This window comes from Roseitranquillus sediminis, from assembly GCF_016918935.1.
GTDB classification, from domain to species: Bacteria; Pseudomonadota; Alphaproteobacteria; order Rhodobacterales; family Rhodobacteraceae; genus Roseitranquillus; species Roseitranquillus sediminis.
Map to the genome: position 1 here is coordinate 223,882 of NZ_JAFFOB010000007.1, position 56,502 is coordinate 280,383.

Genomic DNA, 56,502 nt, shown 5'->3' on the forward strand with positions numbered 1-56,502 from the left:
CTGCCGGGCGAATGCGGCGATACGGTTCACTGCGACGAATGTCTCGCCCACCCGCCGGCGTGGGACCATGGACGAGCTGCTACCATCTATCGCGACGTGGCGCGCAGGCTGGTGCTCGGGCTGAAGCATGGCGACCGGCTTGACCTCGTCGGTCCCGCTTCCGAGTGGATGGCGCGGGCGGCCCAGCCGCTTCTCCGGCCGGAAACGATCGTCGTGCCGGTGCCGGTACACCGCTGGCGACTCATTCGCCGCCGCTACAATCAGGCAGCGTTGCTCGGCCGTGGTTTGGCGCGCAGGTGCGGGCTCGACTGGCACCCCGATGCGCTGGTCCGCGCCCGCTCCACCGGCTCGCAGGACCACAAGTCGCGAGAGGAGCGTTTCGCCAACGTCTCGGGCGCGATCGAGGTCAATCCGCGCCGGGCGCGGGCGCTCGCCGGACGCGACGTCCTGCTGGTGGACGACGTCATGACCTCTGGCGCGACGCTGACGGCCTGCACCGAGGCACTTCGGCAGGCGTCCGCCGCGAGCGTGTCGGTCGTGGTGCTGGCGAGAGCGGCGCGCGACGCCTAGATAATCCGGAGAGGGTCGAGAGGAAAACGATGCAGTCAGTCGAGATCTACACGTCGCCGCTCTGCGGATTCTGTCATGCGGCGAAGAGGCTGCTCTCCGAGAAAGGCGTGAGCTTCTCGGAGCACAACGTCATGGGCGATCCGGAGCGCCGGCAGGAGATGATGCGCCGCGCGAACGGCCGACACACGGTGCCGCAGATCTTCATCGGCGCGACGCATGTCGGCGGCTGCGACGACCTCTATTCGATGGAAAGGTCCGGCAAGCTCGACGCTCTGCTCGCGAGCTGAGGCCGGGTGTCAGGCTGGTCGAAGGCTGGTCGTCACGTAGTTCACGCCAAGATCGCGGCGCGAGAGGCGCCAGCTCCAGGTCGCCGGATTGAAGAGGAAGCCGGTGCGGTCGACCGGATCGAGGCCCGCGCGGCGCAACAGGTCGTAGAGCTCATCCGGCGTGATGAACTTGCGCCACTCGTGCGTGCCCTTGGGCAGCCAGCGCATGACGAATTCCGCGCCGACGATTGCCATGGCGTAGCTGCGCGGGGTGCGGTTGATGGTCGAGCAGACCATCAGGCCGCCGGGCCGCAGGAGGTCGCGGCAGGCCGTGAGGTAGGTCAGCGGATCGGCCACATGCTCGACCACCTCCATATTCAGGACCACGTCGAACGTCTCGCCGGCCGCCGCCAGGTCCTCGGCGGTGGTGTGGCGGTAGTCGATATCGAGACCTTGCGCCTCGGCGTGGACCTGCGCGACGGGGATGTTGCGCGCGGCGGCATCGGCGCCCACGACGCTCGCGCCGAGACGGGCCATGGGCTCGGACAGCAGGCCGCCACCGCATCCGATGTCGAGCAAGCGCAGCCCTTCGAACGGGCGCGCAGTGGAGAGGTCGCGGCTGAACTCGGCGGCGACCTGCGACGTGATGTAGTCGAGCCGACAGGGGTTCAGCATGTGCAGCGGCTTGAACTTGCCGGCGGGATCCCACCACTCGTCCGCCATGGCCTGGAACTTCTCGATCTCGCCCGCGTCGATCGTGCTGCCGGTCATACTGTCACTCCCGTCGATTTAGCCGCGCGATGCATGGCGTCCGCTGCGCAGGCCTTTATATAGTTCTCGAATGGACCCGCTTTCGGGACATAAGGGCGCGGCGGCATTCCTATATCCTCCGCTCGACCCGTTCGACCAGCGCATCCTGGACGTTGGCGACGGGCACCGGATCTATGTCGAGCAGTGTGGCAAGCCGGACGGCGTGCCGGTGATCGTACTGCACGGCGGTCCTGGCGGCGGATGCAGTCCGGCTATGCGGCGCTACTTCGACCCATCTGTCTACCGTGTCGTGCTCTTCGACCAGCGCGGCTGCGGCCGTTCCCGGCCCCACGCCAGCGTCGAGGCGAACACCACCTGGCATCTGGTGGCGGACATCGAGCGTATCCGCACGACGCTCGGCATCGACAGGTGGCTGGCGTTCGGCGGCAGCTGGGGCGCGACGCTGGCGCTGATCTACGCGCAGACGCATCCCGACCGGGTGCGGCATTTGATTCTACGCGGCATCTTCCTGATGACCCAGTCCGAGCTCGCCTGGTTCTACGGCGGCGGCGCCGGACAGTTCTGGCCGGATGTCTGGGCGCGCTTTACGCACCTCATCCCCGAGGACGAGCGGGCCGACCTGATCCGCGCCTACAATCGGAGGCTCTTCTGCGGTGACGCCAGTGTCGAGACGCGCCACGCCCGCGCCTGGGCCGCGTGGGAGAACACGCTGGCCTCCATCGCGAACGACGGGCCGGGCAGCGAGAGCCCGTCCGATTATGCCCGGGCATTCGCAAGGCTTGAGAATCACTACTTCGTCAACGGCGGCTTTCTCGAGGGCGACGGTCACATCCTGGGGAACATGCATCGCATCAGCGACGTTCCGGGCACGATCGTGCAGGGCCGCTACGACATGATCTGCCCCCCGCTGTCCGCCTACAGGCTGCACCAGAGCTGGCCCGGCTCGGTGCTTAGGACGATTCCGAGGGCGGGACACGCGCTGAGCGAGCCGGGGATCAGCCGCGAGCTCGTGCGGACGACGGATCAGCTGAGGGACGTCGTGTAGGGGTTGCGGCAGCTGGCACCGGCGCGTATATGCGCCATGACAGCGGCGCGTCGGCCTCCACCCCCGACGCTCCACCGGGAAAGCATGACGGGCCGCGCGCCCGTCTTTTTGTGTCTGGACTCCATGAACGACCTCGTCGCCAAAGCCAGCATCGACCGCCGCCTCGCCGAGATCATCACGCCGGTGGTCGAGGGGATGGGCTACGAGCTGGTGCGCGTGCGCCTGCTGGGCGGCAAGACCAAGACGGTACAGGTCATGGCCGACCGGCCGGACGGCAGGATCGAGGTCGACGACTGCGCACGCATCTCGACGGCGCTGAGCGCCACGCTCGACGTCGAGGACCCGCTGGAGGACGCCTATACCCTGGAAGTTTCCAGCCCCGGGATCGACCGGCCACTCACGCGTCTCAAGGACTTCGTGGCATGGGAAGGCTATGAGGCGAAGATCGAGACGACCGAGATGATCGACGGCCGCCGGCGATTCAAGGGAGTGCTGGCAGGTGTCGAAGATGACGAGGTCCTGATCGAGATCGAGGAAGGTACGGTCGGACTGAAGTTCGACTGGCTGAGCGACGCCAAGCTCGTCCTGACCGACGACCTGATCCGCGACGTCCTCAGGAGCCGCAAGGAAGCGGGCCAGATCGACGAGGCCCAGTTCGACGAAGTCATCACCGAATTGCCCCAAGAGGGCGACGCCGACGACGCCGGCGATACGAAGGAGCACTGATAGATGGCCATCACATCAGCCAACCAGCTCGAGCTTCTGCAGACCGCCGAGGCGGTCGCGCGCGAGAAGATGATCGACCCGGCGCTGGTCGTCGAGGCGATGGAGGAGAGCCTCGCTCGCGCCGCGAAGTCGCGCTACGGCGCCGAAATGGACATCCGCGTGTCGATCGACCGCAAGACCGGCCGGGCCACCTTCACCCGCGTCCGCACCGTAATCGGCCCCGAGGACGAGCTGGAAAACTACCAGGCGCAGCTGACCGTCGAGCAGGCGAAGCAGTTTCTCGACGACCCGAAGCCCGGCGACGAGATCCGCGACGAGGTGCCGCCGGTCGAGATGGGCCGGATCGCCGCGCAGTCGGCCAAGCAGGTGATCCTGCAGAAGGTCCGCGAGGCCGAGCGCGACCGCCAGTACGAGGAATTCAAGGACCGCGCCGGAACTATTATCAACGGCCAGGTCCGCCGCGAGGAATACGGCAACATCATCGTCGACGTTGGCGCCGGCGAGGCGATCCTGCGCCGCAACGACAAGATCGGCCGCGAGAGCTATCGCCCGAACGACCGCATCCGCTGCTATGTCAAGGACGTGCGGCGCGAGGCGCGAGGGCCGCAGATCTTCCTCAGCCGCACGGCGCCGGAGTTCATGGCGGAGCTCTTCAAGATGGAGGTGCCGGAGATCTACGACGGCATCATTGAGATCAAGGCCGTGGCCCGCGACCCCGGCAGCCGGGCGAAGATCGGGGTGATCAGCTATGACTCGTCGATCGACCCGGTCGGCGCCTGCGTCGGCATGCGGGGCAGCCGCGTGCAGGCGGTCGTGAATGAACTGCAGGGCGAGAAGATCGACATCATCCCGTGGAACGAGGATCTGCCGACTTTCCTCGTGAACGCGCTGCAGCCGGCCGAGGTCAGCAAGGTCGTCCTCGACGAGGAGGCGGAGCGCATCGAGGTGGTGGTGCCGGAAGAGCAGCTCAGCCTCGCCATCGGCCGCCGCGGCCAAAACGTGCGTCTGGCGAGCCAGCTCACCGGTCTCGACATCGACATCATGACGGAGGAGCAGGAGAGCGCCCGACGCCAGGCCGAGTTCGAGGAGCGTACGCGCCTCTTCATGGACAAGCTCGACCTCGACGAGTTCTTTGCGCAGCTTCTTGTCTCCGAAGGCTTCACCAACCTCGAGGAGGTGGCCTACGTCGACCTCGACGAGCTCCTCGTGATCGACGGCGTGGACGACAGCACCGCGGAAGAGCTGCAGGCTCGTGCCCGCGATCACATCGAGGCGCAGAACAAGGCGGCGCTGGAGAATGCGCGGGCGATGGGCGTCGAGGAGAGCCTCATCGCGTTCGAAGGCCTGACACCGCAGATGCTCGAGGCGCTGGCCAAGGACGGCATTAAGACGCTGGAGGAGTTCGCGACCTGCGCCGACTGGGAGCTTGCCGGCGGCTGGACCACGGTCAACGGCGAGCGCGTCAAGGACGATGGCATCCTCGAGCCGTTCGAGGTGTCTCTCGAGGAGGCGCAGGACCTGGTGATGACCGCGCGAGTGCTGCTTGGCTGGGTCGATCCCGACGAGCTTGCGCCACAGGACCCCGCGGACGCGGAGGAAGGCGGCGAATCGGAGGAGGCCGAAGCCTGAGGTCGGCATGTCGCGGGGCGGGCGGATGAAGGTGCGTGACGAGTCGGAGCGGAGTTGTATCGTCACCCGCGAGGCGCAGCCGAAGCGGGGGCTGATCCGCTTCGTCGTGGGTCCGGACCAGGTTCTGGTGCCCGACGTTCTGGAAAAGTTGCCGGGACGGGGTATATGGGTATCGGCGGAGCGCGAGGTCTTGCGTACGGCCATGGCCAAGCGGCAATTCGCGCGCGCCGCGCGGGCCCCGGTTGAAGTGCCGGACGACCTTCTGGAGCAGGTCGAGGGCGTTCTGGTCCGCCGGCTGGTCGACGGCATATCGATGGCGCGAAAGGCGGGGCTGGCAATCGCCGGCTTCGAGAAGGTCAAGGACTGGCTTGCCAAGGGCGAGGCGCGTGTCCTCCTGCAGGCAAGCGATGGTTCAGTGCGAGGCAAGTCCAAGCTCTGGACGCCCACGGGCGGTCGGTTTTTCGGCTGCCTGACGGCACAGGAATTGGGTTTGGCTTTCGGACGTGAACATGTGATACATGCGGCGCTCGCGGCGGGTGGACTCACGACACGGATCGTTGAGGATGCCGCGCGGCTTTCGGGCGTTCGCGAAGATGGCGGTGGCAAGTCCACTGGAAAGGACGAATAGACCATAATGAGCGATACAGACGGCAAGAAGACACTCGGCTTGCGTGGCGGTCCGCGGTCCGGCTCGGTCAAGCAGAGCTTCAGCCATGGCCGGACGAAGAACGTCGTCGTCGAGACCAAGCGCAAGCGGGTCGTGGTACCTAAGCCCGGGGCTGAGAAGGCCGGCGCTACTGGCGGCTCCACCCCACGGGTGTCGAGCGATCCGGCGAAGCGGCCAGCGGGAATCAGCGAGGCCGAACTTGAGCGGCGCATGAAGGCGCTGGCCGCGGCGAAGGCGCGCGAGGCCGACGAGGCCGAGCAGCGCCGTGCCGAGGAGCAAGCCCGCGCCGAGGAGCGCGAACGGCGTCGCGCCGAGGCGGAAGCGAAGGAACGCGAAGAGCGCGAGCGTGAGGAGCGCGCGCGCCAGAAGGCCGAGGAGGAAGAGCGCCAGAAGGCCGAGGCCGAGGCGCGTGCCCAGCAGGCCGAGGCTGCAGCGGCCGAGCCCGCCGCAAGCGAGCCGCGCGCCGCGCCCAAGGCGCCGGTCAACCCGCGCAAGGTCGATCGTGAGCGCGACGACCGTCGCGACGTCAAGGGCGGCAAACTCGGCGGCGGCGACCGGCGCACCGGCAAGCTCACGCTGAACCAGGCGCTCTCGGGTGAGGGCGGGCGGCAGCGTTCGCTCGCCGCGATGAAGCGCAAGCAGGAGCGTCAGCGTCAGAAGGCGATGGGTGGGCGCCAGCAGCGCGAGAAGGTCATGCGCGACGTCCAGCTGCCCGAAGCGATCACCGTACAGGAACTGGCCAACCGCATGGCAGAGCGCGTGGCCGACGTGGTCAAGGCGCTGATGCAGAACGGCATCATGGCGACCCAGAACCAGACCATCGACGCCGATACCGCCCAACTCATCATCGAGGACTTCGGCCACAAGGTCGTGCGCGTCAGCGCCTCCGATGTGGAGCAGGTGATCGACACCGTCGGCGACAAGCCCGAGGACCTCCGCCCGCGGCCACCGGTCGTGACCGTGATGGGGCACGTCGACCACGGCAAGACCTCACTTCTGGACGCGATCCGCAAAGCCAAGGTGGTGGCGGGCGAAGCTGGCGGCATCACGCAGCACATCGGCGCCTATCAGGTCACGACCGACGACGGCGCGACGCTGACGTTTCTTGATACGCCCGGCCATGCCGCCTTTACCTCAATGCGGGCGCGGGGCGCGCAGGTCACCGATATCGTGATCCTCGTCGTCGCCGCGGATGACGCGGTGATGCCGCAGACGGTCGAGGCGATCAACCACGCCAAGGCAGCGGGCGTGCCGATGATCGTGGCGATCAACAAGATTGACAGGCCGGCGGCGAATCCGACGAAAGTCCGGACCGACCTGCTGCAGCACGAGGTGGTAGTGGAGAAGATGTCGGGCGACGTGCTCGATGTAGAGGTCTCCGCGATCAATGGCACCGGGCTCGACTCGCTTCTCGAGGCGATCGCGCTGCAGGCCGAGGTACTGGAGCTGCAGGCCAACCCGAACCGGGCGGCGCAGGGCGCGGTGATCGAGGCGCAGCTCGACGTGGGTCGCGGCCCCGTCGCAACCGTGCTCGTCCAGAACGGCACGCTGAAGCGCGGCGACATCTTCGTCGTGGGCGAGCAGTGGGGCAAGGTCCGTGCTCTCGTCAACGACAAGGGCGAGCGCGTCAACGAAGCCGGTCCTTCGGTGCCGGTCGAGGTGCTCGGCCTCAATGGTACGCCTGAGGCGGGCGACGTCCTGAACGTGGTCGAGACCGAGGCGCAGGCACGCGAGATCGCGGAGTACCGCGCAAATGCCGCGAAGGACAAACGCGCTGCCGCCGGCGCCGCGACGACGCTTGAGCAACTGATGGCGAACGCCAAGGCGAGCGAGAACGTCACAGAGATGCCGATCCTCGTGAAGGCCGACGTGCAGGGCTCGGCCGAGGCGATTGTTCAGGCGATGGAGAAGATCGGCAACGAGGAGGTTCGCGTCCGCGTTCTTCACTACGGCGTCGGCGCCATCACCGAGACTGATGTGGGGCTCGCCGAGGCATCGGGCGCGCCGATAATCGGCTTCAACGTCCGCGCCAATGCTTCCGCGCGCAACACCGCCAACCAGAAGAGCGTCGAGATCCGGTACTATTCGGTGATCTACGACCTGGTGGATGACGTGAAGGCAGCGGCGTCCGGCCTGCTCAGCGCCGAGGTTCGCGAGAACTTCATCGGCTATGCCGAGATCAAGGAAGTCTTCAGGGTCTCCAACGTCGGCAAAGTAGCGGGTTGCCTCGTCACCGAGGGCGTGGCGCGCCGGTCGGCCGGCGTGCGCCTCCTGCGCGACAACGTCGTGATCCACGAGGGCACGCTGAAGACGCTGAAGCGCTTCAAGGACGAGGTGTCCGAGGTGCAGTCCGGCCAGGAATGCGGCATGGCCTTTGAAAACTACGAGGACATCCGCGCGGGCGACGTCATCGAGATCTTCGAGCGCGAAGAGGTCGAGCGGACGCTCTGACGGGAAAAGTGAAAGGGACGGCGCCAGCCGTCCCTTTCAACTCGTGTCCATGTGCCTGTGCCGGGGGTCAGGCAGTTCCGCCGACGGGCACGCCCTTGAAGACGTGAGCCCCAACCTTCACGGCGACCTTCCCATCCGCAAGATTGCGAACGAAGATCCCCTGAACCGAAACACAGCTCCCGATGATGATCGTGCGCAGCATTCTTGCTCTCCATGGGTCGTCCACCTTCAGTATGAAGGCGGAGTTTTCACAAATCACTAACAAATTAGTCGCAAAGCCGACACTGTTGCCGAGATATCAGGCAATCAGTCATCTTGCTGAACCTGTACTTCGTCAGAGCCAGTCGCGCAGGATCGGGATCAGCGGCAGATCTGCGGGCGGCATCGCATATCCGCTCATGTCAGTAGGTCGCACCCATCGCAAGGTCTGCCCCTCACGCCCGTGCGGCTGACCCTGCCAGCGGCGGCACGCGAAGAGCGGCATGAGAAGGTGGAAATGCTCGTACTCGTGCGAGGCGAAAGCCAGCGGCGCCAGGCAGCTCTGCCAGGTTTCGACCCCGAGCTCCTCCCGCAATTCGCGCATCAGTGCGGCTTCCGGCGTCTCGCCGCGCTCGACCTTGCCGCCAGGAAATTCCCACAGGCCGGCCAGTGGCTTGTCCTCAGGCCGCTGGCTCAAGAGCACGCGGCCGTCCGCGTCAATCAGCGCGACGGCCGACACGAGAAGAAGATTCATGAACGGTAGTCGGCGTTGATCTCGATGTAGCGCTGCGTCAGGTCGCAGGTCCACATTGTGGCGGCACCGCCGCCGAGTCCCAGGTCCACACCGATCACCAGCTCGCTGCGCTTCATGTAGACGGCGCCAATCTCCTCGCGGTAGCTGGGGGAGATCCAGCCGTTCTCGGCCACCACCGAATCGCCGAAGCGGATCGACAGCCGGTCACGATCGGCTTCCGCGCCGGACTTGCCCACCGCCATGACGATCCGTCCCCAGTTCGGATCCTCACCGGCGATGGCCGTCTTGACGAGGGGCGAGTTGGCGATGGCAGATGCCACCTTGCGCGCGTCTGCGTCACTGCGCGCTCCGGTCACGGCGACCTCAACGAACTTCGTCGCGCCCTCGCCGTCGCGCACGATCTGATGCGCAAGATCGCGCATGACGTTGTGCAGCGCCTGGGCGAAGGCTCGGCCGGCCTCGGAGCCCTGTTCGGAGATCATCGGCGCGCCGCTCTGTCCCGTGGCCGCGCACAGCACGGTGTCGGACGTCGAGGTGTCACCGTCGACGGAGATCGCGTTGAAGGTCGTGTCGTTGGCGGCCGACAGGATCGCCTGCAACGTCGACCGCTCTACCGCTGCATCGGTGAAGACGTAGGCGAGCATGGTGGCCATGTCCGGCGCAATCATGCCGGAGCCCTTGGCAATGCCGGCAATCCTGACGGTGGTGCCGTTGATCGCAACCTCCGCCGCGGCGCCCTTGGGAAAGGTGTCAGTGGTCATGATCGCGCGGGCGGCTTCGCCCAGCGACGCTTCGTCCAACGCCTCCGCGAGCTCGTCCATGACGGCCTCGATCCGCTCTGCGGGCAGCGGCTCGCCGATGACGCCCGTCGAGCAGGTGAAGACTCTCTCCGCCGCCGTGCCGAGACGGCGCGCCGCGGCTTCGGCGACACGCGATACGGCCGCCACGCCTGTGGCGCCGGTAAAGGCGTTGGCGTTGCCCGAGTTCACCACGATCGCCGCGCCGTCCGCAGCCGTGCTCCCGATCTTCGCCTCACAATCGAGAACCGGCGCGGCGCGGGTAGCCGAGCGCGTGAAGACGCCGGCGACGGTCGTGCCGGCGGCGAGCGCGCAAAGCATGACGTCGGTGCGCCCCTTGTAGCGGACCCCCGCCTGCGCCACGGCAAACCGGGCCCCCGCGATGACCGGCAGGTCCGGAAAAGTCCCAGGTGCCAGCGGCGAAACCGCCGCCGACGCCTTTACCTTCGCGTCGGCCATGTCCGCGTCAGTCGAGAAGCGTCGTGTCGTTCAGCACGCTCGGATCGATACCCGAGACGTCCTGCCGCTCGACCTCGGCGCCTGAAATCGCCTGGTCCACCGTCTGCTGCACCGCGTCCATCTGGATCTGCTGCGCCAGCGTCGAACTCGCCTCTTCCAGCGATGGCGGCGTCTGCTCGCGCTGCTCGTTAAGCTTCACGAGGTGCCAGCCGAATTGCGTCTGCACCGGCTCCGAGACCTCGCCGGCCTCGAGGTCCGCAACCGCTTCCTCGAATTCGGGCACCATCATGCCGGGACCGAACCAGCCAAGCTCGCCACCACTGGGGCCCGAGGGACCAGTGGAATGCTCCTGCGCGAGTTGTGCGAAGTCCGCGCCCTCCTCCAGCTGCGTCTTCAGCTGCCGGGCCTCCTCCTCGGTCTCCACGAGGATGTGCGAGGCGTTGTACTCCGGGGTGGGCTCGGCGTCGGCATAGGTGGCGTCGTAGGCCTGCTGCAGCGCCTCGTCAGTGATCGACGCCTGCACGGCCGAGGCCAGCACCTCGTTCGCCATCAGTGCGCGCCGCTCGTTCTCGACGACGAGCTCGACCCGCTGCGACGCGCTCTCCGCCTGCTGCGACAGCGCCTCCTGCTGGATCAGCTGGTCGAGCACACCCTGGAACAGCTGATCTTGAGGAATCTGGTTGTACTGCTCGGGCAGGCGGCTGCGCATGGCAATCATATGGCCGAGGGTGATGTCGGTGCCGCCCACCGTGGCCACAACCGTCGACGGGTCGGCGCTTGCACCAGCCTCGGGAGCGGGAGACGTCGCTCCGGCCGCGTCCTGGGCGGCCGCGGGAAGGCCGAACGTCAGGCAAAGGGCCGAGGTCAGTGCGAGTCGTGTCAGTCGGGTCATCAGCTTCCTCCGGGTCGCGCGGGGCGCGACGTTGACAGTGTCAGGTGGCCCCCTTAAATCGCGATAGTTCGCGAGGGGGCGCGTTTCCGGCGTTTCTATGGTGCCGGCCCGGACGGGGCAAGCGGCGTCGCCCTCACCATCCCGTCAGGCGGAGACGAAATGCTGGGTATCGGCTCGATTGCGAAAAAGGTCTTTGGCACGCCCAACGACCGAAAGATCAAGGCGACCCGCCCCCTCATCGACCAGATCAACGCGCTGGAGCCAGAGTTCCGCGAGCTGAGCGATGACGCCATAAAAGAGCGCACCAAGGTTCTGAAGGCCCGTGCCGTCGGCGGCGAGAGCCTCGACGACCTGCTGCCCGAGGCATTCGCGAACTGCCGCGAGGCGGCGCGCCGGGCGCTGGGCCTGCGCGCCTTCGACGTGCAGCTCATGGGCGGGATCTTCCTGCACCAGGGCAACATCGCCGAGATGAAGACGGGCGAGGGCAAGACGCTGGTCGCGACCTTCCCGGCCTATCTCAACGCGCTGACCGGCAAGGGCGTGCATATCGTCACGGTCAACGACTACCTCGCCAAGCGTGACGCCGAATGGATGGGCAAGGTCTACGCCGCGCTGGGTCTGGCGACCGGAGTCGTTTATCCTCAGCAGCCCGATGGTGAGAAGAAGGCGGCCTACGCCGCCGACATCACCTACGCCACGAACAACGAACTCGGCTTCGACTATCTGCGTGACAACATGAAGGCGGACCTCGCCGACATGAACCAGCGCCGGCACAACTACGCCATCGTCGACGAGGTGGACTCGATCCTGATCGACGAGGCGCGGACGCCTCTCATCATCTCGGGGCCGTCGCAGGACCGCTCCGAGCTCTACCAGACGATCGACAAGGTGATCCCGCGCCTGACTGAGGAGCATTTTAAGCTCGACGAGAAGACGCGGAACGTGACTTACACCGACGAGGGAAACGAGTACCTCGAGCAGATCCTCCACGAGGAGAAGATCCTGCCGGAGGAGCAGACGCTCTACGACCCGGAATCGACGACGCTGGTGCACCACGTCAACCAGGGCCTGCGTGCGCACAAGCTCTTCCAGAAAGACAAGGACTACATTGTCCGAGACGGCGAGGTCGTGCTGATCGACGAGTTCACCGGCCGGATGATGCCGGGCCGGCGCCTGTCCGACGGCCTGCACCAGGCGATCGAGGCCAAGGAGGGCGTGTCGATCCACCCCGAGAACGTGACGCTGGCGAGCGTCACTTTCCAGAACTACTTCCGCCTCTACGACAAGCTGTCGGGCATGACCGGCACCGCGGCGACCGAGGCAGAGGAGTTCGCCGAGATCTACGGCCTCGGCGTGGTCGAGGTGCCGACAAACATGCCGATCGCCCGTGAGGACGAGCACGATCAGGTCTTCCGCACCGCCCGCGAGAAATTCGACGCCATCGTCGAGAGCATCAAGGAGGCGCACGGCAAGGGCCAGCCGGTCCTCGTCGGCACCACCTCGATCGAGAAGTCCGAGTTCCTGTCGAACATGCTCAAGCAGGCAGAAATCCCGCACAACGTCCTGAATGCACGGCACCACGAGCAGGAGGCTAGCATTGTGGCCGAGGCCGGCGTGCCCGGCGCGGTGACGATCGCCACCAACATGGCCGGCCGAGGCACCGACATTCAGCTCGGCGGCAATGTCGAGATGAAGGTGCTTGAGGCGCTTGCCGCCGATCCCGAGGTACACCCGGACGAGATCCGCGCCCGGATCGAGGCGGAACACGCGGCCGACAAGCAGAAGGTCATCGACGCCGGAGGCCTCTTCGTGCTCGCAACCGAGCGGCACGAGAGTCGGCGAATCGACAACCAGCTCCGCGGCCGCTCGGGCCGTCAGGGTGACCCGGGCCGCTCGTCCTTCTTCCTCAGCCTGGAGGACGACCTGATGCGGATCTTCGGGTCGGAGCGGCTCGACAAGGTGCTCTCGACCCTCGGCATGAAGGAGGGCGAGGCGATCATCCACCCTTGGGTGAACAAGTCGCTCGAGAAGGCTCAGGCCAAGGTCGAGGCGCGCAACTTCGACATCCGCAAGCAGCTCCTGAAGTTCGACGATGTCATGAACGAGCAGCGCAAGGTCATCTTCGGCCAGCGCAACGAGATCATGGAGGCGCAGGACCTTTCGGAGATCGTCACAGACATGCGCCACCAGATGATCGACGACCTGGTCGAGACGCACATGCCGCCCAAGAGCTATGCCGACCAGTGGGAGGTCGAGCAGCTCTCGGCCCAGGTGCGGACGTCGCTGGGTCTCGACGTGCCGCTGCGTGAGTGGGCGGACGAGGAGGGCGTCGACGATTCGGACATCCGCGAGCGGCTCTACAAGGCGTCGGACGAGTTCATGGCCTCCAAGGCGGCGCAATTTGGCCCGGAGAACATGCGCCGGATCGAGAAGCAGCTGCTGCTTCAGACGATCGACGCCAAGTGGCGCGAACACCTGCTGACGCTGGAGCACCTGCGCTCGGTGGTAGGCTTCCGCGGCTACGCGCAGCGCGACCCGCTGAACGAGTACAAGACCGAGGGTTTCCAGCTCTTCGAATCGATGCTCGACAGCCTGCGCGCCGAGGTGACGCAGAAGCTGGCGCAGATCCGGCCTCTTACCGAGGAAGAGCAGGCACAGATGCTGCGCCAGATCGAGGCGCAGCGACAGGCGATGCAGAAAGCAGCCGAGCCGCAGGCGGTGGACGCCGCCGGCGGCGCCGAGGAAGGCTTCGACGAGAGCGACCCGAAGACCTGGGGCAATCCCGGCCGGAACGATCCCTGCCCTTGCGGCTCAACGAAGAAATTCAAGCACTGCCACGGCCGCCTGACCTGAGCTTCATTTGCCGCGGCCGAGCGCCTTGAGCGCGATGCGGGCGGACTTGACCTCGGCTGCGTGGATCAGGCTTCGGGGCAGCTCGCCGCCTTCGGAACGATCGGGCGTCGCCAGGCTCTCGACCCGCTGCGACTGCAACATCTGATCCTCGTGGCCGTACGTCTCGTCCTTTGCAATCGCAAGCGCGAGGCCGCCAGCTCCTTCGATGCAGCCGAACGCCTGCAGGTCCGAGGCGCTGTCGCCGACATCTATCATCTGGTTGAACGGAGCGTGCCGCTCACTCCTCGACACATCAACCCATCCACCGCCAAGCCGCGAGGGTCCGGTCGAAGTCGAAGACCAACATCATGCGGGGGACGTAGAGACGGGTGGCAGTCATTGGCGCTCCGCGTCTCGCGATGAGACTAGGACGCGGCACCAGCCGTGCCAGTTTTCAGATCAGGCCGGCGCTGCGAAACGACAGCTCCCGCGATTTTCCCACGATCAGATGGTCGTGCAGGACGATGCCAAGGGCATCGGCCGCATCGCGCACCCGGTGGGTCATCGCGACGTCAGCCTCCGACGGCGTCGGGTCGCCCGATGGGTGGTTGTGCACGAGAATCAACGCCGACGCATTCAGCTCCAGCGCCCGTTTGACGACCTCGCGCGGATAGACGGGTACGTGATCGACCGTGCCCCGCGCCTGCTCCTCGTCGGCGATGAGCACATTCTTGCGGTCGAGGAACAGCACGCGAAACTGCTCCGTCTCCCGGTGCGCCATGGCCGTGTGGCAGTAGTCGACGAGCGCGCTCCACGACGACATGACGGGGCGTCCGATCACCCGGCTGCGCGCCATTCGGTGCGCAGCCGCCTCCACCACCTTCAGCTCCAGCGCCACCGCGTCGCCCGCGCCCGGCACCGCACGGAGCCGGTCGAGCGGCGCGGCGATGACCCGATTGAAATCGCCGAAGGTCTCGATCAGCCGCCGCGCAAGCGGCTTCACGTCCTGCCGCGGGATGGCCCGGAACAGCACCAGCTCCAGAAGCTCGTAATCGGGCATTGCCGCGGCGCCGCCGCTCAGAAATCGCTCGCGAAGACGCTTTCGGTGGTCGCGCATGTAGGATGGCAATCGTGCCGCCCCCTCGCCCGCCACCTCCTCGTTCTCGCCGAAGAGGCCGTGAGCCCGCTCCGTCACGTCCGCGTCACCCCTTCATACCGTCCCAGAAGCTCTTCACCTTCGAGAAGAAGCTTGAGGATTCAGGATTGTTGTCCTCGCTCAGCCTGTCGAACTCGCGCAGGAGCTCCTTCTGACGCGACGTCAGGTTGACCGGCGTCTCGACCGCCAACTCAATGTACATGTCGCCCTGAGCGCCACCACGCAGCTGTGGCATGCCCTTGCCGCGCAGGCGCATCTGCCGCCCGGTCTGGCTCCCTGCCGGGACCTTCACTCGGCTGCGCCCGCCGTCGATCGTCGGCACCTCGACGTCGCCACCCAGCGCGGCATCCGTCATCGATACCGGCACCCGGCAATGCAGGTTCACGCCGTCGCGCCGGAAGAGCGGATGCTCCGTCACCTCGACAAAGATGTAGAGATCGCCCGCAGGCCCCCCGCGCAGCCCTGCCTCGCCCTCGCCGGCCAGCCTGATGCGGGTGCCGGTCTCAACGCCCGCCGGCACGTTGACCGACAATGAGCGCTCGCGCTGCACCCGCCCCTGACCGCCGCATGCACGGCACGGGTTCTTGACGATCTGGCCCAGCCCGCCGCAGGTCGGGCAGGTCCGCTCGACGGTGAAGAACCCCTGCTGCGCCCGCACCTTGCCCATGCCCGAGCAGGTCGGGCACGTTTGCGGCTCGGCACCGCCCTCGGCGCCGGATCCGTGGCACGTGTCGCAGGGTACGGATGTCGGAATGCTGATGGTCTTGCGGACGCCGCCATAGGCCTCTTCCAGCGTCACCCGCATGTTGTAGCGCAGGTCGGCACCGCGCGTGGCGCGTTGCCCGCCCCGGCCGCGACCGCCCATCATGTCGCCGAAGAGATCATCGAACACGTCCGAGAACGCGCTCGCGAAATCGCCGCCCTGATAGGCGCCGCCGCGGGCGCCGGCCCCCATTCCCCCCATGCCGCCGTCGAAGGCGGCGTGGCCGAAGCGGTCGTAGGCGGCCTTCTTCTCGGGGTCCTTCAGGACCTCGTAGGCCTCGTTCGCTTCCTTGAACTGGGTCTCGGCGTCCGGCGCATCCTTGTTGCGGTCGGGATGGAGCTCCTTGGCCTTCTTGCGATAGGCCTTCTTGATCTCCTCCTCCGATGCGCCTTTGGCGACCCCGAGGACGTCATAGAAATCGCGTTTCGCCATAGGCTTGCATGTCTCCGGCAATGGCAAGGGCCGACCCGTCGCGGGGCCGGCCCTGCCAACGTCAGGTCACCCCTTACGAGGCGCGCTTGTTGTCGTCGAGGTCTTCGAAGTCCGCGTCCACGATGTCGTCGTCCACGCTCCGCGGATCTTCGTCGCCGTCGGCAGGCTCCTCGCCAGATTTCTCCTGCTCGGCCTTGTAGATGGCCTCGCCCAGCTTCATTGCCGACTCGGTGACGTTCTGTATGCCCGCGCGGATCTTGCCGGCGTCATCCGACTCCATCTGCTCCTCGAGATTCGAGATCGCGAGCTCAATCGCCTCGACCGTGGTCGGGTCAACCTTGTCAGAGTGCTCCTCGACCGACTTGCGGGTCGAGTGGATCAGGCTCTCGGCCTGGTTGCGGGCCTCGACCAGATCGCGGCGTTTCTTGTCCGCCTCGGCGTTGGTCTCGGCGTCCTTGACCATCTGCTCGATCTCGTCGTCGGAAAGGCCACCGGAAGCCTGAATGGTGATCTTCTGCTCCTTGCCGGTGCCCTTGTCCTTGGCGCTGACCGACACGATGCCGTTGGCGTCGATGTCGAACGTCACCTCGATCTGAGGCATACCGCGCGGTGCCGGCGGAATCTGCTCCAGATTGAACTGGCCGAGCAGCTTGTTGTCGGCCGCCATTTCGCGCTCGCCCTGGAAGACCCGAATCGTCACCGCGTTCTGGTTGTCCTCGGCGGTCGAGAAGATCTGGCTCTTCTTCGTGGGGATCGTGGTGTTGCGGTCGATCAGCCGGGTGAACACGCCGCCCAACGTCTCGATCCCGAGCGACAGGGGCGTCACGTCGAGCAGCACGACATCCTTGACGTCACCCTGCAGTACGCCCGCCTGAATCGCCGCGCCAAGCGCAACGACCTCGTCGGGGTTGACGCCCTTGTGCGGCTCCTTGCCGAAGAACTTGGTCACTTCCTCGACGACCTTGGGCATCCGCGTCATGCCGCCCACCAGAACGACCTCATCGATGTCCGATGCCGCGACGCCAGCGTCCTTCATCGCCGCCTTGCACGGCTGGATCGACTTCTTGATGAGGTCGCCGACAAGGCTCTCCAGCTTCGCGCGGGTCAGCTTCATGACCATGTGCAGCGGCGTCCCGGTGTCCTTGTCCATCGAGATGAACGGCTGGTTGATCTCGGTCTGGCTGGACGAGCTGAGTTCGATCTTGGCCTTCTCGGCGGCTTCCTTCAGCCGCTGCAGCGCCATCTTGTCCTTCGTCAGGTCGACGCCGTGCTCTTTCTTGAACTCCTCGGCGAGGTAGTTGACGATCCGCATGTCGAAGTCTTCGCCGCCGAGGAACGTGTCCCCGTTGGTGGACTTCACTTCGAAGAGGCCGTCGTCGATCTCCAGGATCGTGATGTCGAACGTGCCGCCGCCGAGGTCGTAGACCGCGATCGTCCGCGATTCCTTCTTGTCGAGTCCGTAGGCGAGTGCCGCCGCCGTCGGCTCGTTGATGATCCGCAGCACCTCGAGCCCGGCGATCTTGCCGGCATCCTTGGTCGCCTGGCGCTGAGCGTCGTTGAAGTAGGCCGGGACGGTGATGACCGCCTGATCGACCCGCTCGCCGAGGTAGCTTTCGGCCGTCTCCTTCATTTTCTGCAGGATGAAGGCGGAGATCTGGCTGGGGGAATAGGTCTCGCCGCGCGCCTCGACCCAGGCATCGCCCTGGCCGCCGTCGACGATCTTGTAGGGGACGATCTGCTTGTCCTTCTCGACAGCATTGTCCCCCATCCGACGACCGATAAGGCGCTTGACGGCATAGATCGTGTTCTCGGGGTTCGTCACCGCCTGGCGTTTGGCCGGCTGGCCGACGAGCCGCTCGTTCTCGGTGAAGGCGACGATCGAGGGCGTCGTGCGCGCCCCTTCCGCGTTCTCGATCACGCGGGGCTGCGAACCGTCCATGATGGCGACGCAGCTGTTGGTGGTTCCAAGGTCGATACCGATGACTTTGGCCATTGCTCTTGTCCTCTCTTCGGCGATGTGTTGGCTGCGGACCCGCGGTGCGGCATCCGCCTCCGATCCCAGCCCGCGGGCGACGCCGCTGCCCCGCCCGGGATGCGGGGCAGATATAGGAACAGGGTTTTGGGGCTGCAAGCGGACTGATGGATCACCATGATCGCGCCTGAGCTGTCACCGACGCTGACTCTGAACGGCGTCCATGTCTGGAAGGGGTGGCTGACGCCCGACGCGCAGGCGTCGATGGCGGCGGACATCGCGCAGGTTGCCGAGGCCGCGCCGCCATTCCGCCTGACGACGCGGTGGGGGCGGCAGATGTCGGTCGAAATGACCGCCGCCGGCCGCTACGGCTGGTTTTCCGACCGCCGGGGTTACCGCTACGTGGACCGCCACCCACAGGGTACCGAATGGCCGCCGATCCCGGCTTCGGTGCTTGCGGTGTGGCGGGAGCTCGCCGGTACCGAGCGCCAACCCGACTGCTGCCTAGTCAACCGCTATCGAGAGGGTGCGCGAATGGGGCTCCACCAGGATCGCGACGAGAGCGACTTCACGCAGCCCGTCCTCTCGATCTCGCTCGGCGACGATGCCCTGTTCCGCGTGGGCGGGACCGAGCGCGGTGATCCCACGCGCAGCGTCTGGATCGGCTCCGGCGACGTCCTTCGGATCGCAGGCGCTGCCCGGCTGGCCTTCCACGGCGTCGATCGCACTCGCTTCGGCTCCTCCTCCCTCCTCCCCGGAGGCGGCCGCATCAACCTGACGTTGCGCGTCGTGGATTAGGCGCCGAAGCGGCACAACTTTGGGCACAAATGGCAGACTTCCGCCCGCAGATGCTGTAGAGCGGCCGGAAATGAGACCGCCAGTCCGTCGGGCGGCATGATCCGAGCATCCGGCGCTCGGGAGCGGCAAGAGGAGACTGCAATGACGAAGAGCGTGACGAAGGCCGTATTTCCCGTGGCTGGCCTCGGCACCCGCTTCCTGCCGGCGACGAAGTCGATCCCGAAGGAGATTATGACCCTCGTTGACCGACCGCTGATCCAGTACGCCATCGACGAGGCGCGCGCCGCCGGCGTCGAGGACTTCATCTTCGTGACCTCGCGCGGAAAATCTGCACTCGAGGACTATTTCGATCGGGCCCCTGAACTGGAGGCCGCGCTCGAGGCCAAGGGCAAGGACGAACTCCTCGAGGTACTGGAGCGCACAAACATGGGCTCAGGCGCCATCGCGTATGTCCGCCAGGCCGAGCCGCGGGGACTCGGGCACGCCGTCTGGTGCGCGCGCAAACTCCTCGGGGACGAGCCGTTCGCGGTGATCCTGCCGGACGACGTCATCGCCGCGGACCCGCCCTGCCTTGAACAGATGGTACGCGACTACGATGGCGGGTGCATGGTTGCGACGATGGAGGTGCCGAGGGACAAGACCAGCGCCTACGGCATCCTTGAGGTGGACGACGACCAGGCGCGCCTCGCCACGGTGCGGGGAATGGTGGAGAAGCCGCAGCCCGAGGACGCGCCGTCGAACCTGGCAGTCATCGGCCGCTACATCCTGACCCGAGACGTCCTCGATACGCTGGATGGACAGAGCGCTGGCGCGGGCGGCGAGATCCAGCTGACCGACGCGATAGCGGCGGAGATCGACGCTGGCCGCTCCGTCCGCGGCCATCGGTTCCGTGGCCAGCGCTTCGATTGTGGCTCCAAGGCGGGCTTCCTGCAGGCGACCGTCGCATTCGGCCTCGCGCGGCCCGAACTCGAGGACGAGTTCCGCAACTACCTGCGGGAGGTCGTGACGGCAGGCACCACCGCCCACTAGCGTCGGCTCGGCGGGCGGCGGCGTCAGGCCGCCTTACTCGCCGGCGCCTCAGTGAGGATCGCGTGCAGCGTCAGCGGGTTGTCATTGGCCCTGAGCTTACCGCAGACACCGCTGTCACGCATCGTTCGCGAGACCAGCGCCAGCGCCTTGAGATGCTCCACACCGGCATCCTCGGGCGCGAAGAGACCGAAGGCAAGATCCACCGGCTGCCGGTCCACGGCGTTGAAATTCACTCCCTTTTCGACGCGAAAAAAAATTCCGATGACCCGGCTGATCCCGCGGATGCGCGCGTGCGGCAGCGCCACACCGTGCCCCACACCGGTCGGACCGAGGTTCTCGCGTTCGAGCAGCGCATTCACGGCATGACCCGCGTCGATGCCATAGCAGGCAGCCGCCACGTCGGACAGCTCCTGAAGCAGCCGCTTCTTGCTCGAGAACGTGCCGACAACCTTGACGGCATCGGGTTTCAGGATTTCGCTCAATTCCATTAGCGCACCGGTCTGCTTGCTGTGAGCGAAGGCCAAAAAGGCCTTCCGCATCAGGTCGGGTCGATCCACCCGATGTTACCGTCTTCACGACGGTAGACGATGTTCACTGCGGCATTCTGTCCCTCGTTGCGGAACACCAGCACTGGTGCCCCCTGCAACTCCATCTGCATCACCGCCTCGCCAACCGAGAGCGACGGTATCTTCGTCTGCATCTCGGCAATGATGATCGGCTGCAGCGATTCCGGCTCCGACTCGTCCTGGCCGTCGCCGGAGGCCAGGATATAGGACGACGCGCCGATCGACTCAACAGGCCGCGCGCGCGAGCGATGATGGTCCTTCAGACGCCGCTTGTAACGGCGCAGCTGCTTTTCCATCTTGTCCGTGCAGAGGTCGAAGGCCGCGTAGATCTCGGTAGCATGTGCCTTGGCCTGCGTCGTCAGCCCGGTCGAGAGGTGCACGATGGCCTCGCAGCAATATTCGTGCGCGTCCTTCGAGAAGATCACCTGCGCGTCCGTCGGCCGGCCCGCGTACTTGCCCATCACGGACGTGAGCGTATCGCGCACGTGGGTCTGTAGCGCTTCGCCGATGTCGATTTGCCGTCCGCTGATCTGGAAGTTCATCGCTTGTCCTCAGGTGAAATGGGGCCCGGCCTCCGAGCGCGATCGATGCGATTGACACTGCCCGGGACGCAGGGTGTCGCGATGCCATCTTGTAGAGGATCGCAGATCATCTGAACATTTGGCGGCATCGGTCCGAGCAATGTCAACTCCGATCAACCTATCCGGAAATCGCGTCCAAGGTAGACCCGCCGCACCTTTTCGTCGCGCACGACCTCGTCGCTCGTCCCGCTCATCAGGACCTGGCCCTCGTGCAGGATGTAGGCACGGTCGACGATGTCGAGCGTCTCCCGCACGTTGTGGTCGGTGATCAGCACGCCGATGCCGCGCGTCTTCAGATCCGCGACCAGACCGCGGATCTCGCCGACGGCAATCGGGTCTACGCCGGCGAAGGGCTCGTCGAGGAGCAGGTACTTGGGATCCGCGGCCAGGCACCGCGCGATCTCCACCCGCCGCCGCTCGCCACCGGAAAGTGCCAGCGCCGGCGTCCGCCGGAGGTGGCCGATCGAGAACTCCGACAAGAGCACCTCGAGCCGGTCGCTCCGCCGCGCCCGGTTCGGGACGGCGACCTCTAGGATCGCCATGATGTTGTCCTCGACGCTGAGGCCGCGGAAGATCGAGACTTCCTGCGGCAGATAGCCGATGCCGAGGCGTGCGCGGCGATACATCGGCAGGAGCGTCACGTCGCGCCCGTCGACCACGACCTGCCCGCCTTCGGGCGAGACGAGGCCAGCGATGGCATAGAAGCATGTGGTCTTGCCCGAGCCGTTCGGCCCAAGCAGCGCCACGACCTCGCTCCGCTGCAGCGAGAGCGAGACGTCGCGGATCACGGGCCGCTTTCGATAGCTCTTGCGCAGGCTCGTGACCCTCAGTCCCGCATCGCCTTGCGAGATCGCAAATGGGCGCGCCGCCTTCACTGCTGGTCCGGCTGAAAGATCGTGCGCACGCGGCCCTCCATCGTGCCGGTGCCAGTTTCGAGGTTCACGAACAGGCGCTCGCCCGCGATGATGCTGTTGCCCTGCGTGACGATCACGTCGCCGCTCAGGGTGATCGTTCCGTCGGTGACCGAATAGATGGCCTCCTGGCCCTCCACCGCCTCGCCGCCGCTCGTCATTGTGACGCCGCCGCTGGCGTGCATACGGTCGATCCCGCCGTTCGCCGCGTCGCCGGTGCCGTATTCCACCCGAACCTCGGGCGCGGTCAGCCGCATCTCGCCCTGCACGACGACGACATCGCCGCTGAAGACCGCCACGCCGCCGTTCTGGTCGACCTCGAGCCGTTCAGAGGTGACCTCGACCGGCAGACCGGGATCCTGCCGCATCACGCCGAAGTCCACGCTGGCGCCCTGCCCCCAGACGGGACCCGCCAGAAACATCGTCAGCAACAGCGCGCGCAGGTTCATGACGGGACCCTCCTGATCATGGGGTGTATACCAGTCGGACGCCCTCCTCGAAAACCATCCGATCGGGGTCGTCCATCTCGCCGCCGCGCATGATCGTCATCGCCCCGGCAGCGAGGTCCCCCAGCGGACCCGTCACGTCGACGGGACCAGGGGAAACGATTCGCGTCCAGTCGAGCTGCGCGGTCAGCAGGTTGGTCTTCATCCGAAAGCCGTCGGACGTTTCGATGTCGACCTCGCCCTCGAGCACCACGCGCGAGTCGCGGCTGGCCAGCGTTCCCGCCGCCGCCGTCACGTTGATCGTCCGGCCTTCGCTCAGCTCGAAGCGGGCGTTCAGTGCCTCGGCCGTGATGTGCTCCGAGCCCGGCTCCTCCGGGCGCAACAAGTCCGCCGTCACCTGGATTGCCGTGCCGTCGCGCGTGACGCCACTGTAGTGGGGTGCGACGGTGACCTCTCCGCCGGTGACCTCGCTCTCGACGATGCGCGAGAGTGGTACCGTCTCGTCGAGGTCGACCTCCCGCGAGAACAGGAACAGCGTCGACAGGATCGCCAGCGCCGCCATCGGGAGCAGGATCTTCAGCCACGAGACGGCCCACGAATAGCGGTCCTGATACGCCACGTCCCCCACCTAGTGAGAGAAGATATCCTGCTCCGGCCAGCCCATCACGTCGAGCTCGGCGCGAAACGGGAGGAACTGGAAGCACGCCTGCGCCACCTCCATCCGGCCCTCGCGCACCAGCCGCTCGTCCAGCGCCCGCTTGAGCCGGTGCAGGTGCAGCACGTCCGAGGCGGCATAGTCGAGCTGCGCGTCGCTCAGCCTTTCGGCCCCCCAGTCGCTCATCTGCTGCATCTTGGAGATGTCGACCTCCGCGAGCTCGTTCAGCAGGTACTTGAGCCCGTGCCGGTCTGTGTAGGTTCGCACCAGCTTCGAAGCGATCTTCGTGCAGTAGACCGGCTGCGCCAGCATTCCGAAGGCGTGGTACATGACTGCGATGTCGAACCGGCCGAAGTGAAAGAGCTTCAGCACCGTCGGATCGCCCAGCAGCCACACGAGGTTCGGCGCCTCGGTCTGGCCCTTCTCGACCTGGACCATGTGCGCCTCGCCGTCGCCCGCCGAGAGCTGCACGAGGCAGAGCCGGTCGCGGTGCGGGTTCAGGCCCATCGTCTCGCAGTCGATCGCCACCACCGGCCCGAGGTCGAGCCCGTCGGGAAGGTCGCGCTGGTGCAGGTGATTGGCCAAGGCGTGCTCCGGGTCGGATTTCCGGCCACTGGTACAGAGACGCCCGGTTCGGCGCAAGCTGGCGGCTTAGTCCGCCTGCGCCACCTCGCCAATGTCGGCCTGCGCCACGGCGACGGATTTCATCACGAGATGGCAGGCTGCGCCGGGGATGAGCTCCAGCGCATCGGCCGATCTTCGGGTGACGCGGGCAAGTAGCAGGTCCTGCCCGGCACGGAACTGCACGATCACCCCGCCGCCGGCGCCGCGCCTGACGGTGGCTACTTCGGCCGGCAGGATGTTCAGCGCCGAAAGGCCCTCGGGGCGCCCGCGCGCCACGATGACGTCCTTCGCCTCGATCCGGATCCGCAGCGACACGCCCGGCTCCACCTCGAGCCGCGGCATGAAGATGGGGCCTGCCGACAAGGCGACCTCGGTCAGCCCGTCAGGGTGATGCCGCACCACGCGCCCGACCAGCATCGCGCCCGCCTCACGGACACCCAGAGTCGGCACCGCCTCCGGGTCCGACAGCACCGCAGCAGCTGGCCCCGCGCGCACCACACGCCCTCGGTCAAGCGCCACGACCGTCGTGGCCAGCCGCGCCACCTCGGCGACGGAGTGGCTGACGTAGAGGATGGGCACCTCCGTCTGGTCCCGAATCCGCTCGAGATACGGCAGGATCTCCGCCTTCCGCGCCTCGTCGAGCGCCGCCAGCGGCTCGTCCATCAGCAGGAGCTGCGGCCGCGAAAGCAATGCACGACCCAGCGCCACCCGCTGTTTCTCGCCGCCCGACAAGGCGCCCGGCCGCCGCGCCAGCAGGTGCTCGAGTCCGAGGAGTCGGACGACCCGCTCGAAGCTCGCGCCGTCTGCGGCGCCCCGCGCGAACCACCGGCCGTAGAGCAGGTTGCGCCGCACGGTGAGATGCGGAAAGAGCCGCCCCTCCTGAAACACGTAGCCCACGCGCCGCAGATGCGGCGGCAACCACACACCGGCGGCCGTGTCGAAGAGCACGGTCCCGTTTATCGACGCCCGGCCACTCTGCGGCCGCAGCAGCCCCGCGAGCGCGTTCGCGACCGTCGTCTTGCCGGAACCCGAGCGCCCGAAAAGCACCGTGACGCCCGCCGGCGCCTCGAAGGCGACGTCGAGCGCGAAGTCCTTGAACCGGTGGCTGAGGGCGACGTCCAGCGTCACGTTCCGCGCACCCGCCGCGCCACGCGCGTCGCCACGAACTCCGACGCCAGCAGCGCCACCATCGCGATGATGATCGAAACGAGGACGAGGCGCATCGCCGCCGCCTCGCCGCCAGGCACCTGCAGGAAGGCATAGACGGCGGAGGCGAGCGTCTGGGTCTGACCGGGAATGTTCGAGACGAAGGTGATCGTCGCGCCGAACTCGCCCATCGCCTTGGCGAACGCCAGAATGGCGCCCGCAACGACGCCAGGCAGGATCAGCGGCAGCGTGACCGTCAGAAAGACCCATGCGCGGGAGGCACCGAGCGTGGCGCCCGCCTCCTCCAGCCGAGGGTCCACCGCCTCGATCGAGAGGCGGATCGCGCGAACCATCAGCGGAAACGCCATCACGCCCGCCGCCAGCGCGGCGCCGGTCCAGCGAAAGGCGAGTACGATGCCCAGATGCTCGTCCAGCATGCTGCCCACCGGCCCTTGCCGCCCGAACGTCAGCAGGAGCAGGTAGCCTGTCACCACCGGCGGCAGGATCAGCGGCAGGTGGACCAGCCCGTTGAGCAGCTGCCGCCCGGGAAACCGCCACCGGGCCAGCGCGTGGGCGACGAAGATGCCCAGCGGCAGGCTGACCAGCGTCGCCCAGAACGAGACGCGCATCGACAGCGCGACCGCCGCCCACTCCTGCGGACCGAGCCAGCCGCTCATGACCTCATTCGCCGATCGCCATGAAGCCCTGCCGCTCGAAGGCGGCACGGGCGGCGTCCGAGCTCAGAAAATCGAGGAAGGACACGGCCGCGGCAGCTTCGCTTCCGCTCGTGACGGCGGCGGGATAGACGATTGGCGGATGCGCCTCGGGCGGGAACGTCGCAACCACTGCCACGCCGTCGGCGGCGGCGGCGTCGGTGGCGTAGACGATACCGTAGGGGGCCTCGCCCAGCGACACGAGCGCCAGCGCCGCGCGCACGTTGTCGGTCTGCGCGACTCGCGGCGCAACACTCTCCCAAACCCCGAGCGTTACCAAGGCCGCCTTGCCATAAATCCCGGCCGGTACGCTGTCGACCATCGCCATCGCGAGGCGGCGGTCGCCCAGCAGCCCCGCAAGGTCTAGGTCGGGTCCGAGATCTACGGCGCCGTCCGTCGCATCATGCGCAATCAGGACCAGCCTATTGCCCAGCAGGTCGCGCCGCGTCTCTTCCCGAATGTGCCCCCCGGCCTCGAGCGCGTCCATCCAGTCGGTGCTGGCCGAGATGAAGATGTCCGCAGGAGCGCCATGCGCGATCTGATTGGCCAGCGTCGAACTGCCGGCGTAGGAGATGGTGGTGGCGTGGCCCGTCGCATCGCTCCAGCTCGCCGCGATCTCGTCGAGGGCGTTCTTCAGCGACGCGGCTGCGAAGACCACGACTTCGGCCGCGGCAAGCGGCGCCGCCAGCAACGCGGCGACGGCGAATGCGACAGCGCCGAGGCGGGGTGACTGGACCAACGGAGGCTCCGAGCAATGGCGGCGGGACTATCGCAAGCTGTCGGCCCCACGGCAACCGCCGATCCCAGACTACCAGAAAGCAGGCGGACACGATCACTTACCGCCTGTCGCAGGGGCGGCGGGCGCGAGATAGCCCATGTCGATGCTGACCGCCTCAAGGTGGCGCGGCATGGCGCGATGAGCCGCCCGTGCATCGCCCGCCGCGATCGCCTCCATCACATTGGCGTGCTGCCCGCTGTGCACCCGCGCAATGTCCTCGACGCCGACGCGCCGGTACGTACGGTCCCAATCCCGCTGCCAGACGGCGCGGCAACACGCGCCGGAGAAATGCCGCAGGAGCGCGGCGAGGAGCGGGTTCCGCGCGGCGTAGGCAATCGCCTAGCGAAAGGCCTCGTCCGCTCGCTAGCAGGAGGCGCGGTCCCACTCCGAGCTACCTCCTTCGACAAGCCGGCGCAGGACGTCGAGGCCGTTGTCGGTCCGGCGCAGAGCCGCGGCGGCCGCGAGCTGAGGCTTGAGCAGGCGTCGCGCATCCATCAGGTCGGGGGGCGTCCAGGCTTCGAACAGCAGCGCATCCCGGACCGGCCGGCCGAGCGGCAGCGAGAGTCCCTAACCGACGTGACGCCAGCGTTCCCCTTCGGCTTCAAGGTGCGCCAGAGCCGCTGGCACCGCATCCTTGTCGAGTCGCACCGGCCGCTATCTCCGTGGATCAATTTGCGGACCAGTCCGGGCCGGGGCAATAAGGCCGAGCCGCCTTGTCGGAGATGTAGATGCTCTCTCTAGCCGTATTGACGATTGCGGGGCTCCTCGCGGGCGGCCTGAATGCCGTCGCCGGCGGCGGCACTTTCCTCAGTTTTCCCGCCCTCGTCTGGCTGGGCGTGCCGCCGATCATGGCCAATGCCACCGCGACGCTCACGGCAATGCCCGGCTACATCGGCAGCGCGTGGGCGTATCGCCACGACGTCGCCGCCGAAGGCCCCCTTCGCCTGCGCGCCATCATCCTCGTGGCCATCGTCGGAGGGCTGGCCGGCGCGGCGCTTCTGCTGGTGACGCCGGGAGAGGCCTTCGTCGGCATCGTCCCCTGGCTGCTCCTCGCGGCCACATGCCTCTTCGCGGCTGGGCCGCGGCTGCTCGCCGCCGTCCGCGCTCGTGGCCGCGGTGCCGCCGGGCCGATTTTGTCGGCGGCGGCGGTCCTCGCGGTGTCGGTCTACGGCGGCTACTTCAACGGTGGACTCGGCATCATGCTGCTCGCCGTCCTGGGCCTTATCGGCTTTACCAACCTGCACGGGATGAACGGCCTCAAAAACCTGCTTTCGGCCGTCCTCTCCATCGTCTCGGTCGCAACCTACGCGACCGCCGGCCTCATCGCCTGGGATTCCGCCCTGGTTCTTGCTGTCGCGACCACAATCGGCGGCTACGTCGGCGCCTGGCAGGCGCGGCGGATCAGGCGGACGGATCTGCTTCGCGCCGGCATTGTCGTCGTCGGCGCACTGATGACGATCATCTTTTTCGTGGCGTAGACAATACGGTCGCTTCCCGCTGCAGCCGCGCGTTCTCATCGCCCTGATGAACCCATGACGGGTGGATTACTCGACGGGCCACCCTGCGCATCTTCTCCCGAACCGGAGGCGGAGACGGAAGAGGCGAAACCACCGTTGAGACGCCTGCTGGTCCTCAAATGAGAAGGTGAATGGTGACGCGCAGTCAGCGCCACCTGCTCGTACGACGCGCTGCAGACGTTCGGGCCGGGAGGCTACGCGCCTACCTAGAGGCACTCGGCACGCCGGAACTACCCTCTCGGAACGATCCGGCGGGGAAGCGCGCGAAGGTCTTCGCAGAGTCCAAATCGACCTGAGGCCGCATCGACTTGAGATCCGTCTTCTGCTTGTCGGCGCGCCCTCGCGCTGGCGGTCTGGCCTGGTCGAGGCGAATTTTGGGCGTCGCATCACGGTGAACCAGCTAAGCCTGTGCTACGACTGTTTCCCCAGACAGAACTTCCATTTGTCCCTTCGTCACCGAGGCAAAATTCCTCGATGCCGCAACATCAAAAAGCGGAGCCTGTACTGCGAGGATGGCCTGTCGCGCTTCATTGATGGTCAATACGCGTGAGGCAATCGTAAAGCGTTCATGCTCGGGCTTATTCGAAATGGCTATTCAATTTATAGCAGGCTAAAATCTTTATTGGGAATTCCATCACCAAGTCTGAGCCCGAGCACATGGTGGAGCAACTTTCCGTTCCCGTGGGCGCGGGAGATTTTAATCTGGCGCGGTCAAGGGAGACAGAGGTCCTTACCTACGCTAAACATCTACCGCCGGTCGACGAGTCCGGTTCGATCTCGATCTGGCGCCTTTCATCAACGCAGGACGGAAGTATCAAACACTTTTTTTGGCCTCGGGTGAAGTGGAAATGCACCCCGCGGCCGGACGCGTCAGCCGTTGACCGCGGGCGCGGGCTGTTTTGGAGCAACGGCATAAGGAAGATCTTCGGGCACCTGTCGCAGCGTGTCGTAAGCCTGCGGAAGCCTTGCAACTGCCAAAGGTCATTAATGTAAGAGTGGGTCAAGAGCGGCGATCGTTGGAGTGGAGGTCGAACCGGTCGTCCGGACTCAGAGCTCCCGGCTCATAATGCAGGGGCACTTGCGCCGAGGCGCCTGCGCTGGTCGTGGTGCAGTTTGTGGAGGACTTTCCGGGTGAGACCGGTTCGAAACCTTGGGAATCAACGAGACCCAAGTTTTCGAGATTGACGATGGTGCCCAGGAGAGGACTCGAACCTCCACGTCCATACGGACACCAGCACCTGAAGCTGGCGCGTCTACCAATTCCGCCACCTGGGCAGGTGTCGTGGCCGCGGCTGATACGCGGCGTCGTTGCCCCTGTCAACGGCCTTCTGGGGCGCTTGTCCGCCAGAGGCGAGGCGGCTAGGTAGACCAGAGCGTCGGCGGAGGCAATCATGGCGAAACTGGTGACGATCTACGGCGGATCAGGCTTCGTCGGACGCTACATCGCAAAGCGGATGGCCGAGCTTGGCTGGCGCGTCCGCGTTGCCTGCCGCCGTCCGAACGAGGCGCTCTTCGTTCGGACCTACGGCGTCGTGGGCCAGGTCGAGCCGGTTTTCTGCAATGTCCGCGACGACGCCAGCGTGCGCGACGTGATGCACGGCGCCGACAGCGTCGTGAACTGCGTGGGCACCTTCGACGCGACGGGCAAGAACAACTTCACGGCCGTACAGCACCAGGGTGCGGCACGGATCGCCCGCATCGCGGGCGCGCTCGGGGTAACGCACCTCGTGCAGATCTCAGCGATCGGCGCGGATGAAGAGAGCGACAGCGAGTATGCGCGGACTAAGGCGGCGGGCGAACGGGCGGTGCAGGAGCATTTTCGGCACGTGGTGATCCTGCGCCCGTCGGTGATCTTCGGACCAGAAGACGGCTTCTTCAACCGCTTCGCCGACATGGCGCGCTTTGGTCCCGTCCTGCCGCTCGTGGGGGCGGAGACGCGGTTCCAGCCGGTCTACGTCGACGACGTGGCGCAGGCGGCCGTGAAAGGGGCGACCGGCGAGGCGGCGCCCGGCACCTACGAGCTGGGTGGGCCCGACGTGAACACCTTCCGCGAGCTGATGAAGCAGATGTTGGGCGCGATCCGGCGGCGCCGGCTGATCGCCTCGATGCCGTTCTGGATGGCCGGGCTCATGGGGCGGGCCTTCGGGCTCCTGAACCGGATCACGCTGGGCCTAGCGCCGCAACCCATCACGCTCGACCAAGTGCGCAGTCTCAGGCGCGACAATGTCGTCGCCGAGGGAGCCAAGGGCTTGGAGGACCTTGGGATCGTGCCGACTTCGATCGAGGCGGTAATACCCTCTTACCTCTGGCGCTTCCGGCCGTCGGGCCAGTTCTATGACGTCAAAGCGTCGGCCAGCAACCTGCGCCACTAGGCGTAGGCGATGCCGAGCAGGACGAGGCCCAGCGCGATCCGGTAGACCACGTAGGGCGTGAAGCTGACGCTGCGCAGCAGGCGGAACATCGCGGCGAGCGCGAGTAGCGCGGCGGCGAAGGCGAAGGCGGCGGCAATGGCCGCATCCCGCGCAAGCGCGAGGTCCGCACTGGCGGCGACCTCTGCACCCAGCAGGACGCCGGATGCGAGGATAGTCGGGACCGACATCAGCATGGCGACCTTGGCGGCACCGTGCCGATCATAGCCGAGGTAGCGCGCGCCGGTTATCACGATGCCCGAGCGCGAGGTGCCGGGGATCAGCGCGATCGCCTGCCAGAGGCCGAGCGAGACCGCATCGCGCAGCGTCCACCGCTCCGCCGTGCGGGCGGTCGGGCCGGTGCGGTCCGCCCACCAGAGCACGATCCCGAAGATCAGCATGGTCCAGCCGATTACGGCTGTGGAGCGCAGCGCCTCGTCGATGTCGGCGAGCTTCAGGAGGCCGCCGAGCAGCACGACCGGGATCGTCGCGACCAACAGGCAGAGGGCAAGGAAGGCCCCGCGCGTGTCGATCCGGCCGGTCAGCAGCCTGAGCGACCCGGTCGCGGCCTCGGCGAGGTCGCGCCAGAAGTAGAGAACGACCGCGCCGAGCGTGCCCACATGCACCGCCACGTCGATCGCCTGGCCCTGATCGGCAAGGCCAGTGAGGTTCGGTAGCAGGATGAGGTGGCCGGACGACGATACCGGCAGGAACTCGGTTATCCCCTGGATGACCGCGACGAGCAGAAGGTGAAATACTGGCATTAGGAAACAGCCGTCACGGGATGATTCGCAGCGACTTCTACCTGACGAGCGTGACGAAATGTAGCGTCATAATGGTTGACCTAAAATTCCCCTGGCGGAACGGCGGGCGACCTATGGGATCAAAGATTAACCGAAGGTAGGTCAGTATTTATGCCTTTTATTCCGCCGCAGCCCTCTGTAGAGGGTGCGGGCGTAGTGGAGGATGGCTTATGGCCAAGCAGCAGATGCTGTCTTTCGTCACCGTTCCGCGGGACATGCCCGAGAAGCGGGCGCCCGAGGTGCGGCGCGAGGATTTCGATGAGATCTATGCCGAGTTCGCCGACCGCAAGGCGGCCGAGCAGGCCAGTCGGTGCAGCCAGTGCGGCGTGCCCTACTGCCAGACACACTGCCCGCTGCACAACAACATCCCCGACTGGCTGCGCCTGACGGCCGAGGGGCGGCTGCAGGAGGCCTACGAGGTCGCGCAGCTGACCAACACGTTCCCCGAGATCTGCGGGCGGATCTGTCCGCAGGACCGGCTCTGCGAGGGCAACTGCGTCATCGAGCAGTCGGGGCACGGCACCGTCACGATCGGCACGATCGAGAAATACATCACCGACACCGCTTGGGAGCGCGGCTGGATCAAGCCGTCGAAGCCCGAGCGCGAGCTGGGTCGGAGCGTCGGGATCATCGGCGCGGGGCCCGGCGGCCTGGCAGCGGCCGACATGCTGCGCCGGGCAGGCGCCAACGTGACCGTCTACGACCGCTACGACCGCGCCGGCGGGCTGATGACCTACGGCATTCCCGGTTTCAAGCTGGAGAAGCACGTCGTCATGCGGCGGGTTGAGCAGCTGGAAGAGGCGGGCGTCGAGTTCCGCATGAACTGCAACGTGGGCGAGGACATCGGCTTCGAGGAGATCCGCGAGGCGCACGACGCGGTGCTGATCGCGACCGGCGTCTACAAGTCGCGCGACCTGCAGGCGCCGGGCGTCGGCGCGGGCGGCATCGTGCGCGCCATCGACTACCTCACCGCGTCGAACCGCCACGGCTTTGGCGACGACGTGCCCGAGTTCGCGAGCGGCGAACTTAATGCCGAGGGCAAGAAGGTTGTCGTCATCGGCGGCGGCGACACCGCGATGGACTGCGTCCGCACCGCGATCCGGCAGGGCGCGACCAGCGTGAAGTGCCTCTATCGCCGCGACAGGACGAACATGCCCGGCAGCCAGCGCGAGGTCGCCAACGCCGAGGAGGAGGGCGTGGAGTTCGTCTGGCTATCGGCGCCTAAGGGCTTCGCCGGCGACGTGGTGGAGGGGGTGATGGTGCAGCGGATGCGGCTCGGCGCGCCCGACGCGACGGGGCGACAGATGCCGGAGATCCTGGAGGGGTCGGACTACGTCGAGGAAGCGGACCTCGTCATCAAGGCGTTGGGCTTCGAGGCGGAGGAGCTGCCGACGCTCTGGGGCTGTCCCGAGCTGGAGGTGACGCGCTGGGGCACGGTCAAGGCCGACTTCCGCAGCCACCAGACCAGCCTGCCCGACGTCTGGGCCGTGGGCGATATCGTGCGGGGGGCGAGCCTTGTCGTCTGGGCGATCCGCGACGGGCGCGACGCCGCCGCCTCAATCCTCGACCAGTTCGCCGAAGCGCCGGCGATGGCCGCGGAATGAGCGGTCACACCCCGTACACATCGCGTGCATACGTTGTATGCACAGCACCGGAGCGCGCCGCGAGCGGGCGGTCAGCAACCCTGCCCTATCCGTTGGACCGGAGAGGCACGCAATGGCTTCGATGACGGGGGAGAAGTGGGGCGGATGCCTCTGCGGCGCAGTCCGGTTCCGGGCCGCGCAGGTAAAGACGGAGTTCGGCGGCTGTCACTGCAAGATGTGCCAGCGCTGGACGGGCGGTCCGCTGCTGGCGGCCTCCGTCCCGGCCGACGCGATCGAGTGGAGCGGTGCCGAGGCGGTCGGCATCTATCAATCCTCGGACTGGGCGGAGCGGGCGTTCTGCACCCGCTGCGGCTCGGGCCTCTGGTACAGGGTCACGACGCGGCCGGACACCGACTACGAGGTGTTGCTCGGTCTCTTCGACGATCCGGGCGGGATGCGGATGACGAGCGAGATCTTCATCGACGCCAAGCCCGGCGCCTATGCCTTCACCGGCGAGCACCGGCGCGAGACGGGCGCCGAAGTCCAGGCGCGCTACGATCTGAAGAGGGCGGAGTCGACGTGAGTGCGCGGCTGGAGGGGCATTGCCTCTGCGGGGCAGTGCTGATCGCGGTCGACAGAATGGCTGGCGGCGCCTATGCCTGCCATTGCAGCATGTGCCGCCGCTGGAGCGGTGCTGCGATGTGGGGCTTCGCCACGCCGGCCGACGCCGTCTCCGTCAGCGGCGGCATCGCGCGCTATCGTTCCTCGGCCTTCGCCGAGCGCGCCTGGTGCCCGGAGTGCGGGACGCATCTCTGGATCCGCGACGACGGCGCCGACTACGAACTGACGCCGGGCCTCTTCGACGACGCGGCGGACATGCCGCTCGACCGCGAGGTCTATGCCGATCGGGCCTTCGCCTGCGTACGGCTGGCGGGGGATCACCCCAAGGTGAGCCGCGCCGACTACGAACGTGACAACCCCTTCGTCGAGGGAGACGCGCCATGACCTATGATCAAGCCTGGGCCGCCGAGGAAGAGGCGCGCCGCGCCTGGATGGCGGAGAACTCGCTCTACCGCGCGGATGACGAGCACGCCTCCTGCGGCGTGGGCCTTGTCGTCTCGATCGACGGCAGTCGCTCGCGCGAGGTGGTGCAGAACGGCATCGACGCGCTGAAGGCGGTCTGGCACCGCGGCGCGGTCGACGCCGACGGTCGCACCGGCGACGGCGCGGGCATCCACGTGCAGATCCCGGTCCCGTTCTTCTACGACCAGGTCGAGCGGACCGGGCACAAGCCGCGCAGCGGCGAACGCATCGCGGTGGGCCAGGTCTTCCTGCCGCGCAACGATTTCGCCGGGCAGGAGACCTGCCGCACGATAGTCGAGACCGAGGTCCTGCGCCTTGGCTACTACATCTACGGCTGGCGCCACGTGCCGGTGCAGATCGACGTCTTGGGCGAGAAGGCCAACGCGACGCGGCCGGAGATCGAGCAGATCTTGATCTCGAACGCCAAGGGCGTCGACGAGGAGACGTTCGAGCGCGAGCTCTACGTCATCCGTCGGCGGATCGAGAAGGCGGCCGCGGCTGCGCAGGTGCAGCTCTACATCGCTTCGCTGAGCTGCCGGTCGATCATCTACAAGGGCATGATGCTCGCGCAGCACGTGGCCGAGTTCTATCCGGACCTGCAGGACGAGCGGTTCGAGAGCGCCTTCGCGATCTATCACCAGCGGTACTCCACCAACACATTCCCGCAATGGTGGCTGGCGCAGCCGTTCCGGATGCTGGCGCACAACGGCGAGATCAACACGCTGAAGGGCAACATCAACTGGATGAAGAGCCATGAGATCCGCATGGCGTCGTCCACGTTCGGGGAGCTGGCCGAGGACATCAAGCCGATCATCCCGCAGGGCTCGTCCGACAGCGCGGCGCTCGACTCGGTCTTCGAGGTGCTGGTGCGTGCCGGGCGGACGGCGCCGATGGCCAAGACCATGCTGGTGCCCGAGAGCTGGTCCAAGCAGGCGCAGGAGCTGCCGCAGGCCTGGCAGGACATGTACGCCTACTGCAACGCGGTGATGGAGCCCTGGGACGGGCCCGCCGCGCTCGCCATGACCGACGGGCGCTGGGTCTGCGCCGGGCTCGACCGGAACGGGCTCAGGCCGATGCGCTACGTCGTGACGGGCGACGGGCTGCTGATCGCGGGGTCGGAGGCGGGGATGGTCCCGGTCGACGAGGCGGCGGTGGTCGAGAAGGGGGCGCTGGGGCCGGGTCAGATGATCGCGGTCGACATGGAGGCGAAGGCGCTCTTCCACGACGTCGAGATCAAGGACAAGCTCGCGGCGGCGCAGCCGTTCGGCGAGTGGGTCGGCAAGATCACCGAACTGGACGACGCGCTGGCGGGCACAAAGGAAAAGCCGCTCTTCACCGGGCCGGAACTGCGCCGGCGGCAGATCGCGGCGGGCTACACGCTCGAGGAACTCGAGCAGGTGCTGGCGCCGATGGCCGAGGACGGCAAGGAGATGATCGCCTCAATGGGCGACGACACGCCGTCGGCGGTGCTCTCGGAGCGCTACCGGCCGCTCAGCCACTACTTCCGGCAGAACTTCAGCCAGGTGACGAACCCGCCGATCGACTCGTTGCGCGAATTCCGCGTGATGAGCCTCAAGACGCGGTTCGGCAACCTCAAGAACGTGCTGGACGAGAGCTCGGCGCAGACCGAGATCCTGGTGCTCGACAGCCCGTTCGTGGGCAATGCGCAGTTCGACGAGCTCTGCCGCGCCTTCAATGCGCCGATGGTAGAGATCGACTGTACCTTTGCGACGGGCGGAAAGCTTGGCGAGGGCTTGCAGCGGATCCGCGCCGAGGCGGAGGACGCGGTCCGCTCCGGCGCCGGGCACATCGTGCTGACCGACCAGCACCAGGGCGAGGCCAAGGTGCCGATGCCGATGATCCTGGCGACGTCGGCGGTGCATTCGTGGCTGACCAAGAAGGGGCTGAGGACGTTCTGCAGCCTCAACGTGCGCTCGGCCGAGTGCATCGACCCGCATTACTTCGCGGTACTGATCGGCTGCGGCGCGACGGTGGTGAACGCCTACCTCGCCGAGGATTCCATCGCCGACCGGATCGAGCGGGGGCTGATCGACGGCAGCCTGACCGACGCGATCGGACGCTACCGCGCGGCGATCGACGCGGGGCTGCTGAAGATCATGTCCAAGATGGGCATCAGCGTCGTGAGCTCCTACCGCGGCGGCCTCAACTTCGAGGCGGTGGGACTCAGCCGCGCGATGGTGGCGGAGTACTTCCCCGGGATGCACAGCCGGATCAGCGGCATCGGCATCGCGGGCCTCCAGCGGCAGGTCGAGCGGGTGCATGCGAGCGGCTGGACGGGCGGAGCGGACATCCTGCCGATCGGCGGCTTCTACAAGGCGCGACGGGCGGGCGAGACCCATGCCTGGAGCGCGCAGGGCATGCACATGATGCAGGCGGCCTGCAACAAGGCTAGCTATGAGATCTGGAAGCAGTACTCGGCCGCGATGCGGGCGATGCCGCCGATCCACCTGCGCGACCTGCTGGACATCAAGCCGCTGGGCAACCCGATCCCGATCGAGGAGGTGGAGAGCATCACCTCGATCCGCAAGCGCTTCGTGACGCCGGGCATGAGCCTCGGCGCGCTGAGCCCCGAGGCGCACAAGACGCTGAACATCGCGATGAACCGGATCGGCGCGAAATCCGACTCGGGCGAGGGCGGCGAGGATCCGGCGCACTTCCACCCCGACTCGAACGGCGACAACCCGTCCGCCAAGATCAAGCAGGTGGCGTCGGGCCGCTTCGGCGTGACGGCGGAGTACCTGAACGCCTGCGAGGAGCTGGAGATCAAGGTCGCGCAGGGGGCCAAGCCTGGCGAGGGCGGCCAGCTGCCCGGCATGAAGGTGACCGAGCTGATCGCCCGGCTCAGGCACTCGACGCCGGGCGTGACGCTGATCTCGCCGCCGCCGCACCACGACATCTACTCGATCGAGGACCTGGCGCAGCTGATCTACGACCTGAAGCAGATCAACCCGCGCGCCAAGGTCACGGTCAAGCTGGTGGCCTCGTCGGGCGTGGGCACGATCGCGGCGGGCGTGGCCAAGGCCAAGGCTGACGTGATCCTGATCTCGGGGCACAACGGCGGCACGGGGGCGAGCCCGGCGACGAGCATCAAGTATGCCGGCCTGCCGTGGGAGATGGGCCTGACCGAGGCGCACCAGGTCCTAGCGATGAACCACCTGCGCGGCCGGATCACGCTCAGGACGGACGGCGGTCTGAGGACGGGCCGCGACATCGTCATGGCGGCGATGATGGGGGCCGAGGAGTACGGCATCGGCACCGCCGCCCTGATCGCCATGGGATGCATCATGGTGCGCCAGTGCCAGTCGAACACCTGCCCGGTGGGCGTCTGCACCCAGGACCCGCGCCTGCGCGAGAAATTCACCGGCAACGCGGACAAGGTGGTGAACCTCATCACCTTCTATGCGCAGGAGGTGCGCGAGATCCTGGCGGAGATCGGGGCGCGGAGCCTCGACGAGGTGATCGGGCGGGCGGACCTGCTGAGCCAAGTCAGCCGCGGCTCGGCGCATCTCGACGACCTAGACCTGAACCCGCTCCTCATTACGGTCGATGGCGCCAAGGACATCCGCTACGACCGCAACCGAGAGCGCAACGGGGTGCTCGACACACTCGACGCCGAGATCGTGCGCGACGCCCAGCGCTTCCTCGAGGACGGCGAGAAGATGCAGCTGAGCTATGCGGTGCGGAACACGCTGCGCACGATCGGCACGCGGACCTCGAGCCACATCGTCAAGCGGTTCGGGATGCGCAACCAGCTGCAGTCCGACCATCTGCACGTCAAGCTGACGGGCAGCGCGGGCCAGTCGCTGGGCGCGTTCCTGGCGCCGGGGTTGAAGCTGGAGGTCTCGGGCGACGCCAACGACTATGTCGGCAAGGGCCTGTCGGGCGGCACCATCGTGGTGCGCCCGCCAATGGCGAGCCCGCTCAACGCGGCCGAGAACACGATCATCGGCAACACCGTACTCTACGGCGCGACGGATGGTTACCTCTTTGCCGCGGGGCGCGCGGGCGAGCGGTTCGCGGTCCGGAACTCGGGCGCGCGGACGGTGATCGAGGGCTGCGGCTCGAACGGGTGCGAGTACATGACCGGCGGCGTCGCGGTGATCTTGGGCGAGATCGGGGCGAACTTCGGCGCGGGCATGACCGGTGGCATGGTCTACCTGCACGACCCCGACGGCGATGCGCGGCTCAAGATGAACCTCGAGACGCTGGTGACGTGCGCGGTCACGGTGGAGCATTGGCAGGAGCAGCTCTTCGACCTGGTCGAGCGTCACGCGCGCGAGACCAAGAGCCGCAAGGCCGCGGAGCTGCTGCAGAACTGGGGCGGGGCGCTGCCGCAGTTCCTGCAGGTCTGCCCGAAGGAGATGCTGAACAAGCTCGAGCACCCGTTGCAGGCCGCGGACACCGCCGAGCGCGCCTGACGCCGAACCTATCGCGAGACATGAGGCCCGCGCGACGCCATCGCGCGGGCCCTTTCGTGCGCGGCGGGCCCCTCCGGGATTAAGCATGACGATCTTATGTCATATGCGAATCGGGCGGACTCGGTTAATGATCTGTTAAGAAGCACATTTGTTGGATTCTGTTCATGCGTATTCTGGTTTGTGCGTTCGCGCTCGTCGCAGCCTCTATCGGCGCGACCAGTGTTCATTCAGCCACCATGACCTACTCCTTCATCAGCGAGCGTCTTGCCCTCGTCGACGAGGACACGTCCGACCCTTGGGCGAACGAATGGGTCGGCCATGTCCGTGCCCGCTTCAGCGTTTCGGAGCAGGGTTTCGGGCGCAGCCTGCGGGACGCGAGCTTCAGCCGGACGATCGAATGGTATGACGACAATCACTGGCGCAGCTACGGCTCCGGCGGCCTCGTCGACATGAGCGTGTCGCTCGTCGGCAATGACGACTGGCTGCGGGTCTATCCGTGGCGGCCGCGGGTCTGGACCGAACTGTCGTTCACGACCGACGCGTTCTCGAACCTGCTGTCGGTCTTCCTCGATACCCTCGAGGACTCGCCGGACGTCATGATCGGGATGAACGGCGTCTCGCTCCGCATCGGCGAAGCCTGGTACGAGGGGGCGGGCATCTGGACGACCAGCGGCAACGCCGGGGCCCAGACGGCCGGCGTCGACATCCTGCCGACGCCGCTGCCCGCCACGCTGCCGCTGCTGGCCGGCGCGCTGGCGGGGCTGGGCTGGCTGCGGCATCGCCGAGTCGCGCGAAGTGCGGCTACGGTCGTAGCTTGAACGCGCGGCAATAGCCGATACAGTCTTGGCGATGTTCTTCAGAGGTAAATAAATGAACCAGTGTATTCTGATACTCAGTGTGGCGGCGTCTGTCGTATTCGGTGCTGCGGCACAAGGAGCTGTAATTAGTTATAGCTTTGTCAGCGACCATGTTGTGCAAACCGAAGGCGATATCGAATGGAATGGTCGCGTTGTCGCGGGGTTTACCGTCGATGAAGCAATCTATGGCGGCAGTTTTCGCTCGACCTCATTCTGGTACAACATTGGCGGTCCCTATGCCTACAGGTACGAGTATGAGTACGCTGGCGATGGTGGCGTAACCAGCATGAATATGGGCTTTACTGATCTTCCATATGATGCCGGTGACAGCTGGTCCTGGTTCTCCACCTCCGAGCCGCGCATTGAGACGCATCTATCTTTCTCTACGAGTGAAGACTACAACCTTGATTACATCAGCTTCTATTTCGAGGACAATTTCCCTACGATCGAAATCAATAGTGATAGCGTCCTTGTGAGGATGTCCAGTGAGGATGTCTACACTGCCGCCGGAAGCTGGAGGCTCGATAAGATCACCGGCGGCGAGTGGAATCCCGGCGACTCCGCAATTATACCGCTGCCCGCCACGCTGCCGCTGCTGGCGGGCGCGCTGGCGGGGCTGGGCTGGCTGCGGCGGAGAGGGCGTCGCGCGAGCGCTTGACCTCCGCCGCGGGGTGGCGGCATCAGTCGCCGGTGGCACGTCGAGAGAAAATGCAGGGAAGGCCCGCACCGCGGGCCTTTCGTCCGTTGAGGGCCCTGGGCTGGGCGCTCCTCGGCCTTGCGGCGCTGGCGTTCGTGCTGGTGCTCCTCTTCGCCGTGGTGGCGCCGCCCGTCACGCCGACGATGCTGGCCGAGCGGTCGCGGCTGGGCGGGATCCGTCACGAGTGGGTGCCGATCGAGGACGTGGCGCCGGTGATGGCGCGGGCGGTGGTCGCGGCGGAAGACGCGAACTACTGCCTGCACTGGGGCTTCGACATGGCGGCGATCCGGCTGGCGATCGCCGAGGGCGGACAGCGCGGCGCCTCGACGCTGAGCCAGCAGACGGTCAAGAACGTCTTCCTCTGGCAGGGCCGGTCGTGGCCGCGCAAGGCGCTGGAGGCGCTCCTGACGCCGCTGGCCGAGTCGGTCTGGTCGAAGCGGCGGATCCTCGAGGTCTACCTCAACGTGGCCGAGATGGGGCCCGGCGTCTTTGGCGTCGAGGCGGCGGCGCGGCACTGGTTCGGCGTCGGCGCGGGCGACCTGACGCCGGCACAGGCGGCGCGGATCGCGGCGATCCTGCCGGCGCCGCGCGACCGCTCGCCGGCCGAGCCGTCGGGCTTCGTGCGGCAGAGGGCGGCGGCGATAATGGACGGGGCGGAAACGATCCGCCGGGACGGCCGCGCCGCCTGTTTCCAAGGTTGAACAATCCGGCCGGACGCGCCAAGGAATGGCGGATGGTCCGGCTCTATCACGTCCCGCTCTCGCCCTTCTGCCGCAAGGTCCGTCTCTGCCTCGCGGAGAAGCGGATCGAGGTCGATCTGGTAGAGGAGCGCTACTGGGAGCGCGACCCGGACTTCATGCGCCGCAGCCCCGCCGGCAAGGTGCCCGTCCTCAAGATGGACGACCGCACCATGACCGAGAGCGCGGCGATCTGCGAGTATGTGGAGGAGGTGCATCCGACACCGCCACTGATCCCGCAGGACCCCGGCGGGCGCTACGAGGTGCGGCGGCTGGTCTCGTTCTTCGACGACACGTTCCACCAGCAGGTTACGGCCAAGCTGCTCTACGAGCGGGTCAACAAGAAGATCACCGGGCAAGGCTATCCCGACTCGGGCAACGTCAAGTCGGGGGCGCGCGCCATCAAGCACTACCTCGACCTGATGGAGGCGCTGCTCGACGACCGGCGCTGGCTTGCGGGCGACGCGATGACCCTGGCCGACTTCGCGGCGGCAGCGCACCTCTCCGCCCTCGACTACATCAGCGACGTGGACTGGGACCGGGTGTCGAATGTCCGCGACTGGTATGCCAAGATCAAGTCGCGCCCGGCCTTCCGCGGGCTCCTGGCGGACAACGTCCCGGGCTTTCCCCCGCCCCCGCACTACGCCGACCTGGATTTCTGAGGCGGCTTGCGCCGGCGGGGGCCATTTACCTCCGTGCTGACGGACACAGGCTGTTGCGGTTCGAGTCGCGGCGATCTCACGCGGCGAGCTTTCTTGAGCCCTGAGTGCGGATGGAAACTGTCGTGATCGGTGACCCGTCCGCCGACGTGGTCGAGGACAGCAGCTGAGGGGGTGTTAAAGGAGCCAGATCAGCGATCTTCTCGATCCCGCTCGGGCGCGCTGCCCTTTGGGAGCAGGTGCAGTAGCGCGATGCCCGTCCGGGGCGCTGTCTATGCTCGCGTCGCTGTCCGCTGTCGATTTGGGGGTCGACTTCCAGCAGCGCGTTGTTGTCGCGGCGACCTGCTCCTTCGGCCATCGTTGAACCCGGTTCGGTCCAGGTCGCAGCTCGAATCTCTATCGAAGGCCGGCGATGGCCGCCCGCTGCGCTACGCCCATGGCCTCGCGCACGGCCTTCTAAACCGCCCAACGGCCACAGCTGCTGTCCTGAGGATGTGGACGCTCCACCAGATCCCGGCGGTCATCCACACGCCGCGCTCCGCGTCGCCCACGGGCAAAGGGACTCGATCCGTCTCCATTCCTAATCGCTTAGCCGGAACAGGCGCCGACCCATGATCCACCTCCTCGTCCAAGGTTGTGCATCACGCTTCAGCTAGCAGCGGAATTCTCTGGTTGGGTCTACGCCCTAGAGCAGCCGCCGCAGGACCGCGTTGAGCAGGGGCCGCCCCGAAGACGTCAGCCTCAGGCGCCCTGCATCCGCCTCCACGAAGCCGGCCTCGACCAGTTCGTCGAGAGCCTGAGTGTCCAGCCGGTGCGCGTCTGCGGCCAACGCGATTCCTTCGTGCAGGCGCAGTCCCATCATCAGGCGCTCCTGCCACTGCGCAGCCTCGTCCAGCCGCTCTCGCGGCAGTTCACCGGCTGATCCTGTTTCCACCTGACGCAGCCAGCTTGCCGGATCGCGGGGCGCCTCGCTGCAAAGTCGCATGCCGTTCAGCGTCAGGCGTCCGTGCGCGCCCGGCCCGATCCCGGCATAGTCGCCACTCCTCCAGTAGATCAGGTTGTGGCGCGACTTGTGGCCGGGTCGCGAATGATTGGAGACTTCGTAGGCCGGCAGACCTGCGGCGTCGCATAGATCCTGTGTGAGCAGGTAGAGGTCCGCTCCGAGATCCTCGTCCGGCAGCCCGCGCAGCAGCCCGCGTTGCAGCCGGTCGCCGAAGGCCGTGCCGCTCTCGATCGTCAGCTGGTAGAGCGACAGATGCCCCTCCGCCATTGCCAGCGCCTCGGTCAGTTCCGTGCGCCAGTCCTCCAGCGTCTGATCCTGGCGCGCGTAGATCAGATCGAAGCTCACGCGGTCAAAGGCACTGCGCGCCGTCTCCAGCGCAGACTTTGCTGTCGCGACATCATGCAGTCGGCCGAGGCGGCGCAGATCGGCGTCGTTCAGCGCCTGCACTCCCAGCGATACCCGGTCCACGCCGGCTTCCCGATAGGCGCGAAATCGGCCCGCCTCCACCGATGTCGGATTGGCCTCAAGCGTGATCTCGATATCGTTCGCCCACGCCCAGCTTCCACGCGCCGCGTCCAGCACCGCCGCAACCGTCTCGGGGTCCATCAGGCTCGGAGTTCCGCCGCCGAAGAAAATCGAGCCGAGCACCCGACCCTGCGTCTCGGCACCGATCCGGCGGATCTCCGCGGTATAGGCGTCGGCCCAGCGGCGCTGGTCCACACCGTGGGCGACGTGGCTGTTGAAGTCGCAGTAGGGGCACTTCGCCTGGCAGAACGGCCAGTGGACATAGAGCCCGAAGCCGTTCTCCCGCCAGTTCTCAGAGGCGGCGGACGAGGTGCTCGAAGGCGCGGGCGCGGTGATCGATGGCATGTTTCTCTTCCGGGCTCATCTCGGCAAAGGTCCTGTCATCGCCGTCGGGTACGAAGATCGGGTCGAAACCGAACCCGTTCTCGCCGCGCATCGGCCAGACGACCCGCCCTTCGACGGCTCCCTCGAATATCTCGTCGGTGCCGTCGGGCCATGCAAGGCAGAGCGTGCAGCGGAAGCGCGCCCGCCACGGCTCGGGCTGGCTCTTGACGAGGTCGTGAACTCTCCGCATCGCCATCGGGAAGTCGCGGCCGGCAGGCGTCTCCGCCCAGTCCGCGGTGCGCACTCCCGGCGCGCCGTCCAGCGCGTCGACCTCGAGGCCGCTGTCGTCGGACAGTGCCGGAAGGCCGCTCGCCCGCGCTGCGGCATGCGCCTTGATCCGCGCGTTGCCGGCGAAGCTGTCCTCAGTCTCCTCCGGCTCGGCAAGCGAGAGCGCCGGCGCCGTCACCACTTCGATGCCACAGGGCGCCAGGAGATCGCGTAGCTCTCGGATCTTGCCCGGGTTCTGCGTCGCGAGGACCAGCTTCTCCGGCCGTCTCACGCGACCGCTTCCCGTTGCGCCTCCACGAGGCGCGCGACACCCGCTCCCGCAAGATCCAGCAGCTGGTCGAGCTCGCCGCGCGCGAAGGTCGCGCCTTCGGCCGACATCTGGACCTCGATCAGGCGGCCTGCGCCGGTCAACACGAAGTTCCCGTCGACACCGGCCTCGCTGTCCTCCGGATAGTCGAGGTCGACGACCGGTTGGCCCGCATAGACGCCGCAGCTCACTGCCGCCACGTGGTCCACAATCGGGTCCGAGATGATCTCGCCCGCCTTCATCAGCTTGTTGACCGCCAGCCGCAGCGCGACCCAGCCGCCGGTGATCGAGGCGCAGCGCGTTCCGCCGTCCGCCTGGATCACGTCGCAATCGACCACGATCTGCCGCTCACCCAGCGCCACCCGATCGATGCCCGCCCGCAGGCTCCGCCCGATCAGGCGCTGGATCTCCTGCGTGCGGCCGGACTGCCCGTTCTTGGCCTCGCGCCGCATGCGGGTGTGCGTCGCGCGCGGCAGCATTCCATACTCCGCCGTCACCCAGCCAAGACCCGAGTTGCGCAGGAACGGCGGCACCCGTTCGTCCACGCTCGCCGTGCAGAGCACGTGCGTGTCGCCGCAGCGAATCAGGCACGACCCCTCTGCATGGCGCGCCACGCCCGTCTCGATCGTCACGGGGCGCATTTCTTCGAGCTTGCGTCCGGATGGGCGCATGAGTGACCTGCCTTTCCTTGGGAACGCCGCCCCAAACCACGGTCCCCGCCGCAAGGCAACCCTCATTGACGCGGTCCGCCGCCTCCGGCTAATGACATGCGCTTGCGAGTTCGCCGATGACCGAGACCACCGACCTCCTGTCCCAGATGAACGACCGCACGCGCGAGGTGTTTCGCCGCGTGGTCGAGGGCTATCTGCAAAGCGGGGAGCCGGTGGGCAGCCGCACGCTGACCCGCTCGATGACCGAGCGCGTCAGCGCCGCCACGATCCGAAACGTCATGCAGGATCTCGAGCTCCTCGGCCTGCTGGACAGCCCGCACGTCTCTGCCGGACGGGTGCCGACGCAGCTTGGGCTGCGGATGTTCGTCGACGGCCTGCTCGAGGTCGGCCCGCTGACGGATGAAGATCGCGCCAAGATCGACGCGACGCTCGGGCGGAACGACGCCGAAGTCTCGATGTTCGACCGCGTCGGCACCGCGCTCTCGGGCTTGACGCAGGGCGCGAGCCTAGTGCTGGCGCCGAAGCACGAGGCGCCGATCCGGCATATCGAGTTCGTGAGCCTCGGGCAGGACCGCGCCCTGACGGTACTGGTCTTTGCCGACGGCAACGTGGAGAACCGCGTCTTCACGCCGCCGCCCGGCCAGACACCTTCGTCGATGCGCGAGGCGGCGAATTTTCTCAACGCCATCGCCGGCGGACGCACGCTGGCCGAGCTGCGCGGTGTCATCGACCAGGAGATCGCGGCACGGCGGCGCGAACTCGATGTGCTCGCCAGCGCGCTCGTCGAGAGCGGCGTCGCGGTTTGGCAGGGCGAGGGCGGCCAGACCGAACGCCTGATCGTGCGCGGCCGCTCCAACCTCCTGGGAGGCACCAACGCCGAGGACCTGGAGCGCATCCGCGAGCTCTTCGACGACCTGGAGCGCAAGCGCGACATCGCGGACTTCCTTGAGCTGGCCGAGGAGGGCGACGGCGTGCGCATCTTCATCGGCTCGGAAAACAAGCTTTTCTCGCTTTCGGGTTCCTCTCTCGTCGTCTCTCCTTATATGAACGCGGATCGCAGGATCGTCGGGGCCGTAGGCGTGATCGGGCCCACGCGACTGAACTACGGGCGCATCGTGCCCATCGTCGACTACACGGCCCAGCTGGTCGGCAAGCTGCTGTCAAACCGGCAATGAACAGGTGAATTGATGAACGACGCGAAGAAGAAGACGGAGGACATCGAGCTGGACGAGAGGGCGGAGACGCCTGAAGCCGGGTCCGCCGCGGAGCCGACGCTCGAGGAGGCCGCCTTCGACGAGGCGCCTGCGCTCGACGAGCTGGAGCATCTGCGGAGCGAGCGGGATGCCTACCGCGACCGCTTCATGCGGGCGCTCGCGGACGCCGAGAACGCCCGCAAGCGCGGCGAGCGCGACCGGCGCGAGGCGGAACAATATGGCGGCTCAAAGCTCGCACGCGACATGCTTCCGGTGCACGACAACCTCCGGCGCGCCGTCGAGGCGGTCACCGAGGACCAGCGCGCCGCCTCCGCCGCGCTCATCGAGGGGATCGAGCTGACGATGCGCGAACTCCTCAACGTCTTCCGCAAGCACGGTATCGAGCCGATCGAGCCGCAGGCGGGTGAAAGGTTCGACCCGCAGCGCCACCAGGCGATGTTCGAGGCCCCGGTGCCGGACACCCGCGCGGGCGACATCATTCAGGTGATGAGCACCGGTTTCATGCTGCATGACCGGCTGCTGCGTCCCGCGCAGGTCGGCGTCAGCTCCACGCCCTCCGGCAGTTCGTCCTCCAAGTAGGCGTCAGCGGCCCAGCGACGCCTTGAGTTCGTAGACGAGGCTCAGCGCCTCGCGCGGCGACAATTCGTCAGGCGCGATCTCGCTGAGTCTCGCCTCCACCGCCGACGGCGCCGTGGGCGGCAGGGCAGGCCGCGCCGAGAAGAGCGGGAGGTCATCGATTACCGGCCCTCCCCGGTCCCGCTCCGATGCCTCGAGCTGGTCGAGCACCGCCCGCGCGCGCTCGACCACGGCGTCGGGCAGACCGGCCAGTCGGGCGACATGCACGCCGTAGGATCCGTCGGCCGCGCCCGGCCGCACTTCGTGCAGGAAGACCACCGCGCCGTTCCACTCGCGCACCGCAACGGTCGCGTTGGCGACGCCCGGCAACGTGTCCGCCAGCCGCGTCAGCTCGTGATAGTGCGTGGCGAAGAGGGCGCGGCAGCGATTCACCTCGTGCAAATGCTCCAGTGTCGCCCAGGCGATGCTCAGCCCGTCATAGGTCGAGGTGCCGCGCCCGATCTCGTCGAGGATCACCAGCGCGCGCGCGTCCGCCTGGTTCAGGATCGCCGCCGTCTCGACCATCTCGACCATGAAGGTCGAGCGCCCGCGGGCGAGATCATCGGCCGCGCCTACCCGGCTGAAGAGCTGACTGACGAGTCCCAGGTGGGCCAGGCGCGCGGGCACGTGGCTGCCCATCTGCGCGAGGACCACGATCAGCGCGTTCTGCCGCAGGAACGTGGACTTGCCGGCCATGTTCGGCCCGGTCAGCAGCCGGATCGCCGCACCCCCCTCGGCCGTCAGGTCGCAGTCGTTCGCGACGAAGCTGCCGCCCTGCCGCCGCAGCGCCCGCTCGACCGCCGGATGACGGCCGCCCTCGACGCGGAAGGCGCGGCTTTCGTCGATGCGCGGACGCGTCCAGTCCTCCGAGACCGCCAGCTCCGCCAGACCGGCCGCCACGTCCAGCTCGGCCAGAGCACGCGCGGCTGTCCCGATCGCCGCCGCCTCCTCCACGCACGCCTGCCGCAAGTCGTCGAAGATGCGTCGCTCCATCTCCAGGGCGCGATTTCCGGCATTGAGGATCCGGGCCTCCAGCTCCGACAGCTCCGTCGTGGTGAATCGCACCGCGCTCGCCGTGGTCTGGCGGTGGATGTACCGGTCGTCCGAGCGCAGCTTTGCCTCGTGGCTCGTGCCGACCTCGACAAAGTAGCCCAGCACGTTGTTGTGCTTGACCTTCAGCGAGCCGACGCCGGTCGTCGCCGAAAACTCTGCCTGCATCCGCGCGATCACGCCGCGGCCCTCGTCCCTGAGCGTACGAGCCTCGTCGAGCTCCGGCTCAACGCCCGCGGCGACGAACCCTCCGTCCGCCAGCCTGATTGGCGGCTCGGCCACCAGCGCCGACTCCAGTCTTGCAATCAGATCCGGCGCGCCCTCGAGATCCGAGCGCGTCTCCTTCAGGAGCGGGGGAAGGTCCTCGGGCAGCAGCGCCGCAATCGATTGTGCCCCTGCCAGACCGTCACGCAGCGCGGCAAGGTCCCGTGGCCCTGCCCTGTCGAGCGCCAGCCGCGAAAGGGCGCGGTCCATGTCCGGCACATGCCGGAGCGCGGCGCGCAGGTCCGCGGTCAACCGGGCGTCACCGGCGAATGCATCGACGGCATCTTGGCGCGCCCGGATCAGCGCCAGGTCGCAGGAGGGGCTCGAAAGCCGTCGCTCGAGCAGGCGCGCGCCCGCGGCCGTCACCGTGCGGTCGATGCACGCCAGGAGGCCGCCCTCGCGCTCGCCCGAGATGGAGCGCACCAGTTCCAGGCTGCGCCGGGTCGAGGCGTCGATCTGCATCGTCCGCCCCGCCGTCTCGCGCACCGGAGGGCGCAGCAGCGGCAGCCGGCCGCGCTGCGTCAGCTCCAGATAGGCCACGAGAGAACCCATCGCCGACACCTCCGCCCGCTGGAAGGCGCCGAAGGAGTCGAGCGTGCTTACCCGCCAGAGCTCGCAGAGACGCGCCGCCGCTCCGATGCTGTCGAACGACGCGCGCGGCATTGGCGTGCATGCCGCGCCGGTATCCTCGACGAGAGACCGCAGGCTTTCGGCCGCGGACTCGCCGACCAGCACCTCGGCCGGCGCAAGCCGCGCCAACTCGGGCGCGAGCCGCACCGGGGCACAGGCCAGGACCCGCAACTCGCCGGTGGAAACGTCCGTCCAGGCCAGCGCTCCCTCGCCCCGCACCTCGGCCCACGCCGCCAGGAAATTGTGGCGCCGCGCCTCGAGCAGCCCGTCCTCGGTCAGCGTGCCCGGCGTGACCACCCGCACGACTTCACGCCGCACGACCGACTTCGAGCCGCGCCTGCGCGCCTCTGCCGGGTCCTCCATCTGCTCGCAGACCGCGACCCGGAATCCCTTGCGTATCAGCTGTGCGAGATAGCTCTCGGCGGCATGGACGGGCACGCCGCACATCGGGATCGGCTCGCCGGCGTGCGTGCCTCGCTTCGTCAGCGCGATGTCCAGCGCTTCCGCCGCGGCGACGGCGTCGTCGAAGAACATCTCGTAGAAGTCGCCCATCCGGTAGAACAGCAGCGCATCCCCGTGCGCCGCCTTGATTTCCAGGTACTGCACCATCATCGGCGTGGCGGCGGCGGTCACGGTGTCGGACTTCCCTCGGCTGGCCTTGGCCGCCGGACCTTACCGATCCCGCAGGGCAGACGAAAGCCGCCGCCGCTTGTCTACGGCCGGCCCGGCTGGCAGAAACTCGGGATGGATCTTGGGAGTCGCGACGACACGAGACTGGCGAACAACGAGGCGTGGTATCTCGTCCTCGCCGGCGAGACACCCATCGCCAGGGGCGGCGAGAGCGAGGTCTACGAGCGGCCGGGCAAGCCGAGCCAGCTGGTGAAGGTGCAGCGCTCCTACCGGCTCGAGCGGATGATGCAGCCGACGCGCCTCAAGGACCGGCTCAAGATGCTGACGCCGTCGGGTCCCTACAAGAACATCGTGCGCGAGTATCGCGCGTACCTCGAGGCGACGATGCTGGGCATTCAGCTCGGCCGTCCGCCGCCGCTTGCGCATCTGCGGGGCCTGATCGCCACCGACCGCGGGATGGGTCAGCTGGTGCAGAAGCTGCGCGCGGCGGATGGGTCCGTCGCGCCCACACTCAAGCAGCTGGCCCGGCGGCGCGAGATCGACGACCAGGTCCTCGCGGCGCTGAATGAGTTCGTGGGCGAAATCTACGTCTTCAACATCGTCGCGACCGATCTGCGGTGGAAGAATCTCGTCTACGAGACCCGCCGCGGGCGCAGTCGCGTCGTGATGATCGACGGTTTCGGCGTGCGTACCTTCATCCCGGTCCGCCGCTGGTTCCGCCGGCTGAACGCACGCAAGCTCGACGACCTCTTCGTCGGCCTCGGCAATCAGCTCGACCTTCACTTCGACCGGAAGCTGCGGACTTTCCGCCGGTAGGCCACCGCCGACTGGCGTGCTCCCTCCGCATTTGGCATCAAGTCGAAAAGGGGAGGAAGCAATGGCCGGCAGCAAGATCACGCGCGAGGACGCGCTGGCGTTCCACATGGAGCCCACGCCGGGCAAGTTCGAGGTCGGTGCGACGGTGCCGATGGCAACGCAGCACGATCTCAGCCTTGCCTACTCGCCGGGCGTCGCAATTCCGTGCGAGGAGATCGCCGCGTCGCCCGGCACCGCCTACGACTACACCAACAAGGGCAACCTCGTCGCCGTCATCTCGAACGGCACCGCCGTTCTGGGCCTCGGCAATCTTGGCGCCTTGGCATCGAAGCCGGTGATGGAGGGCAAGGCGGTGCTGTTCAAACGCTTCGCCGACGTGAACTCGATCGACATCGAGCTCGACACAGAGGACCCCGAGGCCTTCATCGACGCGGTGCGGATCATGGGACCCACCTTCGGCGGCATCAACCTGGAGGACATCAAGGCACCCGACTGCTTCATCATCGAGGACCGGCTGAAGGAGGTCATGGACATACCCGTGTTCCATGACGACCAGCATGGCACGGCGGTGATCTGCGCCGCGGGACTCATCAACGCGCTCCACATCAGCGGCAAGCGGCTGGAGGACGTCCGCATCGTGCTGAACGGCGCCGGCGCCGCGGGAATCGCCTGCATCGAGCTGCTGAAGTCGATGGGCGCGCGGCACGACCACTGCATCGTCTGCGACACCAAGGGCGTCATCTATCAGGGCCGCACCGAGGGGATGAACCAGTGGAAGTCCGCCCACGCGATCGCCACCGAACTGCGCACGCTGGAGGAGGCGATGCGCGGCGCCGACGTCTTCATCGGCGTCAGCGTCAAGGGCGCGGTCACGCCGGCGATGGTCGAGAGCATGGCGGACAACCCCGTCATATTCGCGATGGCGAACCCGGATCCCGAGATCACGCCGGAGGAGGCGCGGGCGATCCGGTCCGACGCCATCGTCGCCACCGGCCGGTCGGATTACCCGAACCAGGTCAACAACGTCCTCGGCTTCCCCTACCTCTTCCGCGGCGCGCTCGACATCCATGCGCGTGCTATCAACGACCCGATGAAGATCGCCTGCGCCGAGGCGCTGGCGGCGCTGGCGCGGGAGGACGTGCCGGACGAGGTCGCGATCGCCTACAATCGCAAGCTTACCTTCGGGCGGGAGTACATCCTGCCGACGCCGTTCGACCCGCGTCTGATCCACCGGGTTCCGCCGGCGGTGGCGCGCGCCGGGATGGACACCGGCGCGGCGCGCCGGCCGATCGTCGACATGGACGCCTACGAGGTGGCGCTCAAGGCGCGCATGGACCCTACGGCGAACATCCTCCAGGGCATCAACGCCCGCGCCCGCAAGGCGCAGGCACAGGTCATTTTCGCCGAGGGTGACGATCCCCGCGTGCTGAAGGCGGCGGTTCAGTACCAGCGCTCCGGCTTCGGCAAGGCGCTGGTTGTGGGGCGGGAGCAGGACGTTCGCGAGAAGCTCGCGGCCGAGGGCTTGCCCGAAGCTTGGACGGAGCTCGAGATCATCAACGCGGCGAACACCTCCCACCTCGACGAATACAAGGCCTTTCTCTACCGGCGTTTGCAGCGCAAGGGGTTCGACGCGCAGGACGTGCATCGGCTGGCGGCCCGCGATCGGCATGTCTTCGCGGCGCTGATGCTGGCGCACGGCCATGGCGACGCGCTGGTCACGGGTGCCACGCGAAAGTCGGCGCACGTGCTGGAGCTCATCAACCACGTCTTCGATGCCAGTGCCGAGGACGGCGCCGTCGGCATCACAGCATTGATCCGCGGCGGTCGCATCATCCTCCTGGGCGACACCCTGGTGAACGAATGGCCCGACGAGCACGACCTCGCCGACATTGCCGAGAGCGGCGCGGCGGTGGCGCGGGCGCTGGGGCTCGAGCCTCGGGTCGCCTTCGTCAGCTTCTCCACATTCGGCTATCCGGTCAGCGAGCGAGCGCACAAGATGCACCTCGCACCCAAGGTGCTCGACCAACGTGGCGCCGAATTCGAGTACGAGGGCGAAATGACCGTGGACGTGGCGCTTAACGCGCGGGCGGCGGCGCACTATCCGTTCAGCCGGCTGACGGGTCCGGCGAACGTCCTCGTCGTGCCGGCGCGGCATTCTGCCTCGATCAGCGTCAAGCTGATGCAGGAAATGGCCGGTGCGACCGTGATCGGCCCGATCCTGACCGGGGTCGGCAAGCCGATCCAGCTCTGCTCCGCCGTCTCGACCGCGACCGACATCCTGACGATGGCGCTGCTCGCTGCCTGCAACGTGGGCGACGCATGACGGTCTGGAACTTCGGGTCGATCAACATCGACCACTTCTACGCGGTGCCGCATCTGCCGGGGCCGGGGGAGACGATTGCCGCCACGGCGCACTCCATCGGCCTCGGGGGCAAGGGCGCGAACCAGTCTGTTGCGGCGGCACGGGCCGGTGCATCCGTGCGGCACATCGGCTGCGTCGGCCGCGACGGCCTCTGGGCACGCGAGCGGATGCGCGGGTTCGGCGTGAACGTCTCTCACGTGGTCGAGGTGGAGGCGCCGACGGGCCACGCGATCATCGAGGTTGCAGAGGACGGCGAGAATGCCATTGTCGTCTTCCCTGGCGCCAATGCCGAGCAGGACCGCGATGCGATCCAAACGGCGCTCTCCTCGGCCGAGAGAGGCGACCTGCTCCTCCTCCAGAACGAGACCACGCTGCAGGCCGAAGCCGCGCAGATCGGCTCGAAAAACGGTCTGCGGGTCGTTTACTCGGCTGCGCCCTTTTCCATCGAGGCGGTCCGCGCGGTCATGGATCATGTGTGGCTGCTGGTGGTGAACGAAATCGAGGGGCACCAGCTCGAATGTGGGCTCGGGCGCGCGCTGCACGAGCTTCCGTCGCGCCACTTGATCGTCACGCGCGGCGCCGCGGGCGCTGAGTGGCTGAGCGACGACGGGCGCACGAGTGTGCCGGCGATGCCGGCCGATGTGGTCGATACCACCGGCGCGGGCGACACCTTCCTCGGCTATGTCGCCGCCTGCCTCGACCGGGGCTGTACACCACACGAGGCACTGACCTCAGGCGCGGCTGCGGCGGCGCTGAAGGTCACGCGCCGCGGCACGTCGGACGCGATTCCCTCGGCAGACGAGGTCGCCGCCTTCGTTCAGGGCAGGAACGGCGCGTCGTCGCCCCAGAGCTGACGGATGCGCTCGTCCCGACCGCATCCCGTGCGATAGCGCTCGTAGGCGACCGACTTGGGTACGGCGAACCCGACCGAGGTGATCGGCAGGCGGTCGTCGCTCTTGTAATAGTCTTGGTGATAATCCTCGGCCTCATAGAAGGCATCGAAGCGGAGGATCGGCGTCACGACCTCCTGTCCCAGCTCTGCCGCAGCCTCGACCTTGGCGGCCTCGGCCGCCTGCCGTTCAGCCTCGCTCTGCACGAAGATGGCGGTGCGGTAGCTGTCGCCACGGTCGCAGAATTGACCACCCCCGTCGGTCGGGTCGACGGAGCGGAAGAAGAGATCCATCAGCTGGGCGTAGCTGACCTGATCGGGGTCATAGCGGATCTCGGCCGCCTCGTAATGCCCGGTGTCGCCCGCGACGACCTGGCGGTAGGTGGGGTTCGGCAGATCGCCGCCGGAATAGCCGGAGATGACTTCGTCCACGCCCTGGACCTTCTCGAAGTCCGCCTCGACGCACCAGAAACAGCCGCCCGCAACATAGGCGGATTCGAGTGGCGCGGCGTGCACTGCGCCCCCGAGCAGCGGGATGGCGAGCAGAACAGGCTTGAGTGCGAGAGCTGGCATGTGGAACCTCCGTTTCGGCCTCACATGATGCCCCGCCGGTCCGCCGGGGCAACTGCTCGCCGCCTGCATGTCACGCAGAGGTGAGCCTTTGTCAGCCGAGCCGGCGGTTCCGCATCGCGATGAGCTTGAGGCGCAACGCGTTCAGTTTGATGAAGCCGGCCGCGTCCTTCTGATCGTAGGCACCGGCATCCTCCTCGAAGGTCACGTGCGCCTCGGAGTAGAGCGAGTGCTCCGACCAGCGGCCGACGGTCCGCGCAAGGCCTTTGTAGAGCTTGAGACGCACGGTGCCGGTGACGTGGCGCTGCGAATGGTCGATTGCCGCCTGCAGCATCTCGCGCTCCGGCGAGAACCAGAAGCCGTTGTAGATGAGCTCGGCGTAGCGGGGCATCAGCTCGTCCTTGAGGTGCGCCTGACCGCGATCGAGGGTGATCTGCTCGAGCCCCCGGTGCGCCTCCAGCAGGAGCGTGCCGCCAGGCGTCTCGTAGATGCCGCGGGACTTCATGCCGACGAAGCGCCCTTCGACCAGATCAAGGCGGCCGATCCCGTGCCGGCCGCCGATCTCGTTGAGCCGGGTCAGCAGCGTGGCGGGCGTCAGCTGCTCGCCGTTCACGCTGACCGCGTCGCCCTGCTCGAAGCCGATCTCGACATGCTCCGGCGTATCCGGCGCATCCTCCGGGTGCTGGGTGCGCTGGTAGACGTAGTCCGGCGCTTCCTCGGCAGGGTCCTCCAGAACCTTCCCTTCCGAGGAGGTGTGCAGTAGGTTCGCGTCCACGCTGAACGGCGCTTCGCCGCGCTTGTCCTTGGCGACCGGGATCTGGTGCTGCTCGGCGAACTCGAGGAGCCGAGTGCGGCTCGTCAGGTCCCACTCGCGCCACGGCGCAATCACCCGGATGTCGGGGTTCAGCGCATAGGCGGAGAGCTCGAACCGGACCTGATCGTTGCCCTTGCCGGTGGCGCCGTGGGCGACGGCGTCGGCGCCGGTCTCGTGGGCGATCTCCACGAGGCGCTTGGAGATCAGCGGCCGGGCGATGGAGGTGCCGAGGAGATAGAGTCCCTCGTAGAGGGCGTTTGCCCGGAACATCGGAAACACGAAGTCGCGCACGAACTCCTCGCGCAGGTCCTCTATGTAGATGTCGCGGACGCCCAGCATCTCGGCCTTCTTGCGCGCAGGCTCGAGCTCCTCGCCCTGGCCTAGGTCGGCGGTAAAGGTCACGACCTCGCAGCCATACTCGGTCTGGAGCCACTTGAGGATGATCGAGGTGTCGAGGCCGCCGGAATAGGCGAGGACGACTTTCTTCGGCGCTGACATGAACTTCTCCGCAGGACGCAACCAGGCGCGGGTCTAGTCGCTCCGCGTCGCCCGGACAAGCCGACGCCATCGCGCCACTGGCGGCGCCGGCGTCTTGTCGGCTATGGGTCGCGGATGAGCACCTTCGTCGAGGCAGCCCGTGCCGCCGAGCGCGAGATGCGGGAACTGTTCCCGCCGACGCCGCTCCTGCGCAACGACCACCTGTCGCAACGCTACGGCGCCGAGATCTGGCTGAAGCGCGAGGACTTGTCGCCGGTGCGCTCCTACAAGATCCGCGGCGCGATGAACGCGATGCGCAAGGCCCGCGCCGCCGGCGCCGAGCGGTTCGTCTGTGCAAGTGCCGGGAACCACGCCCAAGGCATGGCCTACGCCTGCGCGCACTTCGGCGTGAGCGGCACCATCTACATGCCGGTGACCACACCCAAGCAGAAGATCGACAAGACCCGCGCCTTCGGCGGCGAGCACGTCGAGGTGCGGCTGACGGGCGATTACGTCGACGACACCCTGCGCGCGGCCGAGGCGCACTGTAAGGAAGTCGGCGCGCACTTCCTCTCGCCGTTCGACGATGCCGACGTGATCGAGGGCCAGGCGAGCGTGGCGGTGGAAATGCTGGAGACGCTGGACGAACCGCCGGAGGTCGTGGTCCTGCCCGTGGGCGGCGGTGGCTTGTCGGCAGGTGTGCGGCGAATTCTCTCGGAAGTGTCGCCGCATACGGAAACGATCCTCGTCGAGCCGGCAGGCGGCGCGAGCCTCGCGGCGGCGCTCGAGGTGGGCGAGCCGGTTACGCTGCCGCGGGTCGACACGTTCGTCGACGGAGCCGCGGTCGCGCGGATAGGAAAGCGGACGTGGGAGGTGCTGCGCGAGGTGGACCCGCGCGACGTGCTGCGTGTGTCCGAGGACAGGATCTGCACGACGATCCTTGAGATGCTGAACGTCGAGGGTATCGTGCTGGAGCCGGCCGGAGCGCTTGCCGTGGACGCGCTCAAGGACGTGGCGGAGCGGATCGAGGGGCGGCGGGTGGTCTGCGTGACCTCGGGCGGCAACTTCGACTTCGAACGCCTGCCGGAGGTGAAGGAACGGGCGCAGCGCTTCTCGGGCTTGAAGAAGTACCTGATCCTGCGCCTACCGCAGCGCCCGGGCGCGCTTCGCGACTTCCTGCAGACGCTGGGGCCGGACGACGACATCGCCCGCTTCGAGTACCTGAAGAAATCTGCGCGCAACTTCGGCTCGGTTCTGATCGGGATCGAGGCGCAGCGGGCCGAGGACTTCCGCGGCCTCTTCGAGCGCATGGACGCGGCCGGCTTCCTCTATCGCGACATCACAGGCGACCAGTCGCTCACGGACTTCCTCGTCTAGGCGGGCGCGTTCTCCTGTGCCTCTAGGAACTCCTTCTTGGAGACCTCGTAGGTGTCGAAGACCTCCGCGAGGTCTCGGGTCTGCATCTTCCGCGCGGCTGCGCGCATCTCGCCGTTCATGCAGAGCGCACCCAGAGCCTCGAAACCAAGATTGAGCGCGCTGCCCTTGAGGAAGTGCAGGTCGGCCTCATAGCTGGCGGGGTCGGGATCAGCACGCATCCTGTCAAGCACGTCCTCAACCTCTTCGAGGAACAGGTCGACGACTTCCGTGAAGTCGTCATCGCCGATCTCCTCACGAAGTTCGCGCACGCGTTTCCAGCTGATCATGCCTTGCTCCCGCCGCACATCCTTAGGCCGAGTCGTAGGACCGCGATCTTAATCGGAAGTAAAGGGTGACGCGCGCTCGACTGGTTCACGCAATCTTAAGCATCGGCGGTCAGGAGGTCGTCGACCTGAGCCGTGGAGGGATAATGTCGTCAACGCCAG

General features: G+C 67.1%; 54 protein-coding genes and 1 tRNA gene (2 of these 55 cut by a window edge). 27 read left to right on the plus strand and 28 right to left on the minus strand.

What is annotated here, in order from left to right; genetic code table 11:
• Both JM664_RS04470 and grxC read left to right on the plus strand, forming a co-directional pair.
• Positions 1-570 carry the 3' portion of a ComF family protein gene (locus tag JM664_RS04470; protein ID WP_227418704.1) on the plus strand. The gene continues 168 nt to the left of window position 1, outside the view, so 570 of the gene's 738 nt are visible here — the last part of the coding sequence; its start codon lies beyond the left edge, outside the window; it ends in the stop codon at positions 568-570.
• Positions 571-599: 29 nt separating this feature from the next.
• Positions 600-857 carry a glutaredoxin 3 gene (gene grxC / locus JM664_RS04475; RefSeq protein ID WP_227418705.1) on the plus strand — a complete coding sequence of 86 codons (258 nt, stop codon included), beginning with the start codon at positions 600-602 and terminating at the stop codon, positions 855-857.
• Positions 858-866: 9 nt separating this feature from the next.
• On the opposite strand, the gene ubiG is transcribed toward grxC, so the two are convergent.
• Positions 867-1,607, minus strand: coding sequence for a bifunctional 2-polyprenyl-6-hydroxyphenol methylase/3-demethylubiquinol 3-O-methyltransferase UbiG (gene ubiG, locus JM664_RS04480; protein ID WP_227418706.1), 741 nt, complete (start codon positions 1,605-1,607; stop codon positions 867-869).
• A gap of 70 nt (positions 1,608-1,677) precedes the next feature.
• Here ubiG and pip point away from each other — a divergent pair, with 70 nt between their 5' ends.
• From pip to infB, 5 genes are all read left to right on the plus strand, one after another.
• Entirely contained in the window at positions 1,678-2,652 is a 975-nt protein-coding gene (gene pip, locus JM664_RS04485; RefSeq protein WP_227418707.1) for a prolyl aminopeptidase, read from the plus strand.
• 123 nt (positions 2,653-2,775) lie between these two features.
• The gene (gene rimP / locus JM664_RS04490; protein ID WP_227418708.1) at positions 2,776-3,378 is read left to right on the plus strand and encodes a ribosome maturation factor RimP; all 603 of its coding nucleotides are present in this window, start codon (positions 2,776-2,778) and stop codon (positions 3,376-3,378) included.
• A 3-nt stretch (positions 3,379-3,381) separates the two neighbouring features.
• Positions 3,382-5,007, plus strand: a complete 1,626-nt coding sequence (nusA, locus tag JM664_RS04495; protein WP_227418709.1) for a transcription termination factor NusA — start codon at positions 3,382-3,384, stop codon at positions 5,005-5,007.
• Positions 5,008-5,014: 7 nt separating this feature from the next.
• Complete coding sequence (locus JM664_RS04500) at positions 5,015-5,635, plus strand: RNA-binding protein (RefSeq protein WP_227418710.1); 621 nt, start codon at positions 5,015-5,017, stop codon at positions 5,633-5,635.
• A 6-nt stretch (positions 5,636-5,641) separates the two neighbouring features.
• Positions 5,642-8,125, plus strand: a complete 2,484-nt coding sequence (gene infB / locus JM664_RS04505) for a translation initiation factor IF-2 (RefSeq protein WP_227418711.1) — start codon at positions 5,642-5,644, stop codon at positions 8,123-8,125.
• Between the two features lie 67 nt (positions 8,126-8,192).
• Here the strand turns inward: infB and JM664_RS18645 are convergent, their stop codons facing one another.
• From JM664_RS18645 to JM664_RS04520, 4 genes are all read right to left on the minus strand, one after another.
• Positions 8,193-8,327, minus strand: a complete 135-nt coding sequence (locus JM664_RS18645; RefSeq protein ID WP_264465506.1) for a hypothetical protein — start codon at positions 8,325-8,327, stop codon at positions 8,193-8,195.
• Positions 8,328-8,459: 132 nt separating this feature from the next.
• Complete coding sequence (mutT, locus tag JM664_RS04510; protein ID WP_227418712.1) at positions 8,460-8,858, minus strand: 8-oxo-dGTP diphosphatase MutT; 399 nt, start codon at positions 8,856-8,858, stop codon at positions 8,460-8,462.
• Positions 8,855-10,114, minus strand: coding sequence for a bifunctional glutamate N-acetyltransferase/amino-acid acetyltransferase ArgJ (gene argJ, locus JM664_RS04515; protein ID WP_227418713.1), 1,260 nt, complete (start codon positions 10,112-10,114; stop codon positions 8,855-8,857). The genes mutT and argJ overlap by 4 nt, the downstream gene beginning before the upstream one ends.
• Positions 10,115-10,121: 7 nt before the next feature.
• Positions 10,122-11,006, minus strand: coding sequence for a peptidylprolyl isomerase (locus tag JM664_RS04520; RefSeq protein ID WP_227418714.1), 885 nt, complete (start codon positions 11,004-11,006; stop codon positions 10,122-10,124).
• A gap of 159 nt (positions 11,007-11,165) precedes the next feature.
• Here JM664_RS04520 and secA point away from each other — a divergent pair, with 159 nt between their 5' ends.
• Positions 11,166-13,859 (plus strand): preprotein translocase subunit SecA, encoded by a 2,694-nt coding sequence (gene secA, locus JM664_RS04525; protein WP_227418715.1) that lies wholly within the window; start codon positions 11,166-11,168, stop codon positions 13,857-13,859.
• A 3-nt stretch (positions 13,860-13,862) separates the two neighbouring features.
• Here secA and JM664_RS04530 read toward each other — a convergent pair whose 3' ends face one another.
• The 4 genes from JM664_RS04530 to dnaK all read right to left on the minus strand — a co-directional run bounded on the left by JM664_RS04530 (position 13,863) and on the right by dnaK (position 18,182).
• Positions 13,863-14,114: a hypothetical protein gene (locus JM664_RS04530; RefSeq protein WP_227418716.1), complete on the minus strand. Its 252-nt coding sequence runs from the start codon at positions 14,112-14,114 to the stop codon at positions 13,863-13,865.
• A 178-nt stretch (positions 14,115-14,292) separates the two neighbouring features.
• Positions 14,293-15,033, minus strand: coding sequence for a RadC family protein (radC, locus tag JM664_RS04535; RefSeq protein WP_406675767.1), 741 nt, complete (start codon positions 15,031-15,033; stop codon positions 14,293-14,295).
• Positions 15,034-15,040: 7 nt separating this feature from the next.
• A complete protein-coding gene (gene dnaJ / locus JM664_RS04540) occupies positions 15,041-16,189 on the minus strand; it encodes a molecular chaperone DnaJ (protein WP_227418717.1) in 1,149 nt (382 codons plus the stop codon).
• 73 nt (positions 16,190-16,262) lie between these two features.
• Positions 16,263-18,182 (minus strand): molecular chaperone DnaK, encoded by a 1,920-nt coding sequence (gene dnaK, locus JM664_RS04545; protein ID WP_227418718.1) that lies wholly within the window; start codon positions 18,180-18,182, stop codon positions 16,263-16,265.
• Between the two features lie 156 nt (positions 18,183-18,338).
• Between dnaK and JM664_RS04550 the strand changes: the two genes are divergently transcribed.
• Together JM664_RS04550 and JM664_RS04555 are read left to right on the plus strand one after the other, a co-directional pair.
• Positions 18,339-18,959: an alpha-ketoglutarate-dependent dioxygenase AlkB family protein gene (locus JM664_RS04550; RefSeq protein WP_227418719.1), complete on the plus strand. Its 621-nt coding sequence runs from the start codon at positions 18,339-18,341 to the stop codon at positions 18,957-18,959.
• 141 nt (positions 18,960-19,100) lie between these two features.
• Positions 19,101-19,988: a UTP--glucose-1-phosphate uridylyltransferase gene (locus JM664_RS04555; RefSeq protein WP_227418720.1), complete on the plus strand. Its 888-nt coding sequence runs from the start codon at positions 19,101-19,103 to the stop codon at positions 19,986-19,988.
• A gap of 23 nt (positions 19,989-20,011) precedes the next feature.
• Here the strand turns inward: JM664_RS04555 and JM664_RS04560 are convergent, their stop codons facing one another.
• From JM664_RS04560 to JM664_RS04605, 10 genes are all read right to left on the minus strand, one after another.
• On the minus strand, positions 20,012-20,476 hold the full coding sequence (locus JM664_RS04560) for a PTS sugar transporter subunit IIA (protein WP_227418792.1): 465 nt from the start codon (positions 20,474-20,476) through the stop codon (positions 20,012-20,014).
• Between the two features lie 50 nt (positions 20,477-20,526).
• Complete coding sequence (hpf, locus tag JM664_RS04565; RefSeq protein ID WP_227418721.1) at positions 20,527-21,096, minus strand: ribosome hibernation-promoting factor, HPF/YfiA family; 570 nt, start codon at positions 21,094-21,096, stop codon at positions 20,527-20,529.
• Between the two features lie 152 nt (positions 21,097-21,248).
• On the minus strand, positions 21,249-22,010 hold the full coding sequence (gene lptB, locus JM664_RS04570; RefSeq protein ID WP_227418722.1) for an LPS export ABC transporter ATP-binding protein: 762 nt from the start codon (positions 22,008-22,010) through the stop codon (positions 21,249-21,251).
• Positions 22,007-22,495 (minus strand): LptA/OstA family protein, encoded by a 489-nt coding sequence (locus tag JM664_RS04575; RefSeq protein WP_227418723.1) that lies wholly within the window; start codon positions 22,493-22,495, stop codon positions 22,007-22,009. Before JM664_RS04575 ends, lptB begins: the two co-directional genes overlap by 4 nt.
• A gap of 16 nt (positions 22,496-22,511) precedes the next feature.
• Positions 22,512-23,111 (minus strand): LPS export ABC transporter periplasmic protein LptC, encoded by a 600-nt coding sequence (gene lptC, locus JM664_RS04580; RefSeq protein ID WP_227418724.1) that lies wholly within the window; start codon positions 23,109-23,111, stop codon positions 22,512-22,514.
• Positions 23,112-23,120: 9 nt separating this feature from the next.
• Entirely contained in the window at positions 23,121-23,732 is a 612-nt protein-coding gene (locus tag JM664_RS04585) for a ribonuclease D (RefSeq protein ID WP_227418725.1), read from the minus strand.
• 66 nt (positions 23,733-23,798) lie between these two features.
• Positions 23,799-24,899, minus strand: coding sequence for a molybdenum ABC transporter ATP-binding protein (modC, locus tag JM664_RS04590; protein WP_227418726.1), 1,101 nt, complete (start codon positions 24,897-24,899; stop codon positions 23,799-23,801).
• On the minus strand, positions 24,896-25,594 hold the full coding sequence (modB, locus tag JM664_RS04595; RefSeq protein ID WP_227418727.1) for a molybdate ABC transporter permease subunit: 699 nt from the start codon (positions 25,592-25,594) through the stop codon (positions 24,896-24,898). Before modB ends, modC begins: the two co-directional genes overlap by 4 nt.
• Positions 25,595-25,598: 4 nt before the next feature.
• Positions 25,599-26,369: a molybdate ABC transporter substrate-binding protein gene (gene modA, locus JM664_RS04600; protein ID WP_227418728.1), complete on the minus strand. Its 771-nt coding sequence runs from the start codon at positions 26,367-26,369 to the stop codon at positions 25,599-25,601.
• A gap of 93 nt (positions 26,370-26,462) precedes the next feature.
• Positions 26,463-26,744: an FCD domain-containing protein gene (locus JM664_RS04605; RefSeq protein WP_227418793.1), complete on the minus strand. Its 282-nt coding sequence runs from the start codon at positions 26,742-26,744 to the stop codon at positions 26,463-26,465.
• Between the two features lie 392 nt (positions 26,745-27,136).
• On the opposite strand from JM664_RS04605, the gene JM664_RS04610 reads away from it, so the two are divergent.
• Positions 27,137-27,886 carry a sulfite exporter TauE/SafE family protein gene (locus JM664_RS04610; protein WP_227418729.1) on the plus strand — a complete coding sequence of 250 codons (750 nt, stop codon included), beginning with the start codon at positions 27,137-27,139 and terminating at the stop codon, positions 27,884-27,886.
• Between the two features lie 1,227 nt (positions 27,887-29,113).
• On the opposite strand, the gene JM664_RS04615 is transcribed toward JM664_RS04610, so the two are convergent.
• Positions 29,114-29,200, minus strand: a tRNA-Leu gene (locus JM664_RS04615).
• 116 nt (positions 29,201-29,316) lie between these two features.
• Between JM664_RS04615 and JM664_RS04620 the strand changes: the two genes are divergently transcribed.
• Entirely contained in the window at positions 29,317-30,297 is a 981-nt protein-coding gene (locus tag JM664_RS04620; RefSeq protein WP_227418730.1) for a complex I NDUFA9 subunit family protein, read from the plus strand.
• Here the strand turns inward: JM664_RS04620 and JM664_RS04625 are convergent.
• Positions 30,294-31,097 (minus strand): undecaprenyl-diphosphate phosphatase, encoded by an 804-nt coding sequence (locus JM664_RS04625; protein WP_227418731.1) that lies wholly within the window; start codon positions 31,095-31,097, stop codon positions 30,294-30,296. The two genes, JM664_RS04620 and JM664_RS04625, sit on opposite strands and share 4 nt — an antisense overlap.
• A gap of 209 nt (positions 31,098-31,306) precedes the next feature.
• Here JM664_RS04625 and JM664_RS04630 point away from each other — a divergent pair, with 209 nt between their 5' ends.
• The 8 genes from JM664_RS04630 (at position 31,307) to fzlA (ending at position 41,194) form a co-directional block, all read left to right on the plus strand.
• Positions 31,307-32,740 carry an NAD(P)-dependent oxidoreductase gene (locus JM664_RS04630; RefSeq protein ID WP_227418732.1) on the plus strand — a complete coding sequence of 478 codons (1,434 nt, stop codon included), beginning with the start codon at positions 31,307-31,309 and terminating at the stop codon, positions 32,738-32,740.
• 112 nt (positions 32,741-32,852) lie between these two features.
• Positions 32,853-33,302 (plus strand): GFA family protein, encoded by a 450-nt coding sequence (locus JM664_RS04635; RefSeq protein WP_227418733.1) that lies wholly within the window; start codon positions 32,853-32,855, stop codon positions 33,300-33,302.
• On the plus strand, positions 33,299-33,724 hold the full coding sequence (locus JM664_RS04640; RefSeq protein ID WP_227418734.1) for a GFA family protein: 426 nt from the start codon (positions 33,299-33,301) through the stop codon (positions 33,722-33,724). The genes JM664_RS04635 and JM664_RS04640 overlap by 4 nt, the downstream gene beginning before the upstream one ends.
• Entirely contained in the window at positions 33,721-38,241 is a 4,521-nt protein-coding gene (gene gltB, locus JM664_RS04645; RefSeq protein WP_227418735.1) for a glutamate synthase large subunit, read from the plus strand. Before JM664_RS04640 ends, gltB begins: the two co-directional genes overlap by 4 nt.
• 236 nt (positions 38,242-38,477) lie before the next feature.
• Positions 38,478-39,059: a hypothetical protein gene (locus tag JM664_RS04650; RefSeq protein ID WP_227418736.1), complete on the plus strand. Its 582-nt coding sequence runs from the start codon at positions 38,478-38,480 to the stop codon at positions 39,057-39,059.
• A gap of 52 nt (positions 39,060-39,111) precedes the next feature.
• Entirely contained in the window at positions 39,112-39,756 is a 645-nt protein-coding gene (locus tag JM664_RS04655) for a hypothetical protein (RefSeq protein ID WP_227418737.1), read from the plus strand.
• 50 nt (positions 39,757-39,806) lie between these two features.
• Positions 39,807-40,496 carry a monofunctional biosynthetic peptidoglycan transglycosylase gene (gene mtgA, locus JM664_RS04660; protein ID WP_227418738.1) on the plus strand — a complete coding sequence of 230 codons (690 nt, stop codon included), beginning with the start codon at positions 39,807-39,809 and terminating at the stop codon, positions 40,494-40,496.
• 32 nt (positions 40,497-40,528) lie between these two features.
• Positions 40,529-41,194: an FtsZ-binding protein FzlA gene (gene fzlA, locus JM664_RS04665; protein WP_227418739.1), complete on the plus strand. Its 666-nt coding sequence runs from the start codon at positions 40,529-40,531 to the stop codon at positions 41,192-41,194.
• Between the two features lie 682 nt (positions 41,195-41,876).
• Here the strand turns inward: fzlA and hemW are convergent.
• From hemW to rph, 3 genes are read right to left on the minus strand one after another with little or no spacing between them, the layout of a single operon-like run.
• Positions 41,877-43,064: a radical SAM family heme chaperone HemW gene (gene hemW, locus JM664_RS04670; protein WP_227418740.1), complete on the minus strand. Its 1,188-nt coding sequence runs from the start codon at positions 43,062-43,064 to the stop codon at positions 41,877-41,879.
• Positions 43,012-43,602, minus strand: a complete 591-nt coding sequence (rdgB, locus tag JM664_RS04675) for an RdgB/HAM1 family non-canonical purine NTP pyrophosphatase (RefSeq protein ID WP_227418741.1) — start codon at positions 43,600-43,602, stop codon at positions 43,012-43,014. Before rdgB ends, hemW begins: the two co-directional genes overlap by 53 nt.
• A complete protein-coding gene (rph, locus tag JM664_RS04680) occupies positions 43,599-44,309 on the minus strand; it encodes a ribonuclease PH (protein WP_227418742.1) in 711 nt (236 codons plus the stop codon). Before rph ends, rdgB begins: the two co-directional genes overlap by 4 nt.
• 116 nt (positions 44,310-44,425) lie before the next feature.
• Between rph and hrcA the strand changes: the two genes are divergently transcribed.
• Both hrcA and JM664_RS04690 read left to right on the plus strand, forming a co-directional pair.
• Entirely contained in the window at positions 44,426-45,484 is a 1,059-nt protein-coding gene (gene hrcA, locus JM664_RS04685) for a heat-inducible transcriptional repressor HrcA (RefSeq protein ID WP_227418743.1), read from the plus strand.
• A gap of 12 nt (positions 45,485-45,496) precedes the next feature.
• Positions 45,497-46,102 carry a nucleotide exchange factor GrpE gene (locus JM664_RS04690; protein ID WP_227418744.1) on the plus strand — a complete coding sequence of 202 codons (606 nt, stop codon included), beginning with the start codon at positions 45,497-45,499 and terminating at the stop codon, positions 46,100-46,102.
• A 3-nt stretch (positions 46,103-46,105) separates the two neighbouring features.
• Here the strand turns inward: JM664_RS04690 and mutS are convergent, their stop codons facing one another.
• Positions 46,106-48,694 carry a DNA mismatch repair protein MutS gene (gene mutS / locus JM664_RS04695; RefSeq protein WP_227418794.1) on the minus strand — a complete coding sequence of 863 codons (2,589 nt, stop codon included), beginning with the start codon at positions 48,692-48,694 and terminating at the stop codon, positions 46,106-46,108.
• Positions 48,695-48,826: 132 nt separating this feature from the next.
• Here mutS and JM664_RS04700 point away from each other — a divergent pair, with 132 nt between their 5' ends.
• The 3 genes from JM664_RS04700 (at position 48,827) to JM664_RS04710 (ending at position 52,744) form a co-directional block, all read left to right on the plus strand.
• Entirely contained in the window at positions 48,827-49,528 is a 702-nt protein-coding gene (locus tag JM664_RS04700) for a YrbL family protein (RefSeq protein ID WP_227418745.1), read from the plus strand.
• A gap of 61 nt (positions 49,529-49,589) precedes the next feature.
• Positions 49,590-51,851: an NADP-dependent malic enzyme gene (locus JM664_RS04705; RefSeq protein ID WP_227418746.1), complete on the plus strand. Its 2,262-nt coding sequence runs from the start codon at positions 49,590-49,592 to the stop codon at positions 51,849-51,851.
• Positions 51,848-52,744 (plus strand): ribokinase, encoded by an 897-nt coding sequence (locus JM664_RS04710; RefSeq protein WP_227418747.1) that lies wholly within the window; start codon positions 51,848-51,850, stop codon positions 52,742-52,744. The genes JM664_RS04705 and JM664_RS04710 overlap by 4 nt, the downstream gene beginning before the upstream one ends.
• Here JM664_RS04710 and msrA read toward each other — a convergent pair.
• Both msrA and JM664_RS04720 read right to left on the minus strand, forming a co-directional pair.
• Complete coding sequence (gene msrA / locus JM664_RS04715) at positions 52,708-53,352, minus strand: peptide-methionine (S)-S-oxide reductase MsrA (protein ID WP_227418748.1); 645 nt, start codon at positions 53,350-53,352, stop codon at positions 52,708-52,710. The genes JM664_RS04710 and msrA overlap by 37 nt on opposite strands.
• A 91-nt stretch (positions 53,353-53,443) precedes the next feature.
• A complete protein-coding gene (locus JM664_RS04720; RefSeq protein ID WP_227418749.1) occupies positions 53,444-54,661 on the minus strand; it encodes an argininosuccinate synthase in 1,218 nt (405 codons plus the stop codon).
• A 114-nt stretch (positions 54,662-54,775) separates the two neighbouring features.
• Between JM664_RS04720 and ilvA the strand changes: the two genes are divergently transcribed.
• Complete coding sequence (gene ilvA, locus JM664_RS04725; protein WP_227418750.1) at positions 54,776-56,017, plus strand: threonine ammonia-lyase IlvA; 1,242 nt, start codon at positions 54,776-54,778, stop codon at positions 56,015-56,017.
• Here the strand turns inward: ilvA and JM664_RS04730 are convergent.
• Positions 56,014-56,343: an Hpt domain-containing protein gene (locus tag JM664_RS04730; protein WP_227418751.1), complete on the minus strand. Its 330-nt coding sequence runs from the start codon at positions 56,341-56,343 to the stop codon at positions 56,014-56,016. The genes ilvA and JM664_RS04730 overlap by 4 nt on opposite strands.
• Before the next feature lie 143 nt (positions 56,344-56,486).
• Between JM664_RS04730 and JM664_RS04735 the strand changes: the two genes are divergently transcribed.
• Positions 56,487-56,502, plus strand: the start of a protein-coding gene (locus tag JM664_RS04735; RefSeq protein WP_227418752.1) for a PP2C family protein-serine/threonine phosphatase. Its footprint extends 1,271 nt past the window's final position; the window shows 16 of its 1,287 coding nt (coding positions 1-16); the start codon lies at positions 56,487-56,489; its stop codon lies off the right edge, out of view.

Coding starts and splice junctions, on each gene's coding strand:
- grxC (WP_227418705.1), top strand. CDS start 600: ATGCAGTCAGTCGAGATCTACACGTCGCCGCTCTGCGGATTCTGTCAT.
- ubiG (WP_227418706.1), bottom strand. CDS start 1,607: ATGACCGGCAGCACGATCGACGCGGGCGAGATCGAGAAGTTCCAGGCC.
- pip (WP_227418707.1), top strand. CDS start 1,678: ATGGACCCGCTTTCGGGACATAAGGGCGCGGCGGCATTCCTATATCCT.
- rimP (WP_227418708.1), top strand. CDS start 2,776: ATGAACGACCTCGTCGCCAAAGCCAGCATCGACCGCCGCCTCGCCGAG.
- nusA (WP_227418709.1), top strand. CDS start 3,382: ATGGCCATCACATCAGCCAACCAGCTCGAGCTTCTGCAGACCGCCGAG.
- JM664_RS04500 (WP_227418710.1), top strand. CDS start 5,015: ATGTCGCGGGGCGGGCGGATGAAGGTGCGTGACGAGTCGGAGCGGAGT.
- infB (WP_227418711.1), top strand. CDS start 5,642: ATGAGCGATACAGACGGCAAGAAGACACTCGGCTTGCGTGGCGGTCCG.
- JM664_RS18645 (WP_264465506.1), bottom strand. CDS start 8,327: ATGCTGCGCACGATCATCATCGGGAGCTGTGTTTCGGTTCAGGGGATC.
- mutT (WP_227418712.1), bottom strand. CDS start 8,858: ATGAATCTTCTTCTCGTGTCGGCCGTCGCGCTGATTGACGCGGACGGC.
- argJ (WP_227418713.1), bottom strand. CDS start 10,114: ATGGCCGACGCGAAGGTAAAGGCGTCGGCGGCGGTTTCGCCGCTGGCA.
- JM664_RS04520 (WP_227418714.1), bottom strand. CDS start 11,006: ATGACCCGACTGACACGACTCGCACTGACCTCGGCCCTTTGCCTGACG.
- secA (WP_227418715.1), top strand. CDS start 11,166: ATGCTGGGTATCGGCTCGATTGCGAAAAAGGTCTTTGGCACGCCCAAC.
- JM664_RS04530 (WP_227418716.1), bottom strand. CDS start 14,114: ATGATAGATGTCGGCGACAGCGCCTCGGACCTGCAGGCGTTCGGCTGC.
- dnaJ (WP_227418717.1), bottom strand. CDS start 16,189: ATGGCGAAACGCGATTTCTATGACGTCCTCGGGGTCGCCAAAGGCGCA.
- dnaK (WP_227418718.1), bottom strand. CDS start 18,182: ATGGCCAAAGTCATCGGTATCGACCTTGGAACCACCAACAGCTGCGTC.
- JM664_RS04550 (WP_227418719.1), top strand. CDS start 18,339: ATGATCGCGCCTGAGCTGTCACCGACGCTGACTCTGAACGGCGTCCAT.
- JM664_RS04555 (WP_227418720.1), top strand. CDS start 19,101: ATGACGAAGAGCGTGACGAAGGCCGTATTTCCCGTGGCTGGCCTCGGC.
- JM664_RS04560 (WP_227418792.1), bottom strand. CDS start 20,476: ATGGAATTGAGCGAAATCCTGAAACCCGATGCCGTCAAGGTTGTCGGC.
- hpf (WP_227418721.1), bottom strand. CDS start 21,096: ATGAACTTCCAGATCAGCGGACGGCAAATCGACATCGGCGAAGCGCTA.
- JM664_RS04575 (WP_227418723.1), bottom strand. CDS start 22,495: ATGAACCTGCGCGCGCTGTTGCTGACGATGTTTCTGGCGGGTCCCGTC.
- modB (WP_227418727.1), bottom strand. CDS start 25,594: ATGAGCGGCTGGCTCGGTCCGCAGGAGTGGGCGGCGGTCGCGCTGTCG.
- JM664_RS04610 (WP_227418729.1), top strand. CDS start 27,137: ATGCTCTCTCTAGCCGTATTGACGATTGCGGGGCTCCTCGCGGGCGGC.
- JM664_RS04620 (WP_227418730.1), top strand. CDS start 29,317: ATGGCGAAACTGGTGACGATCTACGGCGGATCAGGCTTCGTCGGACGC.
- JM664_RS04625 (WP_227418731.1), bottom strand. CDS start 31,097: ATGCCAGTATTTCACCTTCTGCTCGTCGCGGTCATCCAGGGGATAACC.
- JM664_RS04630 (WP_227418732.1), top strand. CDS start 31,307: ATGGCCAAGCAGCAGATGCTGTCTTTCGTCACCGTTCCGCGGGACATG.
- JM664_RS04635 (WP_227418733.1), top strand. CDS start 32,853: ATGGCTTCGATGACGGGGGAGAAGTGGGGCGGATGCCTCTGCGGCGCA.
- gltB (WP_227418735.1), top strand. CDS start 33,721: ATGACCTATGATCAAGCCTGGGCCGCCGAGGAAGAGGCGCGCCGCGCC.
- JM664_RS04650 (WP_227418736.1), top strand. CDS start 38,478: ATGACCTACTCCTTCATCAGCGAGCGTCTTGCCCTCGTCGACGAGGAC.
- JM664_RS04655 (WP_227418737.1), top strand. CDS start 39,112: ATGAACCAGTGTATTCTGATACTCAGTGTGGCGGCGTCTGTCGTATTC.
- mtgA (WP_227418738.1), top strand. CDS start 39,807: ATGCAGGGAAGGCCCGCACCGCGGGCCTTTCGTCCGTTGAGGGCCCTG.
- fzlA (WP_227418739.1), top strand. CDS start 40,529: ATGGTCCGGCTCTATCACGTCCCGCTCTCGCCCTTCTGCCGCAAGGTC.
- hemW (WP_227418740.1), bottom strand. CDS start 43,064: ATGCCATCGATCACCGCGCCCGCGCCTTCGAGCACCTCGTCCGCCGCC.
- rph (WP_227418742.1), bottom strand. CDS start 44,309: ATGCGCCCATCCGGACGCAAGCTCGAAGAAATGCGCCCCGTGACGATC.
- hrcA (WP_227418743.1), top strand. CDS start 44,426: ATGACCGAGACCACCGACCTCCTGTCCCAGATGAACGACCGCACGCGC.
- JM664_RS04690 (WP_227418744.1), top strand. CDS start 45,497: ATGAACGACGCGAAGAAGAAGACGGAGGACATCGAGCTGGACGAGAGG.
- mutS (WP_227418794.1), bottom strand. CDS start 48,694: ATGATGGTGCAGTACCTGGAAATCAAGGCGGCGCACGGGGATGCGCTG.
- JM664_RS04700 (WP_227418745.1), top strand. CDS start 48,827: ATGGATCTTGGGAGTCGCGACGACACGAGACTGGCGAACAACGAGGCG.
- JM664_RS04705 (WP_227418746.1), top strand. CDS start 49,590: ATGGCCGGCAGCAAGATCACGCGCGAGGACGCGCTGGCGTTCCACATG.
- JM664_RS04710 (WP_227418747.1), top strand. CDS start 51,848: ATGACGGTCTGGAACTTCGGGTCGATCAACATCGACCACTTCTACGCG.
- msrA (WP_227418748.1), bottom strand. CDS start 53,352: ATGCCAGCTCTCGCACTCAAGCCTGTTCTGCTCGCCATCCCGCTGCTC.
- JM664_RS04720 (WP_227418749.1), bottom strand. CDS start 54,661: ATGTCAGCGCCGAAGAAAGTCGTCCTCGCCTATTCCGGCGGCCTCGAC.
- ilvA (WP_227418750.1), top strand. CDS start 54,776: ATGAGCACCTTCGTCGAGGCAGCCCGTGCCGCCGAGCGCGAGATGCGG.
- JM664_RS04730 (WP_227418751.1), bottom strand. CDS start 56,343: ATGATCAGCTGGAAACGCGTGCGCGAACTTCGTGAGGAGATCGGCGAT.